A 57671-nucleotide genomic window follows, 5' to 3' on the forward strand; every position below is an offset into this window, starting at 1 on the left:
CTTTAGCCTTTAAACACATAAGCATTTCACGTTCTTTTATAGTAAGATGTATATAGCTCATAACGGGTTACCTCGAATAGTTTGATTTGGTCGTTAAACATATTCTACCCGCTATGGGTTTATTTTTTAAAATCTGTTGCACTTAGATTGTAAATACTCAATTAAAAAAATCTGGAATGGAATCTCTATCCATACCAGAAAGTGTATACCCATTTAATTAGAATTTGGTATTGACAATAAAAAGTGAACTTAGTATTATAATAGCAATCGAAATATTAGAATACTATTTGAAAAGATGAGTAGATACTAATTAATCACTCAGAGAGTTCTTGATTGGTGTAAGAGAATTGATTAGTGGTATTGAAGATGGTCTTTGAGTAAAGTGTGTTAGTGAGTCAAATGATAAGCTAATGTTGGTTACTGCCCATTATCGCAGCTAAGTGTTAGATGACACTTTTTGAGATGGTTACTGTGAGGTAATCATGAACTGCGGTGGTACCACGAAACCTTTCGTCCGTTTAATAGTTTGACTATTAAACGAGCGGAAGGTTTTTTTATTGAAAAGGAGGAAGAGTAATTGATTCGGTTTAAAGATGTCTCAAAAACATATGATGGTAAGGAAGGTCCCGTAAAGGCAATCAAAGATGTTAACTTAACAATTCCTGACGGAAAGATTTACGGTATTATTGGTTATTCTGGAGCCGGGAAAAGTACTCTAATCCGGATGATTAATGGCCTTGAAACACCGACTACTGGTTCCGTTACCGTTAATGGTCAAGAAATTAGTCAATTAAAGGGTGAATCGTTACGGGAGGCCCGCCTGAAGATTGGAATGATTTTCCAACACTTTGATCTTCTCTGGTCACGGACCGTTTTGGAAAATGTTGAGTTCCCGTTAGAGCTTTCAAAAGAAGGAAGCAAAGAAGAACGACGGCAAAAAGCTGAAGAACTAGTTAAGTTAGTTGGCCTCCAGGGAAAGGAAAAAGCTTATCCTTCAGAACTATCTGGTGGACAAAAGCAACGGGTTGGTATTGCCCGTGCGTTGGCGAATGACCCCAAGATCCTTCTTTCTGATGAAGCAACTAGTGCGCTTGACCCGAAGACAACTGATGAAGTATTAGATTTACTGGTCGATATTAATCGCCGGTTAGGATTAACGATTGTTGTAATTACTCACGAAATGCACGTTATCCGTAAAGTCTGTGATCACGTTGCGGTTCTTGACGCCGGAACAATTGTTGAAGAGGGGCCAGTATTGGATGTCTTTAAGCATCCCCAACAGGCAATTACTAAGCGGTTTGTTAACCAAGAAACTTCCACCGGTTCTGCTGATGATACGCAAGCTGTTGTTGAGCAACTCTTGGAATCACATCCTGACGGTGTAATTGTAAAATTAACATTCCATGGTGACCAAGCGAAGTTACCAATTGTTTCTGAAATGTTGCGTCAATTCCCTGAAACAAATATGAGCATCATTGAAGGTAATATTCACCAGACACAAGAAGGATCGATTGGCTCCTTGTATATTCAATTAACGGTGGATAATGATAAGCAGGAACAAATCAAGGGTGCGTTAGAGTATCTGAAAACGATGAGAGTAGAGACAGAGGTGATTAGTCGTGAACAATAGTGGATTTGCTTCATTCTTTGAATTTAATAATGTTGATTGGCCGAAAATGGGACAAGCAACCTGGGAAACAATTTGGATGACAGTAGTTTCAATGATTGTGGTTGCAATTCTGGGGATTATCCTTGGTTTAATCCTTTTTGAAACTCAGCATAGCAATTCAATTGGGGCCAAGATTATTAACTGGATTGTTGCCGCTTTGGTAAACATCTTTCGGTCAATCCCGTTTATTATCTTAATTGTCCTCTTACTTCCGGCGACCCAGGCACTTGTTGGTACGATTATGGGACCACGAGCCGCCCTACCGTCATTGATTATTTCGGCGGCACCATTCTATGCCCGTCTTGTTCAAATCGCCTTTGATGATTTGGATCACGGTGTTATTGAAGCCGCTAAGGCAATGGGATCCACACGCTGGCAAATTGTTACTAAGGTATTAATTCCAGAAAGTTCACCAGCATTGGTTTCAGGGATTACTGTTACAACCATCTCATTGATTGGTTACACTGCTATGGCCGGAGCAATTGGTGCTGGTGGCCTTGGAAATTTGGCTTACTTAGATGGTTTCCAAGCTAGTAACAACGCCATTACGATGATGGCTACAATTATTATTGTCGTGATTGTCTTCGTCTTCCAGTTCTTGGGTGACATGGTTGTAAAGAAAATTGATAAGCGTTAATTGAAATTAGGAGGGAATAATTATGAAGAAAAAATGGTTAGCAGCAATTGCAACATTAGCATTAGGAGCACTAATCCTTACGGGTTGTGGAAAACAAAAGGAGCAAACCCTTACAGTAGGTGCCTCCTCAACCCCACATGCGGAAATCTTGAAGCATGTTCAACCTCAACTGAAGAAGGAAGGAATTAACCTAAAGATTAAGACTTTCCAAGATTATGTATTGCCAAATAAGGAATTAGCTAGTGGTGACTTGGATGCCAACTACTTCCAACACAAGCCATTCTTGAATAATTGGAACAAAAAGAATCACGGAACCTTAGTTAGTGCTGGTAATGTTCACCTTGAACCAATTGGATTTTACTCTAAAAAGTACAAGAAGTTATCAGACTTACCAAATGGTTCCACGATCTTAGTCTCCAATAATGTTTCAGACTATGGACGGGTTCTTCAAATCTTAAAGGATGCCGGATTAATCACTTTGAAACCTGGTACTAAGATTGAATCCGCTAACTTTAATGATATTCAAACTAATAAGAAGAACCTAAAATTTAAGACGGATCTCGAACCAAAATTGATGACTCAGTTCTACAAGCGTGGCGAAGGAGCTGCTGTTGTGATTAACGCCAACTATGCTGTTCAAGCAGGCTTAAATCCAAAGAAGGATGCAATTGCCCTTGAAAAGAACACCTCCCCTTACGCTAACTTGGTTGCAGTTCAAAAGAAGAATAAGAATAACCCAGCAATTAAGAAGTTAATGAAGGCACTTCAGTCTAAGTCAACACAACAATGGATCAATAAACACTACAATGGTGGTGTTGTTCCTGTATACCCTAATGGTAAATAAGATTACTAAAAATCCAGCAATTGCTATTGAGCGGTTGCTGGATTTTTTAATTAAGTGAATTAATAACATTGAGCTTGAAGAGAAGAAGGTTAAGGACAACGATTGCAGCGGTGATGATAAAGACCATACTGTAACTTGAGGCTCCCGCAATTGCGGAACCAAGTAATGGGCCAAAGATGTTTCCAATATACATTGCACTCTGGTTCCAAGAAAAAATTCGTCCAGTAACCATTGCAGGAGAATTTTTAGTGAGGAGTGTCTGTACCTGAGGGAAAAGACAAGCATCGGTGAAACCAACAAGAAATCGTAGAATTCCTAACTCAATGGTATTTTGCACAAAGGCGGTAAGAAAGAAGAGGATGATTGCCCCAACAAAGCCAGCAACAATTATTTTTTGCGTTCCAATCCGGTCACCGATTGCCCCAAAACGTGAAGCAGTAATAAAGGTTGCAATTCCAGGAAGAGCAGCAATCACTCCAGAAATAAAGACAACATTTCCTTGATGATGCATTAATTGACTAACGTAAAGGGAGACGATTGGGTTAATCGAATTATTTGCAGCTTGGATAATTAGGGTAGTTAAAAGAAGACCAAAAATTAGTCGAGGTTCTTTGAGGGCTGCAATAACACCACGAGAACTTTCCAGCTTCTTACTGGTTACAGGTTTAAAGTCATCCTCGTGAACGAAGAAAAGGCAAAGGAGGAAAGCAATAAGGAGGAGAAAACCAGTAATAAAGAAAGTAACGCGGTAACCAAAAGCTGAAGCAAGTGCACCACCAACAAATGGCCCTAAAAGGTTACCAGCAGTAAATGAGGAGGCCATTGTTCCCAGAGCTTGCCCTGATTTTTCCTTCGGTGTCTCCGTAGCGATAAGGGCGTTAGAGTTTGAAACAAAACCAGCAAAAAATCCCTGAACCATCCGGAGAATAAATAATTGCCAGACATTGGTGACAATTCCCATTGCCGCCAAAACAACTGCCATTCCAAGTGAAGCACGGAGGATCATTAATTTACGTCCCTTTTTATCTGCAAGTTTCCCCCACAGTGGCGAGGTAAATGCGGAAACAAAGTAAATTCCCGAAAAAACTAACCCAGCCCACATATTTAATTGCTGGTGAGAAAAGTGGCCTAAGGTATTAATATAAAGTGGAAGAAAGGGCATTACCTCTGAAAAGGCGATCCCGGCAATGAAAACAGCAACTGCGAGAATTCGTAAGTTACGTTTCCAAATTGGTGCTTTAGTTTGTACCATACGATAACTCCTTTAATTTGAGAAAATTGTTTTCATTATAGCGCAAAGTCCTAGTAAGGTTAATGCCAAAATTTGTGATTAGGAACTAGTAAGGGAAATTAATCCATGTTATACTAGAGGTTCTAGGAAAACGGTAAGAAATTAAATTAAACTAAATAAGGTGGTACACGCAATGACTAAAAAGTTAAACATCGCATTGTTGTTTGGTGGTAACTCATCTGAGCATGATGTTTCAAAACGTTCGGCGCATAATATTTATGACGCCCTTGATAAGGAAAAGTATGATGTTAGCTTGTTTATGTTTACTAAGGATGGGGTTCTCCTTGGTAATAGCGCGTCGCAACGAATCTTTAATGGTGATGATGAGGACCAAGTTGTTAAAGAAGAATATCAAAAGATGGATTTGAGTCAGCCATTAGCCCCAATCATGGCATTAAACGAAATGAAGTCAATTGACCTCTTCTTCCCGGTAATTCATGGTAATTTAGGGGAAGATGGTACTGTTCAAGGATTATTTAAGCTTTTAAAGAAGCCTTACGTTGGTTCAAACATCGCTGCGAGTGCAATGGCCTTTGATAAGGATTTAACTAAGAAGATTCTTACAGAGGCTGGTATTCGGAATACTCCTTACGTAGTAGTTACTCCTGAAAACCGGGCAGAATACCCATGGGATAAGGTTGAAGAACAGATTGGTGATTTAGCCTTTGTTAAGCCCGCTAAGCAAGGATCTTCTGTTGGAATTCATAAAGTAACTAATGCTGAAGAATACGAAAAAGCGTTAGATGATGCTTTTAAGTACGACTACAAGATTCTTGTAGAACAAGGGATTGATCACCCACAAGAAGTTGAAATCTCAATTCTTGGTAACGAACACCCAGTTGCTTCAAAGCTTGGCGCAGTCCGGGTTCCTGAAGGGGATTCGTTCTACAACTATGAAAACAAGTTTGTGGACGCTAGTGGGGTTGTTTTTGAGTTGCCCGTAAAACTACCAGAATACTTAACTGAAGAAATCACGTCAATGGCCCTGAAGGCATACAAGGTCTTGGGGATGAAGGGGATGGCCCGGATTGACTTCTTAGTTGATTCTAATAATGTCCCATACCTAGGTGAACCAAATACTTTACCAGGCTTTACTAATATTAGCTTGTATCCACAAATGTGGGAAGTTTCTGGAATTGGTTACTCAGATCTAATTGATCGCCTTATTCAACTTGGCTTGGAAGAGTTTGATCGTAATAGTAAAATTAAGTACGATTTCCAAAAGCTTGGTGATGAAAAAGTAGGGACAAAGAAGTATAATTAAAGTTAAATGAATGCAAATTAATTCATAATATCTAGTTTATGTTCATATTTATTAAAAGTGTCTATTAAGTAGAAACTGATCATGTAAAGTGGAAGGGCTGGTAAAAAATGTGTCTTACCGGTCCTTTTTAGTACGATTTTTTTAGCATAAATTAATGATTAGTGCTATAATGCATAAGGATATTTTCAACTATGGTTTGTAGATCATTTGATCTTTCCAATAATTTTAGTCATATTATTAAATAAGTTGAGGAAGGGAAGAAAAATGAAACTCCGAGGAGACGTCTTAAAGAAAATTCGCCGCAAAAGAGGTTTATCACAGACAGCATTGGCAGAAGGTATCTGTACTCAGGCAACAATTAGTTTAATGGAAAAGCAAAACCGGTTGCCTAAAATGAATATTCTGACTGCAATTTGTGAACGCCTAAATATTCCCACAGAACGAATCGTGGAGAATAACGGAAACGGCATTAATGACCAATTTAATATCATTGTAAATGATCTAGTTAGTGGGAAATTTGAAAGTGCTGCTGAAGCATTAGATAAGATTCCGGTAAAGAAACTAGAGAGTGACTTTGATAAGCAACGTTACTACTACTTATTGGGAATGGTTCAAGTTAATTCCGATAAGATTGACGAAGCCATTTTTAACTTTGAGTTAGTATTAACACAATTTGCAACAACTAGTGCCAATATTTACCTCGCAATGACCACTGCAGGGATGGCACTTGCTTATTACAAGCGTAATGATCCAGAACGGGCTCAACGATTAACAGATCGTGCCGTTCGTTTGATCGATAATAAAAAGTTAATCGGGAGTTTACACCAATGGGCATCAATTTATTACCAACTTGGTCAACTTTACGGTGACTTAGGCAACTACAAAGATTCTAAGGAAATTGTTAACCGGGGGATTGAACTTTGTCGACAACATGATTCCTTGTTTATTCTTGATGAACTCTACCTTATTCGGGGAAAAGATGAGTTAGCATTGGGTGAGAAAGAACAAGCTAAGGAATCTCTGGAAATTGCCCGGAGTATTAGTTTGGCTCGTCGTGAATCTTTTGTTAAGGATGAGATTGCGGCTGAGTTAGCTAAGCTTAAAGACTGAATATTAATTCAATGATGGGAGAGATTGAGGAAACTCAATCTCTCTTTTTTGCTATCAACAATTAGTGAACTAATTGTTGATAGCACCATTTTTAGTATTAATTAATTACTCGGCAGCTATTATTTTAGAGATAACAGATCTGATCCTCTTCAGCCTCTTTATCACGGGTAAGGAGTGGGGAAAGCTGAATCCAGGATAGGTAGAGTAGATTAAATTTGTAGAAATTCGGTAATTTTCCACCTGCTGGTTAAGAGCGAGGTTTGGTTAGGCATGGCACTTTCTGTTGGCTCAATGATTAATCCAGCAATTTTTAGATCCAGCATATTTAGAATTGTTTATCGTTTCCGTTCGTGATTGTTAAGAGTGTTGCCGACAATTGACAATTAATGAAATACCCCTTATCAGCAATGACGCTATCAATTCAGGAAATAATTGAAGGGAAGATATAATCAGCCATGTGGGTACTGATTACACCGATAACTTTATTCTTTTCGATGTCAGTCCAGTCTTTTTTCCAATCTTGGACAAACATTCTACCACCTTGAATCCGATAAATATAGTGTCCATTTTCAAGGTCACCAACGGCACGGCGAATCGTATAGCGAGAAACATTGAAGCGTTTCATTAATTCGCTTTCGGTTGGTAGTTTAGCGTTAATTTGGTATTTACCGTCAATAATTTCGTTACGGAGAGTTTGTTTAACTGTTTCGTATTTCACTTCCAATGGCCGCTGCTCCAATCTTTTCCCTATCTAAAATAAAAGGCCCTATAACTAATTCGATTATAGGACCAAAAACCGTTAAAGTGGTTAACTTATTTCTTCTTTTTGTCAATTTCAATTGGCTTGTTATCTAAGTCAGTCCGTACAACTAAAACATCACAGATGGCTGTCCGGGTAACAAATTCGGTAACAGAACCGATTAGGATTCGTTCAACGGCGTTTAAACCAGTGGCACCAATCATAATCAAGTCAGCATTCATTTCCTTAGGTACATCACGGGCAATAATTGTCTTTGGTGCACCATATTCAATTGAGTAGTTGACATTCTTAACGCCTTTTTCCTTGGCGTAATCGATGTACTTATCGAGAGTCTTCTTTGCGGTTTCAGTAACTTGTTCAACCATTGAGCTATCAAAACTAGAAATGTTTTGGAATGCTCGAGTATCTACGACGTGTAGTAAGCGTAATTCTGTTTCTTCACCGTTCCGCTTAGCAACAGCAACAGCCTTCTTGAAAGCTAATTCAGCTTCTTCAGAACCATCTACTGGAACCAAAATATGTTTGTATTGTTGAGCCATATTGTGGTGCCTCCTTAATTATTTACTTCTATTATACACTGAAATAAAAATGACAGTAAAGCCTCAGGCGTCTAGTTTTTTCGTTGTTCTGCTTGAAAATAACCCATTAGTGAGTAGGCCATTAATGTTTCACAGACACAACCAATTACCACCATGGTAACAATAAAGAGAATCGAATCTGTCCACGCTGCAATGATTGCGAGAATACCAATTATTAAAAGGAGGATTCCCCATACCAGCAGTGCTTTTGAAAGTGCCGATTGCCGTTCGGGATGAAAAATCAGAAAGGGCTTGTGAAGATGGGTTAGGAAAAAGCAACCTTCATAAGCGGCAATTAAACCAAAAATAGTCATAAGAATAGCTAGTAACATGATTTAAACCTCATAATTTGTGATATTTTAGAAAGAAAAAGGCCGGTAAAACATCAAAGTTTTCCGGCCTTTTAACTTATTATGTACGAAAACTCCGTTAGTGCCGTTAATTGTCATTCAGTGTTGACCTGTGTTTAAGACAGGTGGGACACGGTTGCTAGCTATTCAGTTACCAAGTGAAAAGGCATACTGGCCAACTAGCAAAACACTAGTCCCAATTTTATAAGACTGTAAGGCAAACCTGCGTTTAGACAACGCGTACACCACAGAATTTTCATTAATTATGTTAGCATGATCTGGTGTAATGATCAATCGATCAGTGATTTTGATGTTGTTGGTAGAGCCCCTTTTTCTGGGCATTTTTAAGTTGCCAGTATTGATTGCCAAGTGCTTGCTCAAAGCGACCATTTTTCTTTGGATGGAAGTACTGGGCATTCTTGATACGGTCTGGAAGATATTGCTGGGCAACCCAATTTTGCGGATAGTCATGGGGAAAAAGATAATCGTTTCCGTGCCCCAGTTTATTGGCTCCCTTATAATGGGCATCTTTCAGGTGGTTAGGGACTTCGCCAACCCCACCTGCCTTTACTTGCTCAAGCGCACTATCGATTGCACTGATCCCGGAATTTGATTTTGGTGAGAGGCATAACTCAATCACAACATCAGCTAAAGGAATTCGTGCCTCAGGGAGACCGATTTGTTGGGCTGCCTGGACAGCCGTCACAGCACGTTGAACAGCGGGCATGTTTGCCAAACCAATATCCTCATAAGCAATCACGATTAGGCGTCGGCAAATACTAATTAAGTCGCCTGCTTCAATTAACCGCGCAAGGTAATGTAAAGCTGCGTCGGTATCTGATCCTCGAATTGACTTTTGAAAAGCAGAGATAACGTCGTAGTGAGCATCACCATCCCGATCACTGTTAATTATTTTCTTCTGGAAACTTTCTTCAATTACTGAAAGGGTAAGATGAATGATTCCGTCTTCATTTGGGTCAGTAGATTTTGCCGCTAGTTCTAGACCGTTTAAGGCGATTCGGAGATCACCATTTGTTGCAGTTAAAAGGTGTTCTTCAGCATCTGAGTCTAATTTAATGGGCATTTTACCCAAACCACGTTCTGAATCAGTGAGGGCTCGTTTAACAGCGATTTTCATCTCATCAATACTTAAAGGATGAACCGGAAAAATTTGGGTACGACTCCGGATGGCGGGATTAATACTAATATAGGGATTTTCGGTTGTTGCGCCGATTAAAATGATTCGGCCACTTTCTAAGTGAGGAAGTAAGAAATCCTGTTTGCTTTTATCCAAACGATGGATTTCATCAAGCAAAAGGATTACGGTACCACTCATTTTTGCTTCTTCGGCCACAATCTGCAGATCCTTTTTGGTATCTGTGGCTGCGTTAAGTTTACGAAAAGCATACTTAGTTGAACCAGCAATTGCACTCGCAATACTAGTTTTTCCGGTCCCTGGCGGCCCATAAAGGATAAGAGAAGAGAGCATCTTGGCCTTTACCATCCGGGAAATGATTTTACCAGGGCCCACAAGGTGTTGTTGGCCGACAACTTCATTAAGGTTTCGTGGCCGCATTCGATATGCTAGAGGCTGCAAAGTTATTCTTCCTTCCTATCAAATAATTTTTTCCAAAAATGCTTTTTCTTCGGCGTGTGAATTTGGGGAGACTGCTTGGTAATATCAGAGTACCGTTTTTGAACATCAACTGGTGACTGGTAAACAGCAGTTTTGGCTGCTACGACAACTGCTAATGAATCGGGAGTAGTTCGAAATTCTGATTCAGTTTTTAAGGTAAAGTTAGCATTGGCCTCAGTAGCAACCTTAATGTAATTTCGGAGTTCTGAATGGGGAAGGTTACCGTTTAAGAAAACTTGATTGCCGATTCCGCGTTCTAGTTCCTTAGCAACTGCAAAGGACCAATCACGTTCTTCAAGTTCAGCAATGCTAATTGTTAAACAGACCCGTTCGCGAAAGGTACCGAGGTATTTTCGTTGCTCATCTGGTTTGATTTTCGGGGTTCCATAGATTGCGTTATCGATTCGTTGTTCCATTGCGGATTTATCTTTTGCCATAGCACTAACCTCCCATTAATGTTTTTACTATTATACCAATAATAATTAATTGGAGATATATAAAAAGCCCCTTAGCAGTGAACCTGCTAGGGAGCGAAATATTAATTACCAATATCCAATGCTTGGTGCTTTAACTTAGGGAAGATCTTCTTGTCAGCCCAACCAGTAATTGCTCCTTGAAAAGCAAGGGCAAATAAGGTACCAAGACCAAAGTTGTAGATTCCGCCTTGCATGAAGGCTGCAATGATTGCCATGATTGTAGGTGGAATGTATGATAACCACATTGCTATTGTTGCATTCCCCTTGCAGTAACGGAAACGAATAATTTGGAAAAGATCATCTGCTGGATGAAGGACAAGGTTAGCCCGTTGGTAAATAGAAATAGCTGTTCCAATGAAGGCAACCCCTAAGAAGTTAATAAATACGTAGAGGATAATCATTGGAAGAGTAGTGGCATCGGGCATAATCCGGTTGAAAATATTTGAGAACCATTGGATAAATAGTGAAAATGGCAGCATAAAAATAAAGTTACCACCAATTCGCCGCCAATCCCACTTGTGCATCAAAATAGCATTTAAAACGGATGTCAGCATCCCAAGAACCATAAATGCCCAGAAAAGGGTTGTTGGTTTATTACCTAAAACAGCAATCCCCAAGTTGTTTTCAGCAGCGGTCCAGTATGCTGAACCTAAAAACTGGGGGTGAATATGGGAACTGGTTACTAGGGTTAAAACATTTCCCATTGAATTAATTACAATTGAAAAAGCAAAGAAAGCCCAACTTGCAGCTAAAGAAATTGTTCGTTCTTGTACTTTTCCTTGTGTTGGAACATCGTCGTTCATTATTATCCTCCTTTAATGAGTTAACTTACAATCGTGAAACCGTTCACGCTTTTTACGAAAAGTAAATTTACAACCTTCTGTAAGGGTTGTCAATAGCGTAATAGCGATATATTAAAACTGTATAAATATTTTTATGATATTATATATTAACCGGTTGACACATAAGTGATTTTAAACACAAAAATTGCAAATTAAAAAAATTTCAGTTATTTTGATTAGGAGGAGGGAAAGGCAATGAAAATTATTATCTCACCAGCAAGAACAATGAAAAGCGATCTAGATTCTTTGCCATATTCTGGCCTTCCCAAGTACTTGGAGCAAAGCAAAGAAATATTAAGTTGGTTAAGAACACGTAATTATGATCAATTGCATCAATTATGGTGGAATTGTAGTGAGCGTCTGGCACGAATAAATTATCAACGAATTAAAGGGATGGATCTTATCACAAATTTAACTCCAGCAATTTTAGCTTTTCATGGGCTTCAGTACCAATATATTGGCGCAGGAGTGATGACTGATCAGCAGTTAAAATACCTTCAAGAACATTTGCGGATTTTATCGGGATTTTATGGAATTTTAAGGCCGTTTGATGGGATTACTTTATATCGTCTTGGAATGGGGGATAAGGCAACCGTTAACCATACTAAAAGCCTATATGAATTTTGGGGTGACCGATTATACCAAGATCTTTTTAAAGATAATCATTTAGTGGTTAATTTAGCTTCAAATGAATATAGCAAAGCAATTCGTCCTTTTTTAAAGAGGAACGATAAGATGATTACCTGTGTTTTTGGTGAAATGGTTGATGGCAAGATCAAACAAAAAGCGACTTTAGCAAAGATGGCTCGTGGAAATATGGTCCGGTTTTTAACGGAGATTGGTGCTGAAAAAGTAGCTGATCTGAAGAAATTTTCTACTGGTGGATACAGGTTTAGGACTGATCTTTCTACAGAAGATACATTTTATTTTGAATTAGTTAAGGCGTAAATAAAAAGGCCCTAGAAACTTCTTAGTGGTTTCTAGAGTCTTAGCTTTTAATTAATTAAAAGTGTTTGTGTAATACAATATTCTGTGGGAAGGAAAATGGTTGGTTTAAATATTAAGCTTAAAATTTTCACTAGTGATAAAACTTAACTTTTAAATTTTATTAGTCTTATGATCGACTAAGTTTACATTAATTAATTCCTGAACATCATATTTTATAAGTTAAACCAACAGATGATTTATTGAATTTTTAGAAGTGAGAAAATAGGAGAGTAGCACTTCTAAGTGACTAGTATTCAAATTATTCATCTGGCGAAAATGGTCCTAAACATTTAGTATCTTGTTACAACATAGTTTAGTAAAAGATACACATATCTGAAGTCTTAATCTAAGTAGTCCCTTTTGTAGTTATCACTACTGTCATTAGCAAATAGGGTAGGTATATTTAAAGGTGGATATAAGGGACTCATAGATAAGAGAGTTAGACTAATAGTCTATTAATTGGTTAAACATAAATAATAATTATCATTTACTGCTATGAATATATAATATTTTTAATTTTTTGGTAAATGAAACGACACAAAAAATTGCTTTTCTACTATCAATTGATAATTAATTTAAACAAAAAAGGAACCGGAATTTCCGGTTCCCTTTTTTGTAACAAGTAATAGTTAAATATTACTTGTTGTAGAATTCAACGATAAGTGATTCGTCGATATCAGCATCCATGTCTTCACGAGCAGGGATACGGTTTAACTTACCTTCAAGCTTATCAGCGTCGAAATCAACGTATGATGGACGAGAAACAACTGCTTCAACAGCGTTCTTAATAACATCAAGGTTCTTTGACTTATCACGAACAGCGATAACTTGATCAACGTCAACTTCGTATGAAGGAATGTCAACGCGCTTACCATCAACTGTGATGTGACCGTGGTTAACCAATTGACGAGCTTGACGACGAGTAGTAGCCAAACCAAGACGGTAAACCATGTTGTCAAGACGACGTTCAAGTAAGGCCATGAAGTTAGCACCGTGAGTACCTTCCTTGATCTTACCGGCACGTACGAAAAGATTTGAGAATTGACGTTCAGTCATTCCGTACATGAAACGAAGCTTTTGCTTTTCACGAAGTTGAGTACCGTATTCGGAAAGCTTACCATGACGGTCACGACCGTGATCACCAGGAGCGTAAGCCCGACGAGCTAATTCCTTACCAGTACCTGAAAGTGAAACACCTAAACGGCGTGAAAGACGCCAACTAGGACCTGTATAACGTGACATAAATAAAATCCTCCAATATTTTTGTTGGAGTAAAATAATCCGATGTGAGATTGACATTCGTGCAGGCTGATTTGAATCTTTCACCCTTGCAGCTGGGTTACTAAAAACACCTTTTGGGCACCAGTCTGTTGACGAGCTTGCCCCTCACTGCTGCATTATTTTACACAAAGACTAATATACAACAGCTTACCCTACTTAGTCAATAGTGGACATAAGCCGCTTAGCAAATTCGTTCATTTGATCAGCAAATGATTGATCAAAACGACTAAGAATTGGTGCATCAAGGTCAAGAACACCGTAAAGTGAACCATCTTCTTTTAGCATCGGGACGACAAGCTCTGATTTAGCGGCACTATCACAAGCAATGTATGAAGCAAACTTAGAGACGTCATCGACAATTTGCGTTTCCTTAGTTGATGCTGCAACTCCACAAACTCCCTTACCAAGTTCAATGTGCATGCATGCAACTTTTCCTTGAAATGGTCCAAGATCAAGTTGGTTACTTTGGGAATTGTAGAGATAAAAGCCTGCCCAGTTTAAGTCAGGTACACTTTCGTTAATTAGTGCACTGGCGTTTGCTAGGTTTGCAATCGCTGAGTGTTCATCAGTTAAAAGTGCTGAAACTTGTTCGTTCAATAGTGAAAGCTCTGTCATGTTCAATCCTTCTTTCTTCTAAATAAGTATTAAATTGATCCCAGTAATGGTGACTCATTATGGTATAATTTTCATAGAATTTTAGAGCCTTTATGGAGACTTTGTCAATGATGGCTTAAAGATGTAGGTGGATAAATTGGTTTTTCAAATAATAATTGGGATTTTAATTGTTCTTGCAATTATCTTAGCTGGCTTATATTACTACCAAAAGCGGGTTATTCGGCAATATGAGCAAGTAGACATGCAGCTTAAAAAAATAAGTGATATGAAGATTGAACAACAGTTTGAAAAGGTTGATCAACTTAGTGTTACTGGTGATTCGCAGGAACAATTGACGAAACTAAAAAAAGAGTTTAAAGAGAAAATTGTTCCACAAGAAAAGAAACTTGCGGATCAGTTGAAGACGGCTAAGTCATTGATTCATACAAGTAAGCTCTTTACCCTTTCTGGTAAATTAAGTGATTTAAGTACGGTAATCCAGAGTTTAAGTGACCAGTGCTTGCAAGTTAAATCGGCACTTCACCATCTAGAAGAACTTCATCGGGCTCATAAGCAAGCAATTGATCAGATTAAACAGCGTTATCGTCATTTTCACCATGTCCTTGATGAAAAGAGTTTTGAGTATGGTGACAGCATTAAGGTATTGAATAATCAGCTTGATGATCTCGAACAACAGTATGATCGGTTCACTAAGCTTAGCCGATCTGGTGATTATGATGCCGCTCAACAGGTTTTAACTGATTTAAAGAAAGAAAACCAACATTTAGCTGAACTGATTGACCAAGTTCCAAAACTTTATAAGCCACTAATCGCTGAATTCCCGACTCAATTGGATGAGTTAGCAAGTGGTTATAAACAATTGGCAAGCCAAAATTACCGTTTTACTACGGATAATATTCCGGGAAAGATTAATCAGCTTCGTCAATTATGTCAAGAAAATCTGGAACAAATTAATCGACTTGAGCTGGACGGAGTTGAGAATTCAAATAAGGATATTGCTGATCAAATTGATGACTTATATGCGACGATGCAAAGTGAAATTGATGCACAGCCACAAGTTAAACATTTGATGGGTGTTTTAGGTGAATTCATCACGCATGCGGCAAGACAAAATAATGAATTAACCGCTGAATTGGATCGTCTTAGTATTAACTACACATTAAATAATCATGAAATTGAAACGACCCGATCATTGAATGAACAAATTATTAATATTAAGAAAGAATATGAAGATGATCGAGAAGCTATCAAGAACCATACTGCAATTTATAGTCAGGTACTTGCTCGGCAAAGTAAGAATGATCAGTCATTAACTGAAATTGAAAAGCAGCAGGCAAAAATTAATGATGAAGTTGCTAAGTTGCAAGGAGATCAACAGCGGGCCGAGCAAATGTTGCAAAAATATTCAACCAGATTAAGAACTACTCGGCGACAAGTTGAACGACTAAACCTGCCTGGCTTGCCAAAAGATTACCTAAACTACTTCTTTGGTGTAAGTGATGAAATCAAGCGCTTAGCTGATGAGTTACAAAAATACAAGGTTAATATGGATGAGGTAACTAAGCAATTAATTATCGTTGAATCTGATCTGGAAACCCTTGGTGAAAAGACCAGTGATATTTATGATAGTGTCGAATTAACTGAGCGGCTTCAACAATATGCAAACCGTTTTAGTGATAACCAAAAGATTGTCACTGCGGCGGCAAAGTCACAAGAAGAATTTAATAAATTTAATTACACCGCTAGTTTAGAGACGATTGCTACGGCATTAGAAGAAGTCGAACCAGGTAGCTATAAGCGAATTGAAGATAGCTACTATCATGAAAAACAGTAATTAGTAGCATAAAACGCAGATCTTTTGTCTATTGGGGACAAAAGATCTGCGTTTTTAATTATTATCTGTTATAATTAAAAATCGGTTTAATGGCGTCGCAACCAAATATCTATCCAATTTTAGCGCATTGATAAAATTTATAATCAAGCTTTGTTTGATGAAAGGAAAATAAGCATGATCTATTTTGATAATAGTGCGACAACTCAGGTAGCACCTGAAGTTCTCCAAACCTATAACACGGTTAGCCAAAGAATTTGGGGTAATCCAAGCAGTCTTCATAATTTTGGAGAAGAAGCTTGGAATTTATTGGAACAAGCACGGCAACAAATTGCTAACTTATTCCACGTTAAACCTGGTGAAATTATTTTTACCAGTGGTGGCTCTGAAGGAGACAACTGGGTAGTCAAGGGAACTGCGATGGCTAAACAACGATTCGGTAAGCATATCATTACTACTTCCGTTGAGCATGCAGCTGTGCGGAACCCGGCTGAACAGTTAAAAGAGCTTGGCTTTGATGTGACCTATCTTCCGGTTGACAAGGAAGGACGGATTAATCCGGCTGACTTAAAGGCGGTAATTCGTCCTGACACAATTTTGGTTTCAATTATGGCAGTCAATAATGAAATCGGGACAATTCAACCAATTAAAGAAGTTGGTGAAATCTTGAAGGATTATCCTAATATTCACTTCCATGTTGATGCAGTTCAAGCAATTGGTAAGGGCCTCGATGATATTATCTTCAGTGATCGTGTTGACTTTGCAACCTTTTCTGGACATAAATTCCATGCACCACGGGGAACTGGATTTGTTTATGTTAAGGCTGGCCGGAAAATTGCACCATTAGTTGCTGGTGGGGGACAAGAACGTGGCCTTAGAAGTGGAACGGAAAATACTCCCGGCGATGTAGCAATGGCACGGGCAATTCGTTTGGTCAAAGAAGGCGAAGATGCTGCTGTTAAGCGAGAACAAGCGATTAAGGAACGAATTTATGATCACATTAAGCAATTCGATCACGTGAAGATCTTTTCTGGACGCGATCAAGGATTTGCTTCCCATGTACTTTGCTTTGCAATTGTGGGTGTTCGTGGTGAGACAATTGTTCATGCATTTGAGGATCAGGGTATTTATATTTCTACTACTAGTGCTTGTTCATCAAAGAAGCATGCAGAAGCAGGAACTCTTGCTGCAATGAAAGTTCCTGAAAAGGAAGCAACTAGTGCAGTGCGGATCAGCTTAGGTGATCAAAATACGCTTGAAGAAGCAGATAAGTTTAACGAAACCTTTGATAAACTTTATGTAGGCTTTAAGAAAATTATTGAATAAGGAGGGGAAAATTAGTGGATTACACTGAAATTATGGTTCGTTATGGTGAATTATCGACCAAGGGCCATAACAAGAAAAACTTTATTGACCGTCTTGGTGCGAATGTGCGAAAAGCCCTTCACCACTTTGATCAAGTTAAAGTGCATGCTCAACGTGACCGGCTTCACGTTGAATTAAACGAGGCTGACTACAACCAAGTAATGGACCGGTTACAAGATGTTTTTGGAATTCAAAACTTTTCACCATCCATTAGGGTCGAAAAGACGTTTGAGGCGACCGCTAAGGCTGCTGAACAGATGATTCGTGAACAAGTTAAGAAGCCAATCACGTTTAAGATTAATACCCGACGTTCAGACCATAAGTTTCCAATTGATACGTTTGAAATGAATGATCAGCTTGGTGGTTACCTCTTAAAGAAGTTCCCGGACTTGTTGAAGGTGGATGTTCATAATCCTGATTTAACTCTTCGGGTAGAAATTCGTCTAAACGGGATTTTCCTTTCAAGTGAAACGATTGATGGTGCTGGTGGCCTCCCAGTTGGAACTGCTGGTAAGGGAATGATGATGCTCTCCGGTGGAATTGATTCACCAGTTGCAGCGTACTTAGGGATGAAGCGTGGTGTTTCCATGGAAATGGTCCACTTCTTTAGTCCTCCATACACTAGTCCTCAGGCCCTAGCTAAGGCAAAGCAACTAACGAGTAAACTCGCTCGTTATAGTGGTAGTATCCGTTTTATCCAAGTTCCGTTTGCTGAAATTCAAGAAACCGTTAAGGAAAAGATTCCCGAAGGTTACTTGATGACAGTCCAACGACGGATGATGTTACGGTTAGCGGCAGCAATTACAATGAAGCGTCATGGCCTTGCGATCTTTAACGGTGAGTCTTTAGGGCAGGTAGCCTCCCAAACAATGGAAAGTATGTTAGTAATTAATGATGTTACTAATCTTCCGGTATTACGACCGGTTCTTTCTTACGATAAGACAGAGATTATTGATGTGGCAAAAAAAATTGATACGTATGATCTTTCGATTTTGCCGTATGAAGATTGCTGTACTGTCTTTACACCACCTTCGCCAAAGACTAAGCCAAATCTTGAAAAGACGCGGAAATATGAAGAACGGTTAGACATTGATGGTCTCCTTAAACGAGCCCTTGATGGAATTGAAATTACGGAAATTCATTCTGGTGAAGACTTCTTAAACCAAAATGAGGATGTTTTTGCAGAACTTCTTTAAACTTCTGCTTGACGATGGTTTTTAAATTGGCTATCATTACAAACAAATAGTAAATGCGTTGATCAAAAGAGTAGCTAGTTGTTTTTTTAACAGAGAGGGAATAATTGATGGGAAATTCCTAGAAGACAGTTAGCGAAAGTAGTTTGGTAGCACTCTAGCTGAATTAGTAGTAAGTTAGAGCGGTTCATTTTACCGTTATAAAATGAATGAGTGAGGTTACACTCGATGGTAGTGTAACCTAAAATAGGTGGTACCGCGGAACTCGTCCTATCTTTTAGGACGGGTTCTTTTTTTCAGCGTAAAATACTTGATAATTAATTACTTAGAGGAGGACTCTCAATGAGTACTGATAAGGAAATGTCCACTAAGTATGACCCCACAGCTGTTGAAGCTGGTCGTTATCAATGGTGGATTGATCAAGGCTTGTTTAAGCCTAGCGGAGATAAAAAGGCACACCCATATTCAATTGTTATTCCACCGCCGAATGTTACAGGAAAGCTTCACCTCGGACATGCTTGGGATACAACATTACAAGATATGATTATCCGGCAAAAGCGGATGCAGGGTTATGATGTACTCTGGCTTCCGGGGATGGATCATGCCGGTATTGCTACCCAAGCAAAGGTTGAAGCTCGGTTGCGGAAACAAGGAATTTCTCGTTATGACTTAGGTCGGGAAAAGTTTGTCCAACAAGTTTGGGACTGGAAAGATGAATATGCTGATATCATTCATAAGCAATGGGCCAGAATGGGGATTTCTGTTGATTATGATCGCGAACGGTTTACCCTTGATAAGGGGTTAAACGAAGCGGTTCGGAAAGTCTTTGTTGACCTTTACAATAAGGGCTTAATTTACCGGGGAACTTACATTATTAACTGGGATCCACAAGCACGGACAGCATTATCAGACATCGAAGTTATCCACAAGGACGACAAGGGTGCCTTCTACCATGTTAAGTACCCATTTACTGATGGAACAAAGTTTAATGGTAAGGACTACATTGAAATTGCAACAACTCGTCCAGAAACCATGTTTGGGGATGAAGCAGTTGCTGTTAATCCACATGATGAACGTTACAAGGACCTGGTTGGTAAGCATGTTCGAGTTCCGTTAGTCGATCGGGAAATCGAAATCATTGCGGATGATTACGTTACTCCTGACTTTGGTACTGGGATGGTAAAGATTACACCAGCCCATGATCCAAACGACTTTAAGGTTGGTAAGCGTCATAATCTTCCTGAATTAAATACAATGAACGAAGACGCCTCGATGAATGAAAATGCCGGAAAGTACGAAGGGATGGACCGGTTTGAAGCACGAAAGGCAATGGTAAAGGATCTCGAAGATCGGGGTTACATGCTTAAAGTTGACCCAATTGTTCACTCAGTTGGTCACTCTGAACGGACTGGTGTTCAAGTTGAAGCACGGCTTTCAACTCAATGGTTTGTCAAGATGAAGCCATTGGCAGAAGCCGCATTGAAGAATCAGGAAACTGATGATCGGGTTAACTTTATTCCTGGCCGGTTTGAACACACCTTTACTCAATGGATGGAAAATATTCATGATTGGGTTATTTCCCGTCAATTATGGTGGGGACACCGGATTCCAGCCTGGTATAACAAGAAGACTGGTGAAGTTTATGTTGGCATGGAAGCACCTAAGGATGCCGAAAATTGGGAGCAAGACAAGGATGTCCTTGATACTTGGTTCTCTAGTGCTCTTTGGCCATTCTCAACAATGGGTTGGCCAGACACTGACTCTGCCGACTTTAAGCGTTACTTCCCAACTAATACTTTAGTAACTGGTTATGACATTATCTTCTTCTGGGTTTCCCGGATGATCTTCCAGTCACTTGAATTTACTGGGAAAGCACCATTTAAGAATGTCCTCCTTCACGGATTGATTCGTGACGAACAAGGACGGAAGATGAGTAAGTCTCTTGGTAACGGGATTGATCCAATGGATGTAATCAAGAAGTACGGTGTTGACGCATTACGCTGGTTCTTGATTACCGGTTCTACTCCAGGACAAGATATTCGCTTCAGTTACACGAAGATGGATGCTGCCTGGAACTTCATCAACAAGATCTGGAATGCTAGTCGTTACGTTATTATGAACCTTGGTGATATGCCGGCACCAGTTCTTCCTGATAAGAGCAAGTGGGATCTTGCAGATCGGTGGATCCTAAGTCGCTTAAACGCTACTGTTAAACAAGTTAACGCCCAATTTGAAAAGTTTGAATTTGGTGAAGCTGGTCGTGCTTTGTACAACTTCATTTGGAATGATTTCTGTGACTGGTACATTGAAATGACTAAGGAAAAGCTAAACAATGGTTCTGAAGAGGAAAAAGCTAACACCAAGAATATCTTGGGTTATGTTCTTGACCAGATCTTGAAGTTGATGCACCCAATTATGCCATTTGTTACCGAAAAGCTTTGGCAATCAATGCCTCATGATGGGAAGTCAATTATGGTTGCCAAGTATCCAGTTGCCCATGATGAATTTGATGACAATGCTGCCACCGAACAGATGAACCACTTGATCGAATTAATTACTGCTGTTCGGAATATTCGGAACCAAGCAAATGCACCAATGTCAAAACCAGTGGATTTGATTATCAAGGTTGAAAACGAACATTTGGCAGAAATCTTCAAGGAAAACAAGGATTACATTGATCGCTTCTGTCATCCAGAAAAGCTGATTATTGGTACTGATGTTGAAACACCTAAGCTTGCCTTGTCTGGAATTTTAACTGGGGCTGAAGTTGATATTCCAATGGCAGAATTAGTTGATTTAGATGAAGAGCGAGCACGGATGAAGAAAGAAATTGCCAACCTTGAAAAGGAAGTTCAACGTTCTGCAAAGAAGTTGGGAAACGAAAACTTTGTTAAGAATGCTCCAGAAAAGGTTGTTGAAGAGGAACGGACTAAGGCTAAGGATTGGCAACAAAAGCTTGATGCTGCTAAGGATCGTTTGGCTTCACTTCAGGATGCTTAATATTTAGATCTTCTTTAATAAACGAAAAAGAAAAACGTGTATGATGAAAAATTCATTTATACACGTTTTTTATTTATACTTTTTATGAATTGTATATCATTTGATAAGACGGAAAATTCAACTATAACAAGCACTTAGATTCGAAAAAAAGATTGAAATAATTATTAATAAAAATTGTAATTATTTATCAACAGTATTATTATTGAAGATAAATGAAACGCGGTAACGGTTTCACGTATATTACTTTTTTCGGAGGGAGGCCTTTATTATGAGTATTCTTAGTCTTGCACGATTTCAATTCGCAATGACAACGGTATACCACTTTTTCTTTGTTCCTTTTACTATTGGGACAGCGTTTATCGTTGCAATTATGGAATCAATGTATGTCCATACTAAGAATGAGTCATATAAAAAGATGACGAAATTTTGGGGAAATATTTTTCTCTTGAGTTTTGCCGTCGGTGTTGTTACAGGTATTATTCAAGAATTCCAATTTGGGATGAACTGGTCTGATTATTCACGGTTTATGGGAGACATTTTTGGTGCCCCATTAGCTTTGGAAGCTTTGCTATCATTCTTTATTGAATCTACTTTTATTGGTCTCTGGGTATTTACCTGGGATAAGGTAAAGCCGGAACTTCATGCTTTCTTTATTTGGATGACTAGTTTTGGTTCACTTACTTCTGCCCTATGGATTTTAACCGCGAACTCATTTATGCAACACCCGGTTGGTTATGCAATCCGTGGTGGCCGTGCAGTGATGGTTAATTTTGGTGCGTTGCTAAAGAACCCCCAGTTATGGTTTGAATATGGTCACGTTATTTTGAACGCGATCATGATGGGCGGCGTTATCTTTGCCGGATTAACTGCTTTCCAATTATTAAAGAAACGGTCAATTTCAAATGAAGCACGGACAATTTACAAGAAGACAATGCGTCTAAGCCTATGGATGTCATTGATTTTTGCTATCTGTGGTCTTGTTCTTGGTGATATGCAAATGCAATACCTTGTTAAGGAACAGCCAATGAAGTTTGCTGCAACTGAAGATGTTTACACAACTACTGGTAATCATGCCCCATGGACGATTGTGGGAATAGCGAATACGAAGGAACATAAAGTTCAGGACAATATCGATATTCCAGATATGTTAAGTATTTTGTCTTATCACAAGACTACCGGAGCCGTTACCGGGATGAATGAACTAAATGCACAGTACAAGAAGAAATACGGTAAGGATATCGATTATTATCCACCGGTAAATACGCTGTTCTACAGTTTCCGGATCATGTGTGCAATTTCTGCCTGGATTATTTTGGTTTCATTCGTTGGCTTAATTATGAGTCGCAAGAAGTCCGGTTACCTTTACAAGCATAAGTGGACACTATGGGTACTAGCACTGACAACCTTCTCACCATTCATTGGGAACACTGCTGGTTGGTTTGTTACAGAATTCGGTCGTGTTCCGTGGACTGTTTACGGACTCTTCACTATCCAGCAAAGTGTTTCGCCAAATGTTTCGGTAGCTTCGCTGTTAACCTCTAACATTGTCTACTTTGTATTGTTTACAGCATTAGCGATCACCTTAATTGGTTTAATCGTTCGTGAATTAAAGAAGGATCCAACTCAAGTAATTGAACCGAAATTCAAGAAGGTTCTCGATCCATTTGATAAGGAGGCGTTCTAAATGAGTTTTCTCCAATTATTATGGTTTGTTTTGATTGGTGTTCTCTTTGCCGGCTTCTTCTTCCTTGATGGATTTGATTACGGTGTTGGAATGGCAACTGTTACATTAACTAGTGACGAAGCAGAACGTGACCAAACGGTTCGGACAATTGGCCCGGTTTGGGATGGTAATGAAGTTTGGTTAATCACTGCTGGTGGGGCAATGTTTGCCTCATTCCCATTCTGGTATGCCAGCCTGTTTAGTGGTTACTATATTATCCTGATGTTAGTTTTAGTTGGTTTAATTATTCGTGGGGCTTCCTTCGAATTTCGGAAGAGATCCCCAATGCCCCAGAAACGAATTTGGGACTGGGCACTGGGAATTGGAAGCTTCATGGCACCGTTCTTCCTTGGAATCATGTTTATTAGTATGATTCAGGGAATGCCAATCGATGCTAACGGTAACTTCCATGCCACTTTCTTTGACTACATTAACTGGTTCTCAGTTGTTGGTGGGGTTGCCCTTTCTCTCTTAACGTACCTTCATGGTCTTAATTATATTGCTTTGAAGACGGCTGGGGATATTCGGCAACGAGCAAATAACGTTGCTCAATTCCTCTACTGGGTACTCTATGTTGGCCTGGTTGTCTTTGCATTAATGCTGATCTTTATGACAGACTTTATGAAGGTTCATCCAGTTGCCACAATTGTAATGTTGGTTGTAATGGTTGTTTTGACAATTATTGCTCAAGTAGCTGCAATTAAGGGTAAAGAATTAACGGCCTTTATAGCTAGTGGATTAACATTAGTTGCTCTAGTAGTTCTTCTATTTATTGGGTTATTCCCACGGGTACTGATTAGTTCAATTAGTCCACGTTATGACTTGTTGATTCAAAACGCGTCATCCACCCAGTACACATTGACAGTAATGACAATTGCTACATGCTGCTTATTGCCATTTGTCCTTGCTTACACAATTTGGGCATACTGGATTTTCCGGAAGCGGATTGCAATGCCAGTAATTACGGAGGCTAAGTAAGTATTATGATTGATCGACTACTCTTCACGCTGAAGGGGAGCAAGCAGATCATGGTAAAGCTTGTAGGGGTTTACGTCCTGCAAGCTTTTCTTATCATTGGTCAAGCGATTTCTTTAGCATCACTTTTAACAAACCTTTGGGCTGGTCACCCCTTAGTAAGTGAGTGGGGCTGGCTGCTAGGGTTTGTTGGTTGTTTTATTGGTCGACACGTTATTAATTGGCTTGATACGGTATTACTTGATAATTATGCCCGGAAAACCGCACAAGAACTACGACAACAGTTATTAGCCAAGTTATTTAAGCTTGGCCCTCGATTAGTTCAACAACAAGGAACCGGTAATATTGTCACTCTAACTTTAGATGGGATATCTGAAGTGGAAAATTATATTAACCTGCTTTTTAGTAAGTTTGTCAGTATGATGATTATTCCGGTAATGCTCCTAGTGGTTTGCTTTTGGTTAGACTGGATATCGGGAGTTGTGATGCTCCTTGTTTATCCGTTAATCATTCTATTTATGATTATTCTTGGTTATGCAGCCAAGGCGAAGGCGGATCGGCAATACGCAAGTTTTCAAGTCCTTTCAAACCATTTTATTGATTCATTGCGGGGAATTGATACTTTGAAATATTTTGGTTTGAGTAAACGCTATTCTAAGAGCATTTTTCGCTCAAGTGAACGTTTTCGGAAGTCAACGATGAGCGTTATCCGTGTAGCAATGTTATCTACCTTTGCACTTGACTTTTTCACGACCTTATCGATTGCGGTTCTTGCTGTTTTCCTTGGCTTAAGGTTGATAGATGGTCGGCTATTATTATTTCCAGCTCTTGGGATCTTGATCTTAGCTCCAGAATATTTTATGCCAATTCGTAATTTTGCTAATGATTACCATGCTACCTTGAATGGTAAAAATTCTTTTCATGCGGTTGAAAAGATTTTACATGAAGAAGTGCCTCCTGAACCCCACGTTGATATCAAACAGTGGCAGGACAGTAGTCAATTGGAACTTGATAAAGTTGAATTTCAATATCAACATGGTAGTCGTTTGGCGCCAGTAAACTTAAGACTTCATGGCTTTCAAAAAGTCGGGATTGTTGGAATGAGTGGTGCAGGGAAAACTACCTTGATTAACCTTCTTGGTGGCTTCCTTCAACCAACGGCCGGAACGATCAAGATTCAAGGGCAAAATGTAAAAACCCTAAATATTGAGGACTGGCAAAAACAGATTATCTATATTCCGCAGGATCCGTATATCTTTGATGATACGTTGAGAAATAATATCAGTTTCTATACGCCGGACGTTAGCCAAGTACAAATTGAAAAAGCGGTTGAAATGATGGGGCTTGGTTCGTTAGTTGCTGAATTACCTAATGGGTTGGATACAATGATCGGTAAGGGACATCGCCAATTAAGTGGTGGTCAGGCTCAACGAATTGCTCTTGCGCGAGCCTTCTTGGACCAATCCCGGCGAGTCCTAATTTTAGATGAGCCAACCGCCCATTTGGATATTGAAACCGAGTTGGAACTAAAAGAACGAATGATTCCAATTATGAAAAATCACTTAGTCTTATTTGCCACTCACCGTCTTCATTGGATGAAGCAAATGGATTATATTGTAGTGATGAAACATGGTCAGGTTATTGAACAAGGAACATACGATCAATTAATGGATAAGCCAGGCTACTTTACAGATCTCGTTTTTGATCGTTCAAAGGAGGGAGAATGATGAATAAGATTCCATTACTAAAAGCCCTCCGCAACGATCGCTGGGTTCGCCCCTTTTTGCGAAAGTATCGCTGGACACTAGCATTAGCAATTTCGTTAGGGATTTTAACGTTTGTCTGTGCCGGAGGGCTAATGTTTACGGCTGGATACCTAATTAGTAGGTGTGCGACGATGCCGTTTAACATTTTGCTGGTTTACGTTCCAATTGTTTTAACGCGGGCATTTGGGATCTTCCGTCCTGTATTTCACTATGCTGAACGTCTTACTAGTCATAACTGGGTTTTTAAGATGACGTCAATGTTTCGGAAAAAGCTTTATGACTCACTTGAAAAGGACGCGGTATTTTTTAATAGTAAGTATCGGATTGGTGATATTCTAGGTCTCCTTTCTGAAGATGTTGCCCATATTCAAAATTTATATTTACGAACAATTTTTCCAATGCTGGTCGCATGTGGACTGTACCTAATTATTGTAATTGGTCTTGGTGTTCTAACGCCGTGGATGGGATTATTAATGTTAGTCTTGTTTGGCTTAATTATTTTTGGAATTCCAGTATGGTCGATCTTGGTTAATGGTGCTCGTCAAGAGCAGGAAAAACAGGCAACTAACCGACTATATTCTGATCTGACTGATAATGTAATGGGAATTACCGACTGGGTACTTTCCGGAAATTCTGGTAAGTATATCAGGCGGCATGATAGCGATGAGGAGAAGCTCCTTAGTTCCCAAAAGTCAATGCACCGTTTTAATAATTTCCGTGACTTTGTTCTTCAAATGATGATCCTTTTGGTTATTATCTCTTTGATCGCTTGGGCGTCATATCGATTTGGTGGTCATTGGGGTGCTAATTGGATTGCTGCCTTTGTTTTGTGTGTATTTCCACTTGATGAGGCACTCGTTGGCCTTCCGGCAGCTGCCCAACAAACGAATGTTTATACCGATTCACTAGTGCGCCTTAATAAACTTCCAGAACCAATTAAGGCAAATAAGCAAGTTCCGCAAATTGAAGCACCATATCAAATTAAAGTAGACGATGTTAGCTTTAGGTATTCATCATCTAAAAAGCTAATCTTGGATAACTTAAACTTAACCATTAAGCCGGGAGAAAAATTAGCTATTCTTGGTCGAAGTGGAGCCGGAAAAAGCACCCTGGCAAGTTTGACTCGTGGCGATCTCCACCCAATAAAGGGACAAATAACAATTAATGGTGTACCTACGGATAAGTTTGGTGATCACATTGCTGACTATATTGGTGTTGTTCACCAGTCACCTTACTTATTCAATACCACCGTTTTGAACAATATTCGTTTAGGAAATGAAGATGCTACGGAGGAAGATGTCTGGGATGTCTTAAAACGGGTTGGCCTTGAAGAAAAAATTCGTCAGTTACCAGATGGGTTAAACACAAAGATTGGTGAAGCAGGATTAATCTTTTCTGGTGGTGAACGTCACCGGTTATCGTTAGCCCGAATTCTACTGAAGGATGTTCCAATTGTGATTCTGGATGAGCCGACAGTTGGGCTTGATCCATTAACTGAGCAACAGGTGATTGATACTTTTATGAATGAATTAGCTGGGAAAACACTTATTTGGATTACTCATCATTTGCAGGGAATTGATGCGATGGATCGTGTTATTTTTCTTGAAAATGGTAAAATAACAATGAGTGGGACACCACAGAAATTATGGGAAACAAACTCCCGTTATCGAAAATTAAAAAAAGCAGATCAAGGGTTGTAAAAGTAGAGTAATTTATAAAAGATGTTCTATACTAATAGTTAATAGGGGATGAATTATTTATGAAGAAGATTGTTGTACTGGGTGCCGGATATGCGGGCCTAAAAACGGTTGTTCTCCTTCAAAAGAAATTGAAGGGTGAAGGACGGATTGTTTTAGTTGACCGGAATACTTATCACTATGAAGCTACTGATCTTCATGAAGTTGCCGCTGGGAATGTTCCACCTGCAAAGATTTCATACCAAGTTAGTGATTTGATTAATTCTAAGGTAACTACTTTTATTCATGATGAGGTTGTTAAGATTAATCCTGACGACAAGACTGTTGAGTTAGCTCATCGTGAACAACCATTAGACTATGACTACTGTGTTGTTGGTCTTGGCTTTACTTCTGAAACATTCGGCATTGAAGGAGCAAAAGAAAATGCTCTTCAGATGACTAATGTTAAAGAGTCTTTAGAGATTCATAGCCATATTATTGATAAAATGAAGGATTATAAGATTACCAAGAATCCTGATGATTTGAAGATCATTGTCTGTGGTGCTGGTTTTACTGGAATTGAATTAGCTGGTGCATTAGTTGATGCACGACCACGGTACGCACAAATTGCGGGTGTCAAGCCTGAGGATATTCAAATTTCTCTTATTGAAGCTTCAGAACGACTTTTGCCAATGTTTAATCAGGATCTGGCTGATTACGGAGTTAACCTTGTTAAGAAGCTTGGGGTTCACCTTTACACAAGTTGCTTAATTTCACGGATTAAGCCAAGTACAGTTATTTATCAACATGGTCGTGGTAATGGTGATGAATCAATGACTGCGGGAACTATCATTTGGACAACTGGTGTTAGTGGTAGTCCTGTAATGGCAGAATCTGGTTTTAATGAACGTCGGGGTCGGGTTGTTGTTACCGATCACTTGAATGATCCAGATCATGATGATCTTTACATTATCGGAGATGTGGCTGCAGTAATGGCACCTGGTTCTCCTCGTCCATACCCAACTACAGCACAACTGGCTCTTTCGATGGCTGATTATGTTGCTGATGACATTGCTGACCGGATTAAGAAGGGTCAGCGGTTAAGTGAACCATATTCATACAAGTCACTTGGAACCGTGGCTTCAGTTGGTAATACGCGTGGCTTTGGGGTAGCTATGGGACACGAAGTAAAGGGTTACCCTGGTTCATTTATGAAGAAGATGATTGCCAACCGGTCGCTTTTAGAAGTAGGTGGGCTTAAAGAACTATTTGCCAAGGGACGTTTTGATTTATACCACTAGAATCTTTTAAATTATCAATAGAACTATAAATGGATCGCTATAGGGAGAAATCCCTAAGGTTAGCGATCCATTTATGGTTTAAATTATGGTAAGATGTTGTATTAATAATCTGTATTAATTTCTAAATTGATGATGGGGGAAAACAGGATGATTGAATCTTATACCGATGCGTTGAATTTTATTCATGGCCGGACAAAGTTTAAAAAGATTCCAACATTAGACCGGATGCGACTTTTTTTAGACCGCTTGGGAAATCCGCAAAGGGGATTGCAATACATTCATGTTACTGGAACTAATGGTAAGGGTTCAACAGTAGCGATGATGAGATCAATGTTGATGGCGACCGGATTAAATGTGGGGAGTTTTACGTCACCTTTCATAACTCGTTTTAACGAACGGATTGCTTTTAACGCAGAGCCAATAAGCGATACTGATTTAACGAGGTTGGCAAAAAAGGTCGAGCCAGTTGTTCATCAATTAGACCAAGAGATACCCACGGGAGGCCCTACTGAATTTGAGATTGATACAGCCATTATGTTTTGCTACTTTGCTGAAAAGAAACCGGACTTAGTATTGCTTGAAGTAGGAATTGGCGGTCTATATGATTCAACGAATGTGATTACACCATTGGTAAGCGTAATCACAACGATTGGCTGGGATCACATGAAGTACCTCGGTAATACGTTAGCTAAGATCGCCCACCAAAAGGCTGGAATTATTAAGAAAAATGTTCCCGTAGTGATTGGTTATCTCCCCTTATCAGCACATGAAGTTATTGTTAAAGAGGCAGCAGAGAAAAAAGCCCAGATTTATGAACTGGGAAAGGAGTTTTCGACAAGAAAGCTTAATCGGCATGCAATGAATGCAGAGATTGAGTATGATGGTGGAGAATTACACCATTTTCGGGAGAAACTTAATTTAGCCGGAGATTACCAGGTAGGAAACGCCGCAATTGCAATAACGACAGTTCAAGTAGTACTGAATAAATTAGGAATTCCGGTGAATGCAGTAGACTTAAAAAAGGGATTAGCAACAACATGGTGGCCGGGACGGATGGAAACTGTAATTGATGAGCCACTAGTAATGCTTGATGGTGCACATAACCTTCCCGGAATTCAGGAATTAGTAAAATCGATTCGGGATGATTTTAGTGATCGTAATGTTTATATTCTTGTTGCAATATTAGCTGATAAGCAGTATGAACTGATGCTTGGGGAATTAGCCAGTCTAGCAAATGTTCATTTAATGGTGACTAACTTTGCAGGTCCGGGTCCCAAGCGACCAAGTGCTGACCTGACCAGTGTTATTGGTGAGTTTAAGACAAAATACCCAATTCAAATTGCCGAAAATTGGCAAAGTGGTTTTATTAAATTATCTCAAGAATTAGGAGCTGACGATGTGATGATTATCACGGGATCACTCTACTTTATTTCGGAAGTCAGAAAAATTTTAAAATAAAATAATGCAAATCTTCTTTTTTTCCGTTTTATATATATAGAACGGAAAAAGGAGATTTTTTATTTATGTTTTCAGCAGAATCGACTCAATATCTTGAACTTGTCGCAAGAATTTTAATTGATGGTAGTGAGAAAGGAAATGCCCTTTTTCACCAATTTATTAAAAGCTTTCCCACACCCCTTGCCGTGAAAAATATGACAATTGATGAAAAGAAAGAACTTCTTGAAGAGGGAGAACAAATGGAAATTCTTTTAGCAGCATTAGAATTAGGAGAATTGGTTGTTCGAAGTAAGGCTTGTTTGTTTGGTCATGCCTACTCTAGTCAATTATTGAGTACCGAAATGATGGATCGATTAAGCGGTGAGAGTCAGGAAAGTTTATATTTAGTTGGAACTGACATCCATAACGATATTATCGACATCAAGCAAATGTTTATCGGTGGCCTTAGCGAATGCAATGTTTATCCTGATCAGATTTTTCGGCGGGCATTAATTCAGTCTGCTAGTGGGATTGCAGTTGTTCATAACCATCCCTCCGGAAGTGTTGAACCCTCATCGGCTGATCGTGCAATGATTAAACGGTTAGAAAAGGGTTGCCGAATGTTAGGATTAACCTTTCTCGACTTTCTAATTGTTGCCCAGGATAATTATTATAGTTGGCGTGAAAATCAAGCTTTTCAAAAAAATGACGAAACGAAAAATTAAAGAAATCCTTAATTTATCAAAGAATTAGTCTTCTCTAGTAATATATTATGTATATTAAAGTTCGTATATGGCGTTTGCTATGGTATAATATGCTCGATATTAGATAAAAAATAATTTACTAGATGAAGGGAAGAAGCAGATTGCTAGGAATCGGAACCAAAAATATTGGCATCGACCTCGGAACAGCAAACACCATTGTGTATGTTGAAGGCAAGGGAATTGTATTGCGTGAACCATCAGTTGTTGCTCGTAATACCAAAACCAATGAAGTCATCTCTGTAGGTAAAGATGCTCGTGATATGATCGGCCGGACTCCGGGTAGCATTACAGCTATTCGACCAATGAAGGACGGAGTAATTGCTGATTACGACACTACTGTTGCAATGATGAAGTACTATATCGAAAAGGCTTTGGGGAATTCTAACGGAAAGCCTTACGTAATGGTATGTGTCCCAAGTGGAATTACTGAAGTTGAGAAGCGGGCCGTAATTGATGCTACTCGTGTTGCAGGTGCCCGTGACGCTTACGTTATTGAAGAACCATTTGCTGCTGCGATCGGTGCAGGCCTTCCAGTAATGGATCCAACCGGTAGTATGGTTGTTGATATTGGTGGTGGAACTACCGATGTGGCAACCATTTCCTTAGGTGGGATTGTTTCTAGTCGTTCAATTCGAATGGCTGGGGATGAAATGAATGATGCAATTGCACAATATGTTCGCCAAAACATGAACTTGTTAATCGGTGAGAGAACAGCTGAAAAGATTAAGTGGGATATTGGTTCTGCTTCGGTCGATGCAGCCGCTGAAATGGGTTCAACCGAGGTTCGTGGTCGTGACCTTGTTACGGGACTACCAAAAACAATGGAGGTTTCTGCAAAGGATGTTTCCATTGCTCTACAAGACGTTGTTAATTCAATTATCGATGCAATTAAGGGAACATTGGAAGAAACTTCTCCAGAAATTGCAGCCGATGTTATTGATCACGGAATCGTCCTTACAGGTGGTGGTGCACTATTGAAGCACCTTCCTAACGTGATTGCTGATGCTACTAAGGTTCCAGTATTTATTGCAAACGATCCACTGGACTGTGTTGCAACTGGTACTGGTGAATCATTAAAGAGTATCGACGTAATGAAAAAGAAGTAATAAGTAACGGGATGGGGCTGGTCGCAAAACGATTTGTTTTGTCCAGTCCTTTCTTTTTAGTAAAAATGCTGGAGGAATAAAATGCGCAAGTTTTTTTCCAATCGACGGCTTGTTATCCTTGTGCTAATTCTAATTGCTTGTTTTGGTTTGATGGCTGGGTCAGTTTCGATGCGTAATCGTCGGAATACACCACCGCTAATTCAGCAATTTGGTAATGACATTGTTGGTTTTGTAGATAGTGTAGTTGCTATCCCAGTAAATGCAGTTCAGGGTGGCTTTAGTTCTGTTGGTCAACTAATGGATACGTATTCTGAAAACCGGGAACTAAAGCAACAGGTAACTGAATTAGCTCAAACCAAGGTCCGCGATCAGACTTTAGCAAAGGAAAATAAAGAGCTTAAGCAAGAATTAAAGCTTAATAAGTCATTAACTGATTACAATACGATTACTGCTTCAGTAATGATGAGAACACCATCTTCATGGCAAAAGCAACTGGTAATTAATAAGGGTCAATCTAACGGGATCAAGAAAAACATGCCCGTAATGAGTGGTAGTGGTTTGATTGGTCGAATCAGTGAAGTAAATAAGACTAATAGTAAGGTTGAACTATTAAGTAATACTAGTGAGTCAGCAAACCGCTTTGCCATCACCATTGATGGTTCAAATGGTCAAACTGTTAATGGACTCATTACCGACTATAATGCTTCAACGGGCGAATTAATTGTGGGACAAGTTAGTTCCAAAGCTAAGTTGAAGAAGGGTACAAAGGTAATGACGAGTGGTATGGGAGGTGTAATACCAAGGGGCCTCTATGTTGGTCGTGTAACTCGGATTGGGAAAGACGACTACGGGTTAGCCCAAAAGGTATACATTAAGCCCGCTGCTAATATGAATGACGTTAATATTGTGACCGTTGCGGAACCTGCTTAATCGAGGTGATTGGATGTATAGATTATCGCGATTAAAGTATATATTTCCGCTAGGGTTATTTATCTCATTATTTTTAGATGGCTCTTTAAGTAGTGTTTGGGCAAAGTTTTTCTTTAGCTATCCTTATTCAATGATGAGTGAGTTAGTTTTACTTTGGCTAGTGTTTTCGTACTACTTTGAAGAAGATATTGAAATTCCATTAATTCCCTTTGCAGCACTTGCGGGAATTGTATTTGATGTTTACTTTACCGGTATTTTGGGGTTAGATATCTTCCTCTTTCCGCTAATTGTTGAGCTTACGAAGATTCTATCAAGATATTTTGATCAATCGTTTTTGACGGTTATTATGATATTCTTTATTGATATTGTAGTTTTTGTAACATTAACATACTGGGCATACTTACTAGTAGGAATTACTCATATGAATGTTGGGGACTATCTTGTGTATACTTTAGCGCCAACACTTGCTGTTAATCTGGTTTACTTTGTAATTCTTTATTGGCCAATTCAATCAATTTATACATGGGCTTTGAAGCAAAAAAATCCTAAAAGGGATTGACAAAGTGAATTATCAAGTGTAGGATACATGACAATATCAAAAAGCGAAGAACAGACTAGTAAAGAATTAACTAGCTCTTCAGAGAGTTCGTGATGATGGGAAGCGAACGGGTTAGTGTTCTTGAATCACATCTGCAAGTTGATCTGTTGAATTAAGTAGGCAGATCCGGGGTAGCCCGTTACAGCGCGGAGTTTAATTAATGAACTTACTGAGGTTACTTTTGTGAGAAAGTAACAACATGAGGTGGAACCGCGTAAAACGCCCTCATAGTCGAAAGACTGTGAGGGCGTTTTCTTTTTTCTACAGTAAATTAGTTAAACTCATGAGGTAATTACTGTGAGGTAATTATAAAATGAGGTGGAACCACGACTTGCTCGTCCTCTTAGGCTAATTAATTAGCTTAAGAGGATTTTTTGTTTAACGTTTTTTAATTCAAGGAGGTTTTAAAATGTCGCTTAATTACGTATCACAAATCTTGCCTTCACTTATTCAGGGGGCTGGATTAACATTACAGATCTTTTTTTGGACACTGATTATTTCAATCCCCTTAGGAATTATTGTAAGTCTAGGGCTGACTTCAAAAATAAAACCCCTTAAGTGGATCCTTGAAATTTATGTTTGGTTAATGCGGGGAACACCGTTACTTTTACAATTGATTTTTGTTTTTTATGGACTACCAATTGTTGGAATTGTATTTGAGCGGTACGATGCAGCACTTGTAGCGTTTATTCTTAACTATGCGGCCTACTTCGCTGAAATTTTCCGTGGTGGTTTTCAATCCGTCAGTGTTGGTCAATACGAAGCTGCTAAGGTATTGCGGTTGAATTATTGGCAAACGGTTCGAAAAATTATCATCCCTCAGGTTGTTAAAATCGTTATTCCTTCGATTGGAAATGAAGTTATTAACTTGGTAAAGGATTCTTCACTTGTTTACGTGATTGGACTTGGTGATCTTCTTCGGGCAGGAAATATTGCTACCTCTCGAGACGTAACTCTTATTCCACTTCTCCTTGTTGGGTTAATTTACCTAATTCTTGTTGGTATTTGTACGTTAATCTTACGTCAAGTTGAAAAACGTTATTCATATTTTAAGTAAGGAGGAATAGCCGATGTTAGAAGTTAAAAATCTGAAGAAAAGTTTTGGCGATCGGGTAATTCTCGATGATGTTAACTTGACCGTTAAAGATGATGAAATCCTTTGCATTGTTGGTCCTTCAGGAGCAGGAAAAACAACTTTGCTCCGTTGTATTACTGGATTAGATACTCCTGATAGTGGTGAATTCCTAATGGATGGCAAACCGTTTGATCCTTCAGGAACTGGCGCATCTGACCGAGTAATTGGGGTTGTTTTCCAAGACTTTAACCTTTTTCCTAACCTATCAGTAATGGAAAACATTACCTTAGCGCCAACGATGGTTCTTAAGCAGTCAAAAGATGAAGCCACGAAGAATGCTCAAGAATTATTGGCCAAGTTAGGGCTATCAACGAAAGAAAATCTTTATCCTTGGCAATTGTCTGGGGGACAAAAACAGCGGGTGGCAATTGCACGTGCTTTAGCGATGAAGCCGAAGATCCTTTGCTATGATGAACCAACATCAGCGCTTGATCCAAATCTTCGTCAAGACGTTGCAAACATCATTCTTTCACTAAAGAAGAGTGGTGTAACTCAATTAGTAGTTACTCACGATTTTGATTTTGCTGAAGAAATTGCTGACGAATTGTTAAAGGTTAACCCGATTGATCAGAGTCAAGATTAAAAATGGGAGGTGCTTGCTATGCGAAAAATTAGATATTGGCTGGTGCTCCTGATTTTAGTCGCTCCTGCTCTTGTTCTCAGTGGTTGTCAAAGCGTTACTCAACGGGCAAATACTCAGGATACTTGGAACCGGATTGAAAAACGAAAGCGTGTTGTAATTGGGTTAGATGATAGTTTTGTTCCAATGGGCTTTCGGCAAAAGAACGGTAAACTTGTTGGGTATGATGTTGATTTAGCACGAGCTGTTTTTAAGCAATACGGAATAAAGGCTGACTTCCAACCTATTGATTGGTCAATGAAGGAAACAGAGTTGAAGAACGGGACAATCGACTTGCTGTGGAATGGTTACTCAATTAACGCTAGTCGCCGAAAAAAAGTTACGTTTAGCCGGCCGTACTTAAAGAATGAGCAAGTTTTGGTCACAAAAAAAGCTTCTAATATTCTGAATTTTGCTGATATGAAGGAAAAATCTTTAGGGGTTCAAAATGGTTCAACAGGATTAACAGCGTTGGATGAACGGCCAAAAGTTCTGAAGGATTTAATTAAGAATAAGAAGCCAATTCTTTATGATACTTTTCCGGATGCCTTCATCGATTTAAATGCTAACCGAATTCAAGGAATCTTAATGGATCAAGTTTATGCTGATTACTATATTAAGCACCAAAAGGATAGTTCTTCATATCGAACCTATACAAGTAAGGCCCTTCCAGTTGAATACTATGCTGTCGGAATGCGGAAAGGCGATAAGACCTTGCGACAAAAGATTAACGCTGGTTTAGGACGACTACAGAAAAATGGTGAGTTAAGAAAAATTAATCAGAAGTGGTTTGGTACTAATAGTAATTACCTAGGTGCGGATTAAAAAATTTAATTATAAAAATGACTCCTGGCATTTTTAAGGGTGCCAAGAGTCATTTCTTTGTATATAAGAATTTAATTTTCACCAGAGTTTGTAATTTAGCACGGGATAAAGTATCATTAATCAGTATGATTTAATTTCGAGATATAGTTAATGACATTGGGGAAGGGAGATATATCAGTGGATTATCGTCTTGCTAAAGGTGTCGATCTTCATGTTATTCCGACAGAGCAGTTTAAGATGACCCATATCTTAATTGACTTTGCGACACCACAGACAACTACGAATGCCACAGCAAGGAACCTCCTTGCTAACCTATTAGAAACAAGCACCCATCTTTACCCGACGCAAACTGCCCTTGCTCGGCAAATGGCTAAGTTGTATGGTGCATTTGCTTCGCTTGGGGTTGGTCGAGTTGGACGTTTGCATACCGTTCGCTTACGGTCAAGTTTTATCAATAATCACTTGGCGCAAAAAGATTTATTTATACAGGTAACTGAATTAATTAATCAAATACTATTTCATCCGTTAATCGATGATGGAGAATTTGATAGTCCAACGTTCCGTCTTCAGGTAAATAACCTTACTAGTTCAATCAAGGCGTTGTACGATGATAAGCAATTTTATGCTAACCAGCAGTTATTAAAGTTGTATTATAATTCTGATTCAGTTATGCAGGTACCGAGCTTTGGAAGAATTTCTGATCTTGATTACTGTACTCCAGCAAGCTTGGTCCAGACATATGAAAAGATGATTAATCAAGATAAAGTGGATATATTCGTTCTGGGAAATGTTGAACCAGAAAGGGTATGTTCAGCAATTTGTCAATTACCATTTGGTGATCGAGATCCATTGCTTCCGGAAACAACCTTTTATTTTCAAGAGCCTCATGAAGGTGTGTTTAATAAAAGAGAGCAGCAACGGGTTAGTCAGGCTAAGCTAGATTTAGGGTATAATCTACCGATTTATTATCGTGATCCGCTATACCCGGCTGCCTTAGTTTTTAATGGCCTTTTTGGAGGAACTCCATATTCAAAGCTCTTTACTAATGTTCGGGAAAAAGCTGGTCTAGCCTACTATGCTTCTAGTCGCCTAGCTCCTTTTTCTGGATTAATTAATGTGCAAACTGGCATTCAACCAGCCGATTATCAAACTACTCTAGAAATGATTCAGGAGCAGGTAGCCGAACTGCAAGCAGGGAATTTTACTGCAGAGGTAATGCGTGAGGTTCAAGACGCATTGATTAATCAGCATTATGCCGGCTTTGATTTAGCAAATAACATATTAGAGCATCACTTGGTTAACCAGTTACTTTCGTTACCAGAGCAAACTGATTTTGCACAGCAAATTAACCGGGTGACCAAAGATGATGTGACAAAGGTTGCATCAATGATTAAACTACAAGCAAGCTATTTATTGAGTGGTGAGAAATAAAACTATATGAATAAAGAAATTTATGAAGAATTTAACCAGCCAATTTACCGACAACAATTAGCGAATGGCTTGACATTACAGATGATGCCGATGGCTGGGTATCATAAGACATATGCAAGTTATACTACCGATTTTGGCTCAATTGATAATTGTTTTGTTCCATATGGTAAACAGGATGCTATTAAAGTGCCAGATGGAATTGCTCACTTTTTGGAACATAAGATGTTTGAGAAAGCTGACCATGATGCATTTGACTTATTTGGAAAGCTTGGTGCTGATTCCAATGCCTTTACTAGTTTTACCCAAACGAGTTATCTTTTTTCAACTACGAGTCATGTTCATGAAAGTTTGGATGTTCTCTTAGATTTTGTTCAGGAACCGTATTTTACCGAACAGACGGTAAATAAGGAACAAGGAATTATCGCTCAGGAAATTAAGATGTATGAAGATGATGCATCTTGGCGACTGTATCTTGGTATCCTGGGGAACCTTTATCCTCATGATCCAATGCATATCGATATAGCAGGAACAGTGGAAAGTATCAGTAAGATTACCCCTGAATACTTGATGGAGACATATAAGACATTTTATCAGCCAAGTAACATGAACTTAGTTCTAGCTGGTAACTTGAATCCTGACGAAATTGTTGATTGGGTAACCCAAAATCAAAGCCAGCGGCAATTTTTACCTGCAATCAAGCCAAACCGGATTTTTAACCTTAATGATCCATCGGCTCACGATGTAATTCCATTTAGATCCTTAACCATGGACGTTGCTCGGCCAAAAGTAATTGTTGGTTTACGGGGAATTGAGATGCCTGAGGATGGTCAGGAACGGCTGCGTTATAAGTTAGCAATTGATTTATTACTGGACGTTCTTTTTGATGATACTTCGGATAATTACCTCCGCTTGTACAACAATGAAGTTCTTGATGATTCATTTGCTTATAATCTAGAAATGCAACGTGATTTTTACTTTGCATATTTCAGTTCAGATACCGATCAGATGGAACGATTTGCGGATGAAGTAATTGCTATTTTAGAAAGTGCTGATCAACAGATCGATGCTGCAAGAACACGTTTTAATGAGATTAAAAATGCAGAAATTGGTCGTTTAACGGGCTTGCTGGATTCACCAGAAGCGGTTGCTAATCATTATGGAGGAAAGTTCTTTGACGGGGCCAATCTGATGGATGAAATTAGGGTGCTACGGTCAATTAACCTAGATGATCTCTATGATGTTGCTAAGCGATTCATCGTTTCTCAAGGAATTTCTGTATTCCAAATTATCCCGCAACACCGTTAATTCAAGATTTTCTTAATAATTGATAACGGAATGCCATGCTATAATTAGCAGGTAGGAATTAAAATTCAGAGATGGAGATATCACAATGAGTGAAAACGATAATGAACAACGGATCGAAATTGGTAAGAAACTTCGTGATGCTCGACAGGCAAAGGGCTACACGTTAGATGACTTACAACAATTAACTAAAATTCAAAAGCGGTACTTAATTGCGATCGAAGATGAAAAATTTGATGAGTTACCGGGCGACTTTTATGTTCGGGCTTTTATTAAACAATACGCAGATACTGTTGGTCTTGATGGCAATGAGCTGCTAAAAGAATTTAATGAACAGCTGCCACAAACTAAGACAAAAGAATATTCTGAGCACATTAGTCAAGCAGTAGAAACACGGGCTAACCGACGGAAAACAGTTAGTCAGGGTGTCAGCAAAGTTCGCCAGTACTTGCCAACAATTATTATTGCCTGTGTAATCGTGATTGTTTTGGCAGCAATTTGGGTGACCGCAATTGTGCGTGGTCATCAAGATGCTTCCACGAAGATTGATAATAGCTCTGTTTCAGTTTCTGGTGAAAGCCGGAAAAAGAGTAGTAGCTCTGTAAAGAAACACTCAACTAAGTCGCCGAAGAAGAGCACTGCAATTAAACTAACGGAAGTTAGTCGGAATAACAATAGTGTTACCTATAACGCTGCTTCACTGAAGAAAGATACAAAATTACAAATTAAGACAAGCGGCCGGGCATGGAACAGTGTGACTACTGATGGAACCAGTGCCTTAAGTCGGACGATGGATGCTAATTCAACGGCTGACGTAACCATTAAACGGACTGCTAATACCGTTGTGATTACGGTTGGAAATGCTTCAGCAACGAGTTTGAAGCTTGGTAATAAGAAGATTAACTTTACTGATAACGGTCGTTACAATAATACTCGAACAGTTACGATTCACTTTGGTAATTCTTCTAGTTCGTCAGCTTCTAGCAGTGCATCCTCTACTCGGACAACAACTACTAACAATAACCAACGGACTACGACTCAGACAACAAGGACAAACGAAACAAATCGGAATACAACCACAACTCCGGTTCGTTCAACTAACGCTCCTGCAACAAACCAGGGGCAAAATCAAAGTCGGTCACAGAACCAACAACCACAGACTAACCAAACGCAATCACGCTAATTGTTATGAGGAGGAAGTAATTTGAATTTACCTAATAAATTAACAGTTGTGCGTTTAACCATCATTCCCTTTTTCTTGTTGTTAATGGTTTTGCCATTGAAATCATGGGGTGCCATTAGTTTCTGGGGAGCAACAATTCCGGTTTCCCAATTTATTGCAGCAATCTTGTTTATTGCAGCAACATTGACCGATAATTTAGATGGTCGAATTGCACGAAAGCATCATTTAGTAACTAATTTTGGTAAGTTTACTGATCCATTAGCAGATAAATTACTAGTAATGACAGCATTTATTGTCTTGACTGGAAATCAAGTAGTTCCTGCATGGGTAACCTCAATTATTATCTGGCGAGAACTATCTGTTACTGGATTGCGTCTCTTGTTGGTAGAACAAGATGGGGTTGTTTTGGCTGCCAAAATGCCGGGAAAGATCAAGACGACTACCCAGTTCATTGCGATTATTTTCTTATTGCTTAATAACGTAATTTTTGCAATCTGGGGGATACCATTTGGACAAATCATGCTATATATTTGCCTATTCTTTACTATTTACTCTGGTGTTGATTACTTTATTCAGGGTAGAGATGTCTTTTCAGATGGTTTTAAATAGTAAATAAAAACGAAGAGCGAACTTTAGGAGTCATGAATAGCTTCTTACATTCGCTCTTTGTTTTTATTTTTAAATAATTATAGATGTTTTGGCGGAAAACGTTCATTTTAGTTTTGAAATATGATGACATTGGTCTGTACCTTTTAAAAGAAGGGTTCAATTTTTATGATAAGAAGATGAAACTATGCTTTTATTCTTAAAGCCGGCTCCTGATGCTAAGGTTAAAGTCCCAAAGAATAAGATTGCGACCGTCTATAAGTGGCGTCAGGTCGGTGTGTTATTGTCAATCTGTATCGGTTACATTGGCTATTATGTTATTCGTCTTATTTTTACAACCGAGCAGAATGATATTATGAAGCAGTACGGCTTTACCACTGCTGATATTGGAATGGTCCTTTCGTGTTTTGGTATCGGTTATGGTATTTCCAAGCTATTCATGGGAGCACTTAGTGATAAGAGTAACCCCAACTACTACCTAGCAACTGGTTTGATTATTTCAGCAATTTTGAACTTTGGCTTGGGTGCCACGAGAAACCTTTACGTAATGATGTTCCTGATATTGGTAATGTCAATTGCGCAGGGGATGGGGGCTGCTGCTTGTCAACGGATTATCCAACTATGGTGGGGAAAGAAACACCGTGGGGCAATCTACTCTATTTGGTCATCCGCTCATAATGCTGGTGCATTTGTCTGTGTTGCCGTTGTTCAATTAGCAACTTTCATGATCTCCGGCTCAATTCCTGCAGTATTCTACACTGCATCAGTTGTGTCATCTTACTATTTATTTGTCTGACAACCTATTTCTTTAGCACTAGTTATGTTTTGATTGTTACCGTCCTTTTTATCATGGGAACGTTAATTTACGCACCGTTAACTTTGGTTGGTTTAATGGTAAACGAAGCCGTTCCAAAGTTTGCTGTTGGTTCATCAACAGGATTTATGGGCTTTTTCCAGTATATCTTTGGTGAAACCTTAGCAACGGCCTTAATTGGTGTTTTGGTCTCCAAGTATGGATGGTTGGCAAGTAATATTGTTCTTTATTCAGCAGCAGCTCTTGCGTTATTGTTATTAATCTACATTATGTTTAATGAGAATAGAGTTGCTAAGCTTGCTAAAGAAGGTATAAAAGAATAAAGGCTTGCTAATATTATTTATTTTGGGCACTAGTTTCAATTTTTATTGGATACTAGGCCCTTTTTAGATCAAGGCTTATATTAATAGGGGATTAGTTATATGATTGATCTAGAATTTAGAATAGAAATTAAAAAGTAGGATTAGACAATTTTTACGTTATTAATACTTGGAGGCAAAAAACATGAATGCAGAAATTATTTCGGTTGGTGATGAGCTCCAACGTGGTGAAATCACTAATACTAATTCAGCGTTCTTAACAAAAAAATTGAATTCTTTAGGAATTGTTATAATGTCACAAGTAACTATTGGTGATGATCCAGACGCTATTATTAGCAGTGTTCATGGAGGAAAAGGGCAAGCTGATTTGCTCTTTGTTTGCGGTGGCTTAGGGCCTACTGCAGATGACGTTACCTTATCAGCAGTTGCTAAGGCTGTTGATATGCCAGTAAAGACTGATATCCCAACATGGCAACATCTTTTAAGCATTTTTGCTCAACGCCAAATTGACGTTCAACCAGAGAATAAGCGCCAGGCACAATATGTTGGTAAATTGATTCCTAATTCGCGGGGACTAGCTTTAGGAAGTTGGGTTAAGCTGGGTAAGCAACGCGTCGTTGTCCTTCCAGGGCCACCTTCTGAATTTCAAGCAATGGTGGAACAAGAAGTGATTCCCATGATTATTAAAGAATTTAATATTCAAAAGACAATTAAAACCCGGGCACTCCATTTTCTCGGGAGACCTGAGTCGATTTTGATGAATGATTTGAAATCGGTGATGGAAACTTATCCAGACATCACGATTACTTCGTATGTTAAGCCTACTAATATTGAGCTCCGGTTAACTGGCTTTATGAATAAGCAAATAGATATTGATGCCCGGTTTGATCAGGTAACAAAGATGATTCTTGAAAAAGAGGGTGAATATTACCTGGGAATGGGAAATAATTTCAGCCTAGTAAATAAGGTAGTTAACTTACTTAAACAACAAAAATTGAAAATTACTGGAGCTGAAAGTTTAACTGGCGGTCTCTTTCAGAGTACGATTTGTTCAGTTCCTGGTGCTTCAGAAATTTTTGATGGAGGATTTGTCACTTATGCCGCATCAGCAAAGGTTAAATTGCTAGGGATCCCTTCTACGTTGATTGAACATAATGGGGTAGTAAGTAGTGCTACTGCTGAAGCAATGGCTGAATATTCTCGTAAAAAACTTGGTGCTGACTTTGGGCTTGGCTTTACCGGGGTTGCAGGTCCAGATAGCCTAGAAGGTAATCCGGCAGGGACTGTTTGGATTGGATTAGCGCGTAAGGGGGAAAAGCCAATTTCAAAACAATTACACCTAGCGGGTTACTTAGGCCGACAAGAGATTCGTTTGTTAAGTGTCCAGTATGGTTTACAAATGGTTTTACGAGAAATTAAAAAATAATCGAACCATTGTTCGCTAAAATTCTTGTTTTTTTGTCCAAAACTGTTATGATTATTAACGGATATTCCGTTTCAAAGGAGGAATTATTTTGGCTGATCAACGAAAAGCAGCACTTGATGTCGCAATTCGTAAAATTGAAAAGAATTTCGGTAAGGGTTCCATCATGCGGATGGGTGACGCAGCCGATATGAAGATTGCAACGGTGTCAAGTGGCTCATTAGCAATTGACAAGGCCCTTGGGGTAGGTGGCTATCCCCGTGGTCGAATTGTTGAAATTTATGGTCCTGAAAGTTCAGGAAAGACAACTGTTGCATTGCAAGCAGTTGCTGAAGTTCAACGTCAAGGTGGTACAGCAGCTTATATTGATGCTGAAAATGCCCTTGATCCTCAATATGCAGAGGCATTAGGGGTAAATATTGATGATCTACTTCTTTCCCAGCCTGATACTGGTGAAGAAGGGTTGGAGATTGCTGACGCATTGATTTCAAGTGGAGCAGTGGACTTAGTTGTTGTTGATTCAGTTGCTGCCCTTGTACCACGTGCTGAAATTGAAGGTGAGATGGGAGATGCTCACGTCGGTCTCCAAGCACGGTTAATGTCACAAGCATTGCGGAAGCTTTCTGGAGAAATCAATAAAACAAAGACAATTGCAATCTTTATTAACCAAATTCGTGAAAAAGTTGGTGTAATGTTCGGTAATCCTGAGACGACTACTGGTGGTCGGGCATTAAAGTTCTATTCGACCATTCGGATGGAAATTCGTCGTTCTGAACAAATTAAGAACGGGACGAATGTTATCGGTAACCGAACTAAGATTAAGATTGTTAAAAATAAGGTTGCTCCACCGTTCAAGCGTGCCGAAGTTGATATCATGTATGGTGAAGGAATTTCTAAGACCGGTGAACTTCTTGATATGGCCGTTGATAAGGACCTTGTTAATAAGTCTGGTGCATGGTACTCATACGGAGACGAACGCATTGGCCAAGGTCGTGAAAATGCAAAGAAATGGTTAGCAGAACATCCTGATAGTATGGCAGAACTAATGAATAAGGTTCGTGAAGCTTATGGGATGGAGCCATTGAAGGGTACTGCTAACGACAAAGATAAAAGCGAAAAGCAAGATTCTAAAACTGGTTCTAAGCAGGAAACTATCGAAGAAGCAAGTAAAAAGTAAAGATTTTTAATTTTAGGAGGAGAATTACTAAATTAGTAGTTCTCCTCCTTTTAATTATTAAAAGAGTGGTTGACACTAATTAACCGCAAGCTTAAAATTTAACTTGTGTGATATTTAATTTATCATACGGTTAAATTAAACTAATTAATTGAACCAATAATAAAAATATAGTGAAAGCGGAGGTGAAATGATGGAAGCTTTCGGCTTAGTTTTCGCCGCGCTTGCTATGGTTGTCGGTATTATTATTGGATATGCAATTCATAAGGTTTCTGTTGAGAAGCAACTTAAAGTTGCAAACCAAAGTGCAGACCAAATTCTTTCCACTGCAAAGCAGGATGCAGCGACGGCGAAAAAAGAGGCAATTTTAGAAGCTAAGGAAGAAAGCCATCGTTACCGGGAAAGTGTTGAACAAGAATTAAAACAACGGCGAAGCGAAGTTCAAAAGCAAGAGGATCGGCTCTTGCAACGAGAAACATCATTGGATCGTAAGGATGATGCTTTAGAAAAACGTGAAGATGCTGTTGGTAAACGAGAACACCAACTTGAACAACAAACAAACCAGTTAAAGTTATCCCAAGAAAAGGCTGATTCATTAATCGAAGAACGGCAACAAGAATTAGAAAAGGTTGCCCAATTATCCCATGATGAAGCTAAAAAGCAGGTCTTAGATCAAGTTAAGGAAGAGTTGAAGACTGAGCGTGCAATCATGATTCGTGATAGTGAACAGAATGCGGAATTAACTGCTGATAAGACAGCAAAGAAGTTAATTGTCGAAGCAATTCAACGGAGTGCAGCCGATGTTGTCTCCGAAGCTACCGTTTCCGTTGTTAATTTACCAAATGACGACATGAAGGGGAGAATTATAGGTCGTGAAGGTCGTAATATTCGGACCCTTGAAACATTGACCGGGATTGATTTAATTATTGATGATACTCCTGAAGCTGTTGTGTTAAGTGGGTTTGACCCGGTTCGACGTGAAATTGCTAAGATCGCGTTGGAGAAACTGATCCAGGATGGTCGGATCCATCCAGCAAGAATTGAAGAGGCTGTTGATAAGGCTCGCCAAGAAATGGACGCTAACCTCCGGGAAACTGGGGAACAAGCACTCTTTGATCTTGGAATTCACTCGATGCATCCTGATTTGATTAAGACGGTTGGTCGAATGAAGTACCGGACAAGTTATGGTCAAAATGTTCTAGATCACTCTATTGAGGTTGCTAAGCTTGCTGGAATAATGGCTGCTGAACTAGGTGAAGATGTAACTCTTGCTAAGCGTGCTGGCTTATTGCACGATATTGGAAAGGCAATTGACCATGAAGTTGATGGTTCACACGTTGAACTTGGTGTCGAATTAACTACGAAGTATAAGGAAAATAAGGTAGTTATTAATACGATTGCCTCACACCATGGTGACGTACCGGCTAAATCAGTAATTGCAGCTCTTGTTCAAGCTGCTGATGCTATTTCTGGTGCTCGTCCTGGTGCGCGGAGTGAATCACTTGAACAATATATTCAACGATTAAAGAAACTAGAAAGTATTGCAAATGACCATGATGGTGTCGATCATAGTTACGCAATTCAGGCAGGTCGTGAATTACGGGTAATTGTAAAGCCAAAGAAGATTTCTGATCTTCAAGCGACTGTTTTATCTCATGACATTAAGCACGAGATTGAACAAGAACTTGAATATCCAGGGCACATTAAGGTAACGGTTATTCGTGAAGTTCGTGCGATCGACTATGCAAAATAAATGTTAGCTAAGGCATTTTAATATAGGAAAGAGACCGGGGATGCTCCTGGCCTCTTTCTTTATTTAAAAAATAGTTAATACTGGAGTAATAGCTTTATTTTGTTTTTCACTTTCTTGCACTTGAATTATGCAAAAAATATAATAAGTAAAGTATAGTTGCACGAAAAAAACGTTCTATTTATGTAGAGAGAAAATTTGCGGGGTGAAATTAGGTGGCAAAGAAAATGACGCCAATGATGGAACAGTACCAAAAGGTTAAGGATCAGTATCCGGATGCATTTTTATTTTATCGTTTAGGAGACTTTTATGAACTCTTTAACGATGATGCTGTTAAAGGTGCACAGTTACTTGAATTAACTCTGACAACAAGAAATCATAGTGCAAAGAACCCGATCCCAATGTGTGGGGTTCCACATCGAGCAGTTAATAGCTATGTGGATGTCTTGATTGACAAGGGATATAAGGTAGCAATCTGTGAACAAATGGAGGATCCCAAGAAGGCTAAGGGAATGGTTAAGCGGGCCGTTACCCGGTTAATTACACCAGGAACCCAGATGGATTTAAATGGTGATCAAGCAAAGAGCAATAATTACTTAGCTGGGATTATGCGCCAAGATGATTACTACTATTTAGCATATACTGACTTATCAACTGGTGAATTAAAGACCACTGATTTTTCAAGTGAAGATGAGACGATTAATGAGTTAATCAACTTGCAAAGTCGTGAAGTAGTCATTGATGATTCGGTTGAAGATGACTTTAAACAACAATTAACTAAGCGCAATATTCTTCAATCGCACCAACCAGAAATTGTTAAGGGCGCTGAAGTGAGTTATTTAACCCAGGATTTAACTGATAAGGGGCAGCAAGCAGTTGTCTCACTTTTGGTTTCTTATCTGTTAACAACCCAAAAACGGTCACTTGCTCACTTACAAAAAGCAATTTCTTACCGGCCAAGTTCCTTTATGAAGATCGATCATTATTCTAAAACGAACCTTGAATTGATGACCAATATGAGAAGTGGTAAGCGTCAAGGAACGTTAGCCTGGTTGCTTGATGAAACTAAAACGGCAATGGGGAGTCGCCTTTTAAAGCGGTGGCTCGATCGGCCGCTCATTGATCCTAAGCAGATTAGTGCCCGTCAGGATAAGGTTCAGGAACTTCTTGAACACTATTTTGAGCGCAATAATATCCAGCAAGAATTAATTAAGGTATATGATCTAGAGCGGCTTGCTGGACGTGTAGCATACGGAAGCGTTAATGGACGTGATCTGATCCAGCTTAAGACGTCGCTGCTCCAGGTCCCGAAGATTAAGTATACTTTGGAGACGCTTGATGCGCCTGCATTTACTGACTTGGAAAAACAACTGGATCCACTAACTGATATTGCATCACTGATTGATAATTCGATTGTGGATGATCCACCAATTAGTGTCACTGAGGGTGGAGTAATCAAGGATGGTTACGATAAACAACTTGACGAATATCGGGATGCAATGAATAACGGTAAACAATGGATTGCTGACTTACAGGAGCAAGAGCGCAAGGTGACTGGGATTAATAACCTTAAGATTGGATACAACCATGTCTTTGGTTATTACATTGAAGTAACCAAGGTTAACCTCAGTAAGATTCCTCGTGATCGTTATGAACGAAAGCAAACATTAGTAAATGCGGAACGGTTCTCAACCCCTGAATTAAAAGAAAAGGAGGCATTGATTTTAGGTGCTCAGGAGAAGTCAACTGCGCTTGAATACGATGTCTTTGTTAAAATACGGGAGAAAGTTAAAAAGCAAATTAAACGTTTACAAAGCCTAGCTAAAGCATTATCTGAATTAGATGTTTTACAAAGTTTTGCGGTAGTTAGTGAGGATTACCATTTTGTTCGTCCAGCAATGAATACGGGTCATGTGTTAAAGATCAAGGATGGTCGCCATCCCGTTGTTGAAAAGTTTATGGGACATCAGGAATATGTACCTAATGATGTTTTAATGGATGATTCTACTGATATTCTCCTAATTACTGGTCCTAACATGTCTGGTAAGAGTACTTATATGCGTCAATTGGCATTGACTGCGGTAATGGCACAGATGGGGTGTTTTGTTCCTGCTGAGCGGGCGGAATTACCGATTTTTGATCAGATCTTTACTCGAATTGGGGCAGCTGATGACTTAATTTCTGGGGAAAGTACCTTTATGGTTGAAATGATGGAAGCAAATAATGCTTTAGTTCATGCGACGGATCGAAGTTTAATCCTATTCGATGAAATTGGTCGGGGGACTGCTACCTATGACGGGATGGCACTTGCTCAAGCGATTATTGAATATATCCACGAGCATTTACGGGCAAAGACGCTTTTCTCAACTCACTACCATGAATTAACTGCGCTTGAAACAACCCTACCACGGTTAAAAAATGTCCACGTTGGAGCAACTGAAAAGAATGGGGAACTGGTCTTCCTTCATAAGGTTAGTGCTGGTCCTGCTGATAAGTCATACGGGATTCACGTGGCTAAATTAGCGGGGATGCCAGATAAGTTGCTCAAACGTGCTGACCAAATCCTCAGTTTGTTAGAAAAGAAGGATGTAAAATTACCAACGATTTCTTCAACGACTAATCAGCAAACGGAACCAAATAAGATTAAAGAAAAGGCAGTTCAGCCACTGAAGCCGACGGTCACCGAACAGCCATTAGTCGATCCCAATGGTCAAATGGAACTATTTGGTACTCCTAAACCAAAGCCAAAGGATCCGGCTGCAACGAAGATTATTAAACAGTTAAAGAACCTCAACCTAATGGGGATGACACCAATGGATGTGATGAATCAGATCTATCAATGGCAGCAAAAGTTAAAGTAAGGTGACATAGATGGGAAAGATCCATGAATTAACAAATGTTTTAGCAGATCAGATTGCCGCAGGTGAAGTGATTGAACGCCCTGCATCGATTGTTAAGGAATTGGTAGAAAATTCTTTGGATGCTGATAGCAAGAGAATCGATATTATTGTTGAGAATTCTGGATTAGATAGCATTAGGGTAATTGATGATGGCTCGGGAATCGCTTCTGATGACGTAAAAATTGCGTTTAAGCGTCATGCTACCAGTAAGATTGCGACGAGACGGGATCTTTTTAAGGTAAAAACAATGGGCTTTCGGGGTGAAGCTTTACCAAGTATTGCTTCTGTTGCTGATGTTACTTTAACGACAGCAACTCCAGAAAGTACCAGTGGTTCTTTAATCCATATTCATGGTGGTGAATTGGTTGATTTAAAACCAGGGCCAGCACGTCAGGGGACTGATGTAGTCGTCCGTGAATTATTTTTTAATACCCCAGCCCGGTTAAAGTACCTCAAATCACCACAGACAGAATTAGCCCGAATTACTGATATCGTAAACCGATTGGCATTAGCTAACCCCCAAGTAGCGTTTAGCCTTACTCATAACAATAAGGAATTATTTCGAACTGCCGGAAATGATAATCTCCAACAGGTTGTGGCAGCTATTTATGGAATTCAAGTCGGTAAAAAGATGTTACCGTTTGCGGGTGAAGATAATGATTTTCAGATTGATGGTTTAGTATCGTTACCTGAACTTACGCGAGCATCACGGCAATACATTACAATTACTATTAACCACCGTTATATTCGTAATTTTGAATTGACTAAGGCAATTATCAATGGTTATGAATCAAAGTTAATGGTTGGCCGCTACCCAATTGCCGTTCTTAATATTCAACTTGATCCGGTGTTGGTTGACGTCAATGTTCACCCAGCAAAACGGGAAGTACGATTAAGCAAAGAACCGGAACTATCAGCATTAATCTCTAAAGTGATTCGTCAGCGGATATCAACAGAAAATCTTATTCCTGATGTTGATGCTAACCAATTTATCCCGGATGAACCAGATGTGGATAATTTGGAGCACCAATTAAGTGAAGCCGCTAAGCAATACACAACCCCAAGTACTGCTTTTCATCCCCAGTCTTCAGCTACCGTAGTTAAGAATGGGGGACCAGCAGATGCTGATGCTAGTGATAGTGTCGTTCGGGAGCCCATTGTAATTCACAAAAAAGATGAATTAGCGAGTTCGCAAATGCAGGCATTCGACCAGCGGTATCAGGATGAGGGGATTGCATACCCATTTGGAAGTCCAGATGAACAGGCACCGCAAAAGCCTGTAAAAGCAGAAAATATTGAGCTAGATGTTCAAGATAAGAGTGATCAATCTAAGAAACGTTTTCCAAACTTACAGTATATCGGTCAGTTACAGGGAACATTCCTGTTAGCTCAAGCAAGTGATGGTCTGTATATTGTTGATCAACATGCGGCGCAGGAGCGGATTAATTATGAACGATTCCGAAAAGAGATTGGCCAGGTAAGTGATGATCAACAAGCCTTTTTAGTACCGTTAGTTCTAAATTATTCAACGGTTGATACAATGACAATCACTCAGCATTTAGATGTGCTTGAAGCTGTTGGTCTCCATCTCGAATCGTTTGGTCCTAATAGCTTTATCCTGCGTTCCCATCCAACCTGGTTTGCGGAGGGGCAAGAAGAAGCAACCACTAATGAAATGATTGAATGGTTAATTAATGACGGTAAGATCTCAGTCCATGATTTTCGTCAACGAACCGCAATCATGATGAGTTGTAAACGGGCGATTAAAGCCAATCACCACCTTGATGATCGTGAAGCAAAAGCACTTTTACAACGGCTACCAAAATGTGAGAATCCCTTTAATTGTCCTCACGGGCGGCCTGTGACCGTGCACTTTAATGATCGAGATCTGGAAAAAATGTTTAAACGGATTCAAGATTCACATGTTCCGTTTGCTCAAGATTTTGATGAACACGAATTTTAAAAGAGGAGTACAAGAGAATGTATGAATACCTAACAGGATTGGTTACAATCGTTAAGCCACGTTACATTGTAGTAGAGGTAAATGGCATTGGTTACCAGTTGCTAGTTGCAAACCCCTATCGTTACCATGTCGACAAGCAGGAGAAAGTAACAGTATATGTTTACCAGGCAGTTCGTGATGATGATATTTCACTGTTTGGCTTTAATGATGAGGATGAAAAACAACTTTTCTTGCAATTAATTAACGTTTCGGGAATTGGTCCCAAGAGCGCTTTAGCGATTTTGGCTAACCCGGATCATGATGGGTTGATTAATGCAATTGCAAATGATGATGTTAAGTATTTGACTAAGTTCCCAGGAATTGGTAAAAAGACCGCTTCACAAATCTGCTTGGATCTTAAGGATAAGATTGAACAATTAACCACAACCGAAACGGATCTCTTCAAACCATTATCAACAGCCGAGGCAGCTGCTAACGATGCCTTGCAAGATGCACTAGAAGCATTAACTGCCTTAGGTTACAAGGAACGAGATGTTAAACGAATCAAGAAAGAATTAGAGAAAGAACCAGTAACTTCTACAGAAGAATACCTTCGCCATGCGTTAAGACTATTAAATTAAAGGAGGGTGGTTAAAGGATGGCAAACCAGGATGAACATGAAATTGTTTCTGGTGAGACAACAGGAAAGGAAGAGGCAGCAATTGAACTAACACTTCGTCCACAAACACTAGCTGATTATATTGGCCAAACAAAAATCAAGCACGAATTAAGTGTTTATATTAAGGCAGCTAAAGAACGTGAAGAAGCTTTAGATCATGTCCTTTTATATGGCCCACCAGGTCTAGGGAAAACTACCCTAGCGATGGTAATTGCAAATGAATTAGGAGTAAACATTAAAACCACCAGTGGTCCGGCAATTGAAAAGCCGGGTGATTTGGTTGCACTGTTAAATGAGCTAAAACCAGGTGATGTTTTGTTTATTGACGAAATTCACCGGTTACCAAAAATGGTTGAAGAAATGCTATATTCTGCCATGGAGGATTACTATATTGATATTGTGATTGGTGAAGGACCAACAGCCCATCCTGTTCATTTTCCTTTACCGCCATTCACCTTAATTGGGGCTACTACTCGTGCAGGGATGTTGTCTGCACCATTGCGGGATCGTTTTGGAATTGTGGAACACATGAACTACTATAACCAGGATGAATTAACTAAGATTATTTTTCGTTCTGCAAAAATTTTCCAAACCAAAATTGAGGATGAAGGTGCTCACGAATTAGCCCTTCGCTCTCGGGGAACGCCACGGATTGCTAACCGACTATTAAAGCGGGTGCGTGACTTTGCTCAGGTTGCGGGAAAAGGTTCAATTGATTCGGTTAGTGTTCAACGGGCACTTAAATTGCTTCAAGTTGATGATCAGGGACTTGATGAGATTGACCGTAAACTTCTGCTAACAATGATCAACTACTATAATGGCGGACCAGTTGGCCTAAAAACGATTGCTGCTAATATTGGTGAAGAGAAATCAACAATTGAAGAAATGTATGAGCCATACCTTCTCCAGATTGGTTATTTAACAAGAACGGCACGGGGACGAATGGTGACTGCAGCAGCCTATAAGCATTTAGGCTTAGAGTACCCAACAAAGTGAGGCAGGCAATGAGTAAATATTTTGAAATTGAGCGTTCTAAGAATGGTTTGCGGGCCGGAAAGTTAGTTCTCGATAATTTCCAGTTAGCAACGCCATTACTTGTTCATTCAGGAAGGGTAAACCATTACTTGCTTCCAAAACAAGTCTGGGAAACAAACACGCGGGCCCTGTATTATGATCCAGTTATTTTTGCAGAGGAATTGGGGAAAAAGCAGTTAAGTGACTTACCTAATTTACGTCAATTGTTCGCCTGGAAAGGGGCATTGTTTACCACTTCTGGAGCAGAAGAAATAGCAAGATTAGCTAAACCACGAGGGTATAAAGCTAATGGGGTTAATTTTCGTTTGCCAAATGAAGGACAGTTAATAAGCCTATCTCCTAAAGAAGCGCTTCAGCTACAAGAACATTTAGGAGCCAATATAAGTGAACAACTTTATCGGGCGGTTGATTATTATGCGCCAGTTGATGACTTAACTGCCGGAGTAGAATTGACTAATCGGTGGGCTATTAACGCTGATAATTCACTTTTTCCGGTCACGGGCGGTGGATTAAAGGAGCTTCATCGTAAGAGTCTTGCTTCATTAGAGGGACAGTTTGGCTACCGAATTACCCAAATAGAACAGATTGACACGATTATGGAAGTAAAACGCAATCTTTCAACTGTTATAAAAATGCTACCATCTGAAAGCCTTCGGGTAACTAAGGTCAAGGCTAATCTTGAGCAAGTAATAGCTGCATTGTCTGCAGGAATTGATGTTATTTATTCTGACGTTGCTGTTCATGAGGCAGTAATGGGGAATGTATTGGTAGCAGATGGAAAACGACTTAACTTTGATCATGCCCACTTTGCTAATGACTGGGGACCAATTGATCAAAATTGTGGTTGTCCTGTATGTACTAGTCATTATTCACGGGCATTCCTTCATTACCTTGCAAAAACTGATTCGTCACAATATTTGAATTTGATTTTGGAACATAATTTATTTTGGCTTAATCAATTTATTATTAAGTTTCGTTCCCAGATTAATTGATTTAGGCCACTATTCTCCCTAGGTATGTAGCTTTTTACCGTGTTTTTTGTTACAGTTAAACTTGAAGAATTTTGAAGGGATGGATATTCAGTGAACGGGTTAAACTTTTTAAACCTCGGTGCTGCCTCAAGCAGTGCCAGCAGTTATTCTGGAATGATTTTGATCATTCTGATGATTGCTTTAATGTATTTCTTTATGATTCGCCCACAACAAAAGCAACGGAAGCAACATCAAGATATGATGAGTCAGTTGCACAAGGGTGATGAAGTTGTCACTATTGGTCGGATGCACGGGAAGATTGATTCAATTAACCATGAAGACCGGACAGTTACTTTAGACTGTGAAGGAATTTACTTAACCTTTGATATGGTTGCAATTGCGCGGGTCGTTAAGCCCGCTACTGATGCAAAAGATAAGGCTGAAAGTAAGGAAAACAAGGAATCATCTAAAAAGGATGAAGCTAGCTCAGATGCAAAAGAAGAACTAGCTGCATCTGATTCTGCCAAGAGTGAAGCACCAGCATCAGATGCTGATAATGACGAAAAGTAATTGACACGTTTGGCAAAACGTGGGACACTTTTAAAGAATGTTATTGCAAGCCTTTTAGTTTGCAATTTCATAATGGTAATGATTGATTACCATTATTACTATTGAGTGTTGCATTTTCGCTCATCACGACTGTAAAACAGGAGGGAATTTTAGAATGCAAATTGGATTGATTGGTTTAGGTAAGATGGGGATTCACCTTGCCCAAAACATGATGAACAATGGTAACGATGTTGTTGCCTTTGATTTAAGCAAGGACCTTGTTGACGAAGCAGGTTCTTACGGTGCTACTAAGGCTTACAGCTTGGAAGAAATGGTTTCTAAGCTTGACAAGCCTCGTACAGTTTGGGTAATGGTTCCTGCTGGTAAGCCAACTGACGAAACCATGGACAAGTTAGCTGAATTACTTGATGCCGATGACGTTGTTATTGACGGTGGTAATACTTTCTGGAAGGATTCTATGCGTCACAACCGCATGTTTACTGAAAAGGGTATTCACTACTTCGACTGCGGTTCCTCCGGTGGTTGGAAGGGTGCCCTTAAAGACGGTAACTTCATGATCGGTGGGGATGACAAGGAAGTCTTTGACGAACGTCTTGCCCCACTTTACGATGGTATCGCTGAAAAGGACGGTTACCTTTACACTGGTAAGGCTGGTTCAGGTCACTACCTTAAGATGGTTCACAACGCTATCGAATACGGTATGATGGAAGCAATTGGTGAAGGTTTCGAAATCCTTGAAGCTTCTGACTTTGATTACGATAACGCTGCTGTTTCTAAGATGTGGAACCATGGTTCAGTTATTCGTTCATGGCTGATGGAATTGGCTCAAGAAGCCTTTGAAAAGGATCCACACCTTGATAAGATTGCTGGTCGGATGCACAGTTCTGGTGAAGCTCACTGGACTTTGATGGATGCAATGGACAAGCATGTTCCAGCTCCAGTTATTTACGAAGCATTGAGTGCTCGTTTCCGTTCAATGCAAGATGACAGCTTCGATGGTAAGGTTGTTTCTGCATTGCGGAATGGTTTCGGTGGCCACGCAATGGACAAGGCTAAGAAGTAAACCATTTAAATGCTAATAATAAAACGGAAAGGATGATATAGGATTGTCCACGATTTTATATTAAGCCTTTCCTCTTTTATAAATGGGTCTAGGTATTCATAAGTGAGTGCCTAGCCCCATTTTTATGTAGTAAACCTAGACTTTTAATTGCTTTGTCGGTAGAATTAATGTTTTTCGGTAGAATTAATGTTTTAATCGAACTAGTTAGCAGTGATATAATTTAAAAAGCATTAATTTAGAAACGGAGATACAACATGGCTGATCAATTAGAAGTAATTCTTGAACAAATAAAAAAATATAATAAGATCATTATCCACCGTCACCAACGTCCCGATCCGGATGCAATTGGTTCACAGGTTGGTTTAGCTGAGATTATCAAAGCTTCTTTCCCGTATAAGCAAGTTTACATTGTCGGAAAAGATATTCCTGGTCTAGATTGGATTGGACAAATGGATGATATCGAAGGGCAAATGTTTGACGATGCATTAGTAATTGTTACTGATACGGCAAATGCTCCGCGGATTGATGATCGTCGGTTTGATAATGGTGATGAGTTAATTAAAATTGATCACCACCCTAATGATGAACCATACGGTGATCTAATGTGGGTTGAACCTGAAGCATCAAGTTGTTCGGAAATGGTCTATTCCTTTTATCAACACTTCGCAAAGGAATTAAAGTTACCGAAGAAGGCTGCTTCAGCACTTTATGCGGGTATCATTGGGGATACCGGACGGTTCTTGTATCCCGCTACTACTCCACGAACAATGTTGGTTGCAGGTGCACTAATGGCAGCTGGCGCCGATGCTGCGGCAATTAGCCAACGGGAAAATGAAATTTCAGAACCGGTTGCTCGTTTATCCGCCTATGTTTATGAGAACCTAACGATTAATGATAGTGGTGCTGCTTATATTATTTTAGATAATGATACCTTAGCTAAATTTGGGATTGCTGAATCTGGTACCTCTGCTGTTGTTTCACTTCCAGGAAGGATCCAAGATGTCCTTGCCTGGGCAATCTTTGTAGAGCAGGAAGATGGCCACTTTAGAATTCGGTTACGCTCAAAAGGACCAGTTATTAATGAACTCGCCAAGCAGCATGATGGTGGTGGTCACCCCTTAGCAAGTGGTGCAAAGGCAGCTGATCGTGATGAAATTGAACAAGTTGTTAAAGAATTAGATATATTAGTAAGTAAATACCAAAAATAAGGAAGGGAGGCCAATAATGAGCCAACAAAAAACATTTGCAGATTTTAAATTACAACCATATTTATTAGATGCTATTAAGGAGATTAATTTTCATCAGCCAACCCCAGTTCAGGAGAAGGTAATTCCGTTAATCTTAAAGGGAGAGAGTGTTGTTGGGCAATCAGCAACTGGTAGTGGGAAAACACATGCTTTCCTCTTACCAATCTTTTCTCAATTGGATCCAAATCAGCATGAAGTTCAAACTGTGATTACTACTCCAAGTCGGGAGCTAGCCTACCAAATTTATGCTGCCGCTAAACAATTAAATAAGCATTTACTAACGCCAGTAACAATTCATAATTATGTTGGCGGAACGGATAAGCAACACCAAATTGAACAATTAAAACGTCAGCAGCCACAACTAGTAATTGGGACACCAGGACGGGTACTAGACTTGGTTAAAAGTCAGGCCCTTGATATCCATACTGCTACTAAGTTTGTTGTTGATGAGGCTGATATGACCCTTGATATGGGATTCTTGGATCAGGTTGATCAAATTGCAAGTCGTTTCCCAGATGATTTACAAATGATGGTCTTTTCTGCAACGATTCCGCAAAAGCTCCGGCCATTTTTAAAGAAATATATGGAAAATCCAGTAATGGAAGAGATTCCAACTGAGACGGTGATCAATCCTGATGTTAAGAACTGGTTAATGTCAACTAAGGGTCGCGATAAGA

Annotated in this window: 47 protein-coding genes, 1 other RNA gene, 2 pseudogenes and 3 other annotated features (1 of these 53 running past the window's edge); of the genes and pseudogenes, 40 read left to right on the forward strand and 10 right to left on the reverse strand. The window is 39.4% G+C overall.

The window, feature by feature from the left end; translation table 11 throughout:
• Window positions 1-276 precede the first annotated feature (276 nt).
• Window positions 277-521 (forward strand) — a binding site (T-box leader).
• Window positions 522-577: 56 nt separating this feature from the next.
• The 3 genes from H9564_RS04070 to H9564_RS04080 are packed head-to-tail and all read left to right on the forward strand — an operon-like array spanning window position 578 to window position 3150.
• Entirely contained in the window at window positions 578-1630 is a 1053-nt protein-coding gene (locus H9564_RS04070; protein ID WP_191684248.1) for a methionine ABC transporter ATP-binding protein, read from the forward strand.
• A gap of 46 nt (window positions 1631-1676) precedes the next feature.
• Window positions 1677-2306, forward strand: a complete 630-nt coding sequence (locus H9564_RS04075; protein ID WP_191684318.1) for a methionine ABC transporter permease — start codon at window positions 1677-1679, stop codon at window positions 2304-2306.
• Window positions 2307-2328: 22 nt separating this feature from the next.
• The gene (locus tag H9564_RS04080) at window positions 2329-3150 is read left to right on the forward strand and encodes a MetQ/NlpA family ABC transporter substrate-binding protein (RefSeq protein WP_191684249.1); all 822 of its coding nucleotides are present in this window, start codon (window positions 2329-2331) and stop codon (window positions 3148-3150) included.
• Window positions 3151-3196: 46 nt separating this feature from the next.
• On the opposite strand, the gene H9564_RS04085 is transcribed toward H9564_RS04080, so the two are convergent.
• Window positions 3197-4402 (reverse strand): MFS transporter, encoded by a 1206-nt coding sequence (locus H9564_RS04085; protein ID WP_191684250.1) that lies wholly within the window; start codon window positions 4400-4402, stop codon window positions 3197-3199.
• Between the two features lie 172 nt (window positions 4403-4574).
• Between H9564_RS04085 and H9564_RS04090 the strand changes: the two genes are divergently transcribed.
• Window positions 4575-5705: a D-alanine--D-alanine ligase family protein gene (locus H9564_RS04090; protein WP_191684251.1), complete on the forward strand. Its 1131-nt coding sequence runs from the start codon at window positions 4575-4577 to the stop codon at window positions 5703-5705.
• Between the two features lie 264 nt (window positions 5706-5969).
• Window positions 5970-6815, forward strand: coding sequence for a helix-turn-helix domain-containing protein (locus H9564_RS04095; protein WP_191684252.1), 846 nt, complete (start codon window positions 5970-5972; stop codon window positions 6813-6815).
• A gap of 127 nt (window positions 6816-6942) precedes the next feature.
• Here H9564_RS04095 and H9564_RS04100 read toward each other — a convergent pair.
• The 7 genes and pseudogenes from H9564_RS04100 to H9564_RS04130 form a co-directional block, all read right to left on the reverse strand.
• Window positions 6943-7539, reverse strand: a pseudogene (locus H9564_RS04100) (GntR family transcriptional regulator); the annotation flags it as partial.
• 89 nt (window positions 7540-7628) lie between these two features.
• A complete protein-coding gene (locus tag H9564_RS04105) occupies window positions 7629-8114 on the reverse strand; it encodes a universal stress protein (protein ID WP_191684253.1) in 486 nt (161 codons plus the stop codon).
• 71 nt (window positions 8115-8185) lie between these two features.
• The gene (locus H9564_RS04110) at window positions 8186-8485 is read right to left on the reverse strand and encodes a hypothetical protein (RefSeq protein ID WP_191684254.1); all 300 of its coding nucleotides are present in this window, start codon (window positions 8483-8485) and stop codon (window positions 8186-8188) included.
• 87 nt (window positions 8486-8572) lie between these two features.
• A non-coding RNA gene (ssrS, locus tag H9564_RS04115) (6S RNA) lies at window positions 8573-8760 on the reverse strand.
• Between the two features lie 41 nt (window positions 8761-8801).
• Complete coding sequence (locus H9564_RS04120; protein WP_191684319.1) at window positions 8802-10079, reverse strand: replication-associated recombination protein A; 1278 nt, start codon at window positions 10077-10079, stop codon at window positions 8802-8804.
• Window positions 10080-10102: 23 nt separating this feature from the next.
• On the reverse strand, window positions 10103-10576 hold the full coding sequence (locus H9564_RS04125; RefSeq protein ID WP_191684255.1) for a YueI family protein: 474 nt from the start codon (window positions 10574-10576) through the stop codon (window positions 10103-10105).
• Between the two features lie 101 nt (window positions 10577-10677).
• Complete coding sequence (locus H9564_RS04130) at window positions 10678-11418, reverse strand: fructose permease (protein ID WP_225209545.1); 741 nt, start codon at window positions 11416-11418, stop codon at window positions 10678-10680.
• Window positions 11419-11652: 234 nt separating this feature from the next.
• Here H9564_RS04130 and yaaA point away from each other — a divergent pair, with 234 nt between their 5' ends.
• Complete coding sequence (yaaA, locus tag H9564_RS04135) at window positions 11653-12405, forward strand: peroxide stress protein YaaA (protein ID WP_191684256.1); 753 nt, start codon at window positions 11653-11655, stop codon at window positions 12403-12405.
• 675 nt (window positions 12406-13080) lie between these two features.
• Here the strand turns inward: yaaA and rpsD are convergent.
• Window positions 13081-13686 carry a 30S ribosomal protein S4 gene (gene rpsD / locus H9564_RS04140; protein WP_191684257.1) on the reverse strand — a complete coding sequence of 202 codons (606 nt, stop codon included), beginning with the start codon at window positions 13684-13686 and terminating at the stop codon, window positions 13081-13083.
• Between the two features lie 195 nt (window positions 13687-13881).
• Entirely contained in the window at window positions 13882-14340 is a 459-nt protein-coding gene (locus H9564_RS04145) for a GAF domain-containing protein (RefSeq protein WP_191684258.1), read from the reverse strand.
• Window positions 14341-14476: 136 nt separating this feature from the next.
• Here H9564_RS04145 and ezrA point away from each other — a divergent pair, with 136 nt between their 5' ends.
• From ezrA to H9564_RS04315, 34 genes and pseudogenes are all read left to right on the forward strand, one after another.
• On the forward strand, window positions 14477-16174 hold the full coding sequence (gene ezrA, locus H9564_RS04150) for a septation ring formation regulator EzrA (protein ID WP_225209546.1): 1698 nt from the start codon (window positions 14477-14479) through the stop codon (window positions 16172-16174).
• Between the two features lie 174 nt (window positions 16175-16348).
• Window positions 16349-17497 (forward strand): cysteine desulfurase family protein, encoded by a 1149-nt coding sequence (locus H9564_RS04155; protein ID WP_191684260.1) that lies wholly within the window; start codon window positions 16349-16351, stop codon window positions 17495-17497.
• 14 nt (window positions 17498-17511) lie between these two features.
• Window positions 17512-18732 carry a tRNA uracil 4-sulfurtransferase ThiI gene (thiI, locus tag H9564_RS04160; protein WP_191684261.1) on the forward strand — a complete coding sequence of 407 codons (1221 nt, stop codon included), beginning with the start codon at window positions 17512-17514 and terminating at the stop codon, window positions 18730-18732.
• Between the two features lie 49 nt (window positions 18733-18781).
• Window positions 18782-19005, forward strand: a binding site (T-box leader).
• A 66-nt stretch (window positions 19006-19071) separates the two neighbouring features.
• Window positions 19072-21729, forward strand: coding sequence for a valine--tRNA ligase (locus H9564_RS04165; protein WP_191684262.1), 2658 nt, complete (start codon window positions 19072-19074; stop codon window positions 21727-21729).
• Window positions 21730-21997: 268 nt separating this feature from the next.
• Window positions 21998-23413 carry a cytochrome ubiquinol oxidase subunit I gene (locus H9564_RS04170; RefSeq protein ID WP_191684263.1) on the forward strand — a complete coding sequence of 472 codons (1416 nt, stop codon included), beginning with the start codon at window positions 21998-22000 and terminating at the stop codon, window positions 23411-23413.
• On the forward strand, window positions 23414-24430 hold the full coding sequence (gene cydB / locus H9564_RS04175) for a cytochrome d ubiquinol oxidase subunit II (protein WP_191684264.1): 1017 nt from the start codon (window positions 23414-23416) through the stop codon (window positions 24428-24430).
• A 5-nt stretch (window positions 24431-24435) separates the two neighbouring features.
• Entirely contained in the window at window positions 24436-26154 is a 1719-nt protein-coding gene (gene cydD / locus H9564_RS04180) for a thiol reductant ABC exporter subunit CydD (protein WP_191684265.1), read from the forward strand.
• Entirely contained in the window at window positions 26154-27893 is a 1740-nt protein-coding gene (cydC, locus tag H9564_RS04185) for a thiol reductant ABC exporter subunit CydC (RefSeq protein WP_191684321.1), read from the forward strand. Before cydD ends, cydC begins: the two co-directional genes overlap by 1 nt.
• Before the next feature lie 59 nt (window positions 27894-27952).
• The gene (locus H9564_RS04190) at window positions 27953-29170 is read left to right on the forward strand and encodes an NAD(P)/FAD-dependent oxidoreductase (protein WP_191684266.1); all 1218 of its coding nucleotides are present in this window, start codon (window positions 27953-27955) and stop codon (window positions 29168-29170) included.
• A gap of 147 nt (window positions 29171-29317) precedes the next feature.
• Window positions 29318-30628, forward strand: coding sequence for a bifunctional folylpolyglutamate synthase/dihydrofolate synthase (locus H9564_RS04195; RefSeq protein WP_191684267.1), 1311 nt, complete (start codon window positions 29318-29320; stop codon window positions 30626-30628).
• A gap of 65 nt (window positions 30629-30693) precedes the next feature.
• The gene (locus H9564_RS04200) at window positions 30694-31332 is read left to right on the forward strand and encodes a JAB domain-containing protein (RefSeq protein ID WP_191684268.1); all 639 of its coding nucleotides are present in this window, start codon (window positions 30694-30696) and stop codon (window positions 31330-31332) included.
• A gap of 140 nt (window positions 31333-31472) precedes the next feature.
• Window positions 31473-32477: a rod shape-determining protein gene (locus H9564_RS04205; protein ID WP_318241072.1), complete on the forward strand. Its 1005-nt coding sequence runs from the start codon at window positions 31473-31475 to the stop codon at window positions 32475-32477.
• An 81-nt stretch (window positions 32478-32558) separates the two neighbouring features.
• Window positions 32559-33407: a rod shape-determining protein MreC gene (mreC, locus tag H9564_RS04210; RefSeq protein WP_191684270.1), complete on the forward strand. Its 849-nt coding sequence runs from the start codon at window positions 32559-32561 to the stop codon at window positions 33405-33407.
• Between the two features lie 13 nt (window positions 33408-33420).
• A complete protein-coding gene (mreD, locus tag H9564_RS04215; RefSeq protein WP_191684271.1) occupies window positions 33421-33966 on the forward strand; it encodes a rod shape-determining protein MreD in 546 nt (181 codons plus the stop codon).
• 37 nt (window positions 33967-34003) lie between these two features.
• Window positions 34004-34235 (forward strand) — a binding site (T-box leader).
• Window positions 34236-34414: 179 nt separating this feature from the next.
• Window positions 34415-35062: an amino acid ABC transporter permease gene (locus H9564_RS04220; RefSeq protein WP_191684272.1), complete on the forward strand. Its 648-nt coding sequence runs from the start codon at window positions 34415-34417 to the stop codon at window positions 35060-35062.
• A gap of 13 nt (window positions 35063-35075) precedes the next feature.
• Entirely contained in the window at window positions 35076-35723 is a 648-nt protein-coding gene (locus H9564_RS04225; protein ID WP_191684273.1) for an amino acid ABC transporter ATP-binding protein, read from the forward strand.
• Between the two features lie 18 nt (window positions 35724-35741).
• Window positions 35742-36584, forward strand: a complete 843-nt coding sequence (locus tag H9564_RS04230) for an amino acid ABC transporter substrate-binding protein (RefSeq protein WP_191684274.1) — start codon at window positions 35742-35744, stop codon at window positions 36582-36584.
• A 177-nt stretch (window positions 36585-36761) separates the two neighbouring features.
• Window positions 36762-38015: an EF-P 5-aminopentanol modification-associated protein YfmF gene (gene yfmF / locus H9564_RS04235; protein ID WP_191684275.1), complete on the forward strand. Its 1254-nt coding sequence runs from the start codon at window positions 36762-36764 to the stop codon at window positions 38013-38015.
• A gap of 6 nt (window positions 38016-38021) precedes the next feature.
• Window positions 38022-39320, forward strand: coding sequence for an EF-P 5-aminopentanol modification-associated protein YfmH (yfmH, locus tag H9564_RS04240; RefSeq protein ID WP_191684276.1), 1299 nt, complete (start codon window positions 38022-38024; stop codon window positions 39318-39320).
• A gap of 85 nt (window positions 39321-39405) precedes the next feature.
• A complete protein-coding gene (locus tag H9564_RS04245) occupies window positions 39406-40500 on the forward strand; it encodes a helix-turn-helix domain-containing protein (RefSeq protein WP_191684277.1) in 1095 nt (364 codons plus the stop codon).
• A 21-nt stretch (window positions 40501-40521) separates the two neighbouring features.
• Window positions 40522-41109: a CDP-diacylglycerol--glycerol-3-phosphate 3-phosphatidyltransferase gene (gene pgsA / locus H9564_RS04250; protein ID WP_191684278.1), complete on the forward strand. Its 588-nt coding sequence runs from the start codon at window positions 40522-40524 to the stop codon at window positions 41107-41109.
• A 184-nt stretch (window positions 41110-41293) separates the two neighbouring features.
• Window positions 41294-42243: pseudogene (locus tag H9564_RS04255) on the forward strand (MFS transporter).
• Window positions 42244-42424: 181 nt separating this feature from the next.
• Complete coding sequence (locus H9564_RS04260) at window positions 42425-43666, forward strand: competence/damage-inducible protein A (protein ID WP_191684279.1); 1242 nt, start codon at window positions 42425-42427, stop codon at window positions 43664-43666.
• An 88-nt stretch (window positions 43667-43754) separates the two neighbouring features.
• Entirely contained in the window at window positions 43755-44840 is a 1086-nt protein-coding gene (recA, locus tag H9564_RS04265; protein ID WP_191684280.1) for a recombinase RecA, read from the forward strand.
• A gap of 190 nt (window positions 44841-45030) precedes the next feature.
• Window positions 45031-46590 (forward strand): ribonuclease Y, encoded by a 1560-nt coding sequence (gene rny / locus H9564_RS04270; protein WP_191684322.1) that lies wholly within the window; start codon window positions 45031-45033, stop codon window positions 46588-46590.
• 212 nt (window positions 46591-46802) lie between these two features.
• A complete protein-coding gene (mutS, locus tag H9564_RS04275; protein WP_191684281.1) occupies window positions 46803-49448 on the forward strand; it encodes a DNA mismatch repair protein MutS in 2646 nt (881 codons plus the stop codon).
• 10 nt (window positions 49449-49458) lie between these two features.
• A complete protein-coding gene (gene mutL / locus H9564_RS04280) occupies window positions 49459-51450 on the forward strand; it encodes a DNA mismatch repair endonuclease MutL (RefSeq protein WP_191684282.1) in 1992 nt (663 codons plus the stop codon).
• 17 nt (window positions 51451-51467) lie between these two features.
• Window positions 51468-52070 (forward strand): Holliday junction branch migration protein RuvA, encoded by a 603-nt coding sequence (gene ruvA, locus H9564_RS04285; protein ID WP_191684283.1) that lies wholly within the window; start codon window positions 51468-51470, stop codon window positions 52068-52070.
• 17 nt (window positions 52071-52087) lie between these two features.
• Complete coding sequence (gene ruvB, locus H9564_RS04290; RefSeq protein WP_191684284.1) at window positions 52088-53104, forward strand: Holliday junction branch migration DNA helicase RuvB; 1017 nt, start codon at window positions 52088-52090, stop codon at window positions 53102-53104.
• Window positions 53105-53112: 8 nt separating this feature from the next.
• Window positions 53113-54135: a tRNA-guanine transglycosylase gene (locus tag H9564_RS04295; RefSeq protein WP_191684285.1), complete on the forward strand. Its 1023-nt coding sequence runs from the start codon at window positions 53113-53115 to the stop codon at window positions 54133-54135.
• A gap of 90 nt (window positions 54136-54225) precedes the next feature.
• Window positions 54226-54684, forward strand: coding sequence for a preprotein translocase subunit YajC (gene yajC, locus H9564_RS04300; RefSeq protein WP_191684286.1), 459 nt, complete (start codon window positions 54226-54228; stop codon window positions 54682-54684).
• A 154-nt stretch (window positions 54685-54838) separates the two neighbouring features.
• Window positions 54839-55747, forward strand: a complete 909-nt coding sequence (gene gnd / locus H9564_RS04305) for a phosphogluconate dehydrogenase (NAD(+)-dependent, decarboxylating) (protein WP_191684287.1) — start codon at window positions 54839-54841, stop codon at window positions 55745-55747.
• Between the two features lie 254 nt (window positions 55748-56001).
• Window positions 56002-56955 (forward strand): DHH family phosphoesterase, encoded by a 954-nt coding sequence (locus H9564_RS04310; RefSeq protein WP_191684288.1) that lies wholly within the window; start codon window positions 56002-56004, stop codon window positions 56953-56955.
• 16 nt (window positions 56956-56971) lie between these two features.
• Window positions 56972-57671: the 5' portion of a DEAD/DEAH box helicase gene (locus tag H9564_RS04315; RefSeq protein WP_191684289.1), read on the forward strand. Its footprint extends 677 nt past the window's final position; the window shows 700 of its 1377 coding nt (coding positions 1-700); the start codon lies at window positions 56972-56974; its stop codon lies off the right edge, out of view.

Source organism: Limosilactobacillus avistercoris (genome assembly GCF_014836425.1).
GTDB classification, from domain to species: Bacteria; Bacillota; Bacilli; order Lactobacillales; family Lactobacillaceae; genus Limosilactobacillus; species Limosilactobacillus agrestimuris.

Excerpts from the sequence above, each read along its gene's own strand:
- H9564_RS04075 (WP_191684318.1), top strand. The coding sequence starts at position 1,677 with ATGGGACAAGCAACCTGGGAAACAATTTGGATGACAGTAGTTTCAATG.
- H9564_RS04080 (WP_191684249.1), top strand. The coding sequence starts at position 2,329 with ATGAAGAAAAAATGGTTAGCAGCAATTGCAACATTAGCATTAGGAGCA.
- H9564_RS04085 (WP_191684250.1), bottom strand. The coding sequence starts at position 4,402 with ATGGTACAAACTAAAGCACCAATTTGGAAACGTAACTTACGAATTCTC.
- H9564_RS04090 (WP_191684251.1), top strand. The coding sequence starts at position 4,575 with ATGACTAAAAAGTTAAACATCGCATTGTTGTTTGGTGGTAACTCATCT.
- H9564_RS04095 (WP_191684252.1), top strand. The coding sequence starts at position 5,970 with ATGAAACTCCGAGGAGACGTCTTAAAGAAAATTCGCCGCAAAAGAGGT.
- H9564_RS04105 (WP_191684253.1), bottom strand. The coding sequence starts at position 8,114 with ATGGCTCAACAATACAAACATATTTTGGTTCCAGTAGATGGTTCTGAA.
- H9564_RS04110 (WP_191684254.1), bottom strand. The coding sequence starts at position 8,485 with ATGTTACTAGCTATTCTTATGACTATTTTTGGTTTAATTGCCGCTTAT.
- H9564_RS04120 (WP_191684319.1), bottom strand. The coding sequence starts at position 10,079 with ATGCGGCCACGAAACCTTAATGAAGTTGTCGGCCAACAACACCTTGTG.
- H9564_RS04125 (WP_191684255.1), bottom strand. The coding sequence starts at position 10,576 with ATGGCAAAAGATAAATCCGCAATGGAACAACGAATCGATAACGCAATC.
- H9564_RS04130 (WP_225209545.1), bottom strand. The coding sequence starts at position 11,418 with ATGAACGACGATGTTCCAACACAAGGAAAAGTACAAGAACGAACAATT.
- yaaA (WP_191684256.1), top strand. The coding sequence starts at position 11,653 with ATGAAAATTATTATCTCACCAGCAAGAACAATGAAAAGCGATCTAGAT.
- rpsD (WP_191684257.1), bottom strand. The coding sequence starts at position 13,686 with ATGTCACGTTATACAGGTCCTAGTTGGCGTCTTTCACGCCGTTTAGGT.
- H9564_RS04145 (WP_191684258.1), bottom strand. The coding sequence starts at position 14,340 with ATGACAGAGCTTTCACTATTGAACGAACAAGTTTCAGCACTTTTAACT.
- H9564_RS04155 (WP_191684260.1), top strand. The coding sequence starts at position 16,349 with ATGATCTATTTTGATAATAGTGCGACAACTCAGGTAGCACCTGAAGTT.
- H9564_RS04165 (WP_191684262.1), top strand. The coding sequence starts at position 19,072 with ATGAGTACTGATAAGGAAATGTCCACTAAGTATGACCCCACAGCTGTT.
- H9564_RS04170 (WP_191684263.1), top strand. The coding sequence starts at position 21,998 with ATGAGTATTCTTAGTCTTGCACGATTTCAATTCGCAATGACAACGGTA.
- cydB (WP_191684264.1), top strand. The coding sequence starts at position 23,414 with ATGAGTTTTCTCCAATTATTATGGTTTGTTTTGATTGGTGTTCTCTTT.
- cydD (WP_191684265.1), top strand. The coding sequence starts at position 24,436 with ATGATTGATCGACTACTCTTCACGCTGAAGGGGAGCAAGCAGATCATG.
- cydC (WP_191684321.1), top strand. The coding sequence starts at position 26,154 with ATGAATAAGATTCCATTACTAAAAGCCCTCCGCAACGATCGCTGGGTT.
- H9564_RS04190 (WP_191684266.1), top strand. The coding sequence starts at position 27,953 with ATGAAGAAGATTGTTGTACTGGGTGCCGGATATGCGGGCCTAAAAACG.
- H9564_RS04195 (WP_191684267.1), top strand. The coding sequence starts at position 29,318 with ATGATTGAATCTTATACCGATGCGTTGAATTTTATTCATGGCCGGACA.
- H9564_RS04200 (WP_191684268.1), top strand. The coding sequence starts at position 30,694 with ATGTTTTCAGCAGAATCGACTCAATATCTTGAACTTGTCGCAAGAATT.
- mreC (WP_191684270.1), top strand. The coding sequence starts at position 32,559 with ATGCGCAAGTTTTTTTCCAATCGACGGCTTGTTATCCTTGTGCTAATT.
- mreD (WP_191684271.1), top strand. The coding sequence starts at position 33,421 with ATGTATAGATTATCGCGATTAAAGTATATATTTCCGCTAGGGTTATTT.
- H9564_RS04220 (WP_191684272.1), top strand. The coding sequence starts at position 34,415 with ATGTCGCTTAATTACGTATCACAAATCTTGCCTTCACTTATTCAGGGG.
- H9564_RS04225 (WP_191684273.1), top strand. The coding sequence starts at position 35,076 with ATGTTAGAAGTTAAAAATCTGAAGAAAAGTTTTGGCGATCGGGTAATT.
- H9564_RS04230 (WP_191684274.1), top strand. The coding sequence starts at position 35,742 with ATGCGAAAAATTAGATATTGGCTGGTGCTCCTGATTTTAGTCGCTCCT.
- yfmH (WP_191684276.1), top strand. The coding sequence starts at position 38,022 with ATGAATAAAGAAATTTATGAAGAATTTAACCAGCCAATTTACCGACAA.
- H9564_RS04245 (WP_191684277.1), top strand. The coding sequence starts at position 39,406 with ATGAGTGAAAACGATAATGAACAACGGATCGAAATTGGTAAGAAACTT.
- H9564_RS04260 (WP_191684279.1), top strand. The coding sequence starts at position 42,425 with ATGAATGCAGAAATTATTTCGGTTGGTGATGAGCTCCAACGTGGTGAA.
- rny (WP_191684322.1), top strand. The coding sequence starts at position 45,031 with ATGGAAGCTTTCGGCTTAGTTTTCGCCGCGCTTGCTATGGTTGTCGGT.
- mutL (WP_191684282.1), top strand. The coding sequence starts at position 49,459 with ATGGGAAAGATCCATGAATTAACAAATGTTTTAGCAGATCAGATTGCC.
- ruvA (WP_191684283.1), top strand. The coding sequence starts at position 51,468 with ATGTATGAATACCTAACAGGATTGGTTACAATCGTTAAGCCACGTTAC.
- ruvB (WP_191684284.1), top strand. The coding sequence starts at position 52,088 with ATGGCAAACCAGGATGAACATGAAATTGTTTCTGGTGAGACAACAGGA.
- H9564_RS04295 (WP_191684285.1), top strand. The coding sequence starts at position 53,113 with ATGAGTAAATATTTTGAAATTGAGCGTTCTAAGAATGGTTTGCGGGCC.
- gnd (WP_191684287.1), top strand. The coding sequence starts at position 54,839 with ATGCAAATTGGATTGATTGGTTTAGGTAAGATGGGGATTCACCTTGCC.
- H9564_RS04310 (WP_191684288.1), top strand. The coding sequence starts at position 56,002 with ATGGCTGATCAATTAGAAGTAATTCTTGAACAAATAAAAAAATATAAT.